Origin of the sequence: Sphingomonas sp. 4RDLI-65 (assembly GCF_049472435.1) — a bacterium.
Lineage (GTDB): Bacteria > Pseudomonadota > Alphaproteobacteria > Sphingomonadales > Sphingomonadaceae > Sphingomonas.
The window spans coordinates 57,672-115,342 of the sequence record NZ_JBCEBT010000003.1; the positions used below are offsets into that span (position 1 = coordinate 57,672).

The 57,671-nt window shown below is 66.3% G+C and carries 51 protein-coding genes and 1 pseudogene (2 of these 52 cut by a window edge); 30 read left to right on the top strand and 22 right to left on the bottom strand.

Annotation, left to right across the window (positions count from 1 at the left end):
* Positions 1–268, top strand: the 3' portion of a protein-coding gene (locus VH567_RS08660) for a MaoC family dehydratase (RefSeq protein ID WP_423325122.1). 185 nt of this gene lie to the left of the window's left edge; only the last 268 of its 453 coding nucleotides appear in the window; its start codon lies beyond the left edge, outside the window; the stop codon is at positions 266–268.
* Positions 265–1,134, top strand: a complete 870-nt coding sequence (locus tag VH567_RS08665; RefSeq protein WP_423325124.1) for an HpcH/HpaI aldolase/citrate lyase family protein — start codon at positions 265–267, stop codon at positions 1,132–1,134. Before VH567_RS08660 ends, VH567_RS08665 begins: the two co-directional genes overlap by 4 nt.
* 55 nt (positions 1,135–1,189) lie before the next feature.
* Here the strand turns inward: VH567_RS08665 and VH567_RS08670 are convergent, their stop codons facing one another.
* Positions 1,190–2,311 (bottom strand): oxidoreductase, encoded by a 1,122-nt coding sequence (locus VH567_RS08670; RefSeq protein ID WP_423325126.1) that lies wholly within the window; start codon positions 2,309–2,311, stop codon positions 1,190–1,192.
* 201 nt (positions 2,312–2,512) lie between these two features.
* On the opposite strand from VH567_RS08670, the gene VH567_RS08675 reads away from it, so the two are divergent.
* Entirely contained in the window at positions 2,513–2,770 is a 258-nt protein-coding gene (locus VH567_RS08675) for a hypothetical protein (protein WP_423325128.1), read from the top strand.
* 104 nt (positions 2,771–2,874) lie between these two features.
* Positions 2,875–3,495: a TetR/AcrR family transcriptional regulator gene (locus VH567_RS08680; protein WP_423325130.1), complete on the top strand. Its 621-nt coding sequence runs from the start codon at positions 2,875–2,877 to the stop codon at positions 3,493–3,495.
* An 11-nt stretch (positions 3,496–3,506) separates the two neighbouring features.
* Here the strand turns inward: VH567_RS08680 and VH567_RS08685 are convergent, their stop codons facing one another.
* The 3 genes from VH567_RS08685 to VH567_RS08695 form a co-directional block, all read right to left on the bottom strand.
* Complete coding sequence (locus VH567_RS08685; protein ID WP_423325132.1) at positions 3,507–4,847, bottom strand: carbohydrate porin; 1,341 nt, start codon at positions 4,845–4,847, stop codon at positions 3,507–3,509.
* A 23-nt stretch (positions 4,848–4,870) separates the two neighbouring features.
* The gene (locus VH567_RS08690) at positions 4,871–7,294 is read right to left on the bottom strand and encodes a membrane-bound PQQ-dependent dehydrogenase, glucose/quinate/shikimate family (protein ID WP_423325134.1); all 2,424 of its coding nucleotides are present in this window, start codon (positions 7,292–7,294) and stop codon (positions 4,871–4,873) included.
* Positions 7,295–7,691: 397 nt separating this feature from the next.
* A complete protein-coding gene (locus tag VH567_RS08695) occupies positions 7,692–7,991 on the bottom strand; it encodes a putative quinol monooxygenase (protein WP_423325136.1) in 300 nt (99 codons plus the stop codon).
* A gap of 230 nt (positions 7,992–8,221) precedes the next feature.
* Here VH567_RS08695 and asd point away from each other — a divergent pair, with 230 nt between their 5' ends.
* From asd to VH567_RS08720, 5 genes are all read left to right on the top strand, one after another.
* Positions 8,222–9,073, top strand: coding sequence for an archaetidylserine decarboxylase (gene asd / locus VH567_RS08700; protein WP_423325138.1), 852 nt, complete (start codon positions 8,222–8,224; stop codon positions 9,071–9,073).
* Positions 9,074–9,244: 171 nt separating this feature from the next.
* Positions 9,245–10,180 (top strand): DMT family transporter, encoded by a 936-nt coding sequence (locus VH567_RS08705; RefSeq protein WP_423325140.1) that lies wholly within the window; start codon positions 9,245–9,247, stop codon positions 10,178–10,180.
* Between the two features lie 34 nt (positions 10,181–10,214).
* On the top strand, positions 10,215–11,696 hold the full coding sequence (locus tag VH567_RS08710; RefSeq protein ID WP_423325142.1) for a sugar porter family MFS transporter: 1,482 nt from the start codon (positions 10,215–10,217) through the stop codon (positions 11,694–11,696).
* 2 nt (positions 11,697–11,698) lie between these two features.
* Positions 11,699–13,531: a cation:proton antiporter gene (locus VH567_RS08715; protein ID WP_423325144.1), complete on the top strand. Its 1,833-nt coding sequence runs from the start codon at positions 11,699–11,701 to the stop codon at positions 13,529–13,531.
* Positions 13,528–14,058, top strand: a complete 531-nt coding sequence (locus VH567_RS08720; RefSeq protein ID WP_423325146.1) for an OmpA family protein — start codon at positions 13,528–13,530, stop codon at positions 14,056–14,058. Before VH567_RS08715 ends, VH567_RS08720 begins: the two co-directional genes overlap by 4 nt.
* Here VH567_RS08720 and VH567_RS08725 read toward each other — a convergent pair.
* The 5 genes and pseudogenes from VH567_RS08725 to VH567_RS08745 all read right to left on the bottom strand — a co-directional run bounded on the left by VH567_RS08725 (position 14,045) and on the right by VH567_RS08745 (position 20,556).
* Positions 14,045–14,992 carry a LacI family DNA-binding transcriptional regulator gene (locus tag VH567_RS08725; RefSeq protein WP_423325148.1) on the bottom strand — a complete coding sequence of 316 codons (948 nt, stop codon included), beginning with the start codon at positions 14,990–14,992 and terminating at the stop codon, positions 14,045–14,047. The genes VH567_RS08720 and VH567_RS08725 overlap by 14 nt on opposite strands.
* Before the next feature lie 177 nt (positions 14,993–15,169).
* Positions 15,170–17,172, bottom strand: a pseudogene (locus VH567_RS08730) (3-hydroxyacyl-CoA dehydrogenase NAD-binding domain-containing protein).
* 61 nt (positions 17,173–17,233) lie between these two features.
* Positions 17,234–18,442, bottom strand: coding sequence for a 3-oxoadipyl-CoA thiolase (gene pcaF, locus VH567_RS08735; RefSeq protein ID WP_423325150.1), 1,209 nt, complete (start codon positions 18,440–18,442; stop codon positions 17,234–17,236).
* Between the two features lie 60 nt (positions 18,443–18,502).
* On the bottom strand, positions 18,503–19,294 hold the full coding sequence (locus tag VH567_RS08740) for an SDR family NAD(P)-dependent oxidoreductase (RefSeq protein ID WP_423325152.1): 792 nt from the start codon (positions 19,292–19,294) through the stop codon (positions 18,503–18,505).
* A 26-nt stretch (positions 19,295–19,320) separates the two neighbouring features.
* The gene (locus VH567_RS08745) at positions 19,321–20,556 is read right to left on the bottom strand and encodes a CaiB/BaiF CoA transferase family protein (protein ID WP_423325154.1); all 1,236 of its coding nucleotides are present in this window, start codon (positions 20,554–20,556) and stop codon (positions 19,321–19,323) included.
* A 301-nt stretch (positions 20,557–20,857) separates the two neighbouring features.
* Here VH567_RS08745 and VH567_RS08750 point away from each other — a divergent pair, with 301 nt between their 5' ends.
* The 7 genes from VH567_RS08750 to VH567_RS08780 all read left to right on the top strand — a co-directional run bounded on the left by VH567_RS08750 (position 20,858) and on the right by VH567_RS08780 (position 28,803).
* The gene (locus VH567_RS08750) at positions 20,858–21,730 is read left to right on the top strand and encodes an IclR family transcriptional regulator (protein ID WP_423325156.1); all 873 of its coding nucleotides are present in this window, start codon (positions 20,858–20,860) and stop codon (positions 21,728–21,730) included.
* 55 nt (positions 21,731–21,785) lie between these two features.
* Positions 21,786–22,946, top strand: coding sequence for an acyl-CoA dehydrogenase family protein (locus VH567_RS08755; RefSeq protein ID WP_423325158.1), 1,161 nt, complete (start codon positions 21,786–21,788; stop codon positions 22,944–22,946).
* A gap of 58 nt (positions 22,947–23,004) precedes the next feature.
* The gene (locus tag VH567_RS08760) at positions 23,005–24,654 is read left to right on the top strand and encodes a flavin-containing monooxygenase (protein WP_423325160.1); all 1,650 of its coding nucleotides are present in this window, start codon (positions 23,005–23,007) and stop codon (positions 24,652–24,654) included.
* An 85-nt stretch (positions 24,655–24,739) separates the two neighbouring features.
* Positions 24,740–26,194, top strand: a complete 1,455-nt coding sequence (gene gabD, locus VH567_RS08765) for an NADP-dependent succinate-semialdehyde dehydrogenase (RefSeq protein ID WP_423325866.1) — start codon at positions 24,740–24,742, stop codon at positions 26,192–26,194.
* 110 nt (positions 26,195–26,304) lie between these two features.
* Positions 26,305–27,690 (top strand): carbohydrate porin, encoded by a 1,386-nt coding sequence (locus VH567_RS08770; protein WP_423325162.1) that lies wholly within the window; start codon positions 26,305–26,307, stop codon positions 27,688–27,690.
* Positions 27,691–27,719: 29 nt separating this feature from the next.
* Positions 27,720–28,502 (top strand): (S)-acetoin forming diacetyl reductase, encoded by a 783-nt coding sequence (locus VH567_RS08775; RefSeq protein ID WP_423325164.1) that lies wholly within the window; start codon positions 27,720–27,722, stop codon positions 28,500–28,502.
* Positions 28,503–28,680: 178 nt separating this feature from the next.
* Entirely contained in the window at positions 28,681–28,803 is a 123-nt protein-coding gene (locus VH567_RS08780) for a hypothetical protein (RefSeq protein ID WP_423325166.1), read from the top strand.
* 11 nt (positions 28,804–28,814) lie between these two features.
* On the opposite strand, the gene VH567_RS08785 is transcribed toward VH567_RS08780, so the two are convergent.
* From VH567_RS08785 to VH567_RS08795, 3 genes are all read right to left on the bottom strand, one after another.
* Positions 28,815–29,840: an endonuclease/exonuclease/phosphatase family protein gene (locus tag VH567_RS08785; RefSeq protein ID WP_423325168.1), complete on the bottom strand. Its 1,026-nt coding sequence runs from the start codon at positions 29,838–29,840 to the stop codon at positions 28,815–28,817.
* A 117-nt stretch (positions 29,841–29,957) separates the two neighbouring features.
* The gene (locus VH567_RS08790; protein WP_423325170.1) at positions 29,958–30,464 is read right to left on the bottom strand and encodes a DUF2141 domain-containing protein; all 507 of its coding nucleotides are present in this window, start codon (positions 30,462–30,464) and stop codon (positions 29,958–29,960) included.
* A complete protein-coding gene (locus VH567_RS08795; protein WP_423325172.1) occupies positions 30,461–31,408 on the bottom strand; it encodes a hypothetical protein in 948 nt (315 codons plus the stop codon). Before VH567_RS08795 ends, VH567_RS08790 begins: the two co-directional genes overlap by 4 nt.
* Before the next feature lie 214 nt (positions 31,409–31,622).
* Between VH567_RS08795 and VH567_RS08800 the strand changes: the two genes are divergently transcribed.
* The 12 genes from VH567_RS08800 to map all read left to right on the top strand — a co-directional run bounded on the left by VH567_RS08800 (position 31,623) and on the right by map (position 43,156).
* Positions 31,623–32,417: a DUF2334 domain-containing protein gene (locus VH567_RS08800; protein WP_423325174.1), complete on the top strand. Its 795-nt coding sequence runs from the start codon at positions 31,623–31,625 to the stop codon at positions 32,415–32,417.
* A complete protein-coding gene (locus VH567_RS08805; RefSeq protein WP_423325176.1) occupies positions 32,414–33,589 on the top strand; it encodes a glycosyltransferase in 1,176 nt (391 codons plus the stop codon). The genes VH567_RS08800 and VH567_RS08805 overlap by 4 nt, the downstream gene beginning before the upstream one ends.
* Positions 33,586–33,828 carry a hypothetical protein gene (locus tag VH567_RS08810; protein WP_423325178.1) on the top strand — a complete coding sequence of 81 codons (243 nt, stop codon included), beginning with the start codon at positions 33,586–33,588 and terminating at the stop codon, positions 33,826–33,828. Before VH567_RS08805 ends, VH567_RS08810 begins: the two co-directional genes overlap by 4 nt.
* The gene (locus tag VH567_RS08815) at positions 33,825–34,586 is read left to right on the top strand and encodes a hypothetical protein (RefSeq protein ID WP_423325180.1); all 762 of its coding nucleotides are present in this window, start codon (positions 33,825–33,827) and stop codon (positions 34,584–34,586) included. Before VH567_RS08810 ends, VH567_RS08815 begins: the two co-directional genes overlap by 4 nt.
* A 112-nt stretch (positions 34,587–34,698) precedes the next feature.
* Positions 34,699–35,265 carry an RNA polymerase sigma factor gene (locus tag VH567_RS08820; protein WP_423325181.1) on the top strand — a complete coding sequence of 189 codons (567 nt, stop codon included), beginning with the start codon at positions 34,699–34,701 and terminating at the stop codon, positions 35,263–35,265.
* 69 nt (positions 35,266–35,334) lie between these two features.
* The gene (locus VH567_RS08825) at positions 35,335–36,303 is read left to right on the top strand and encodes a FecR family protein (RefSeq protein WP_423325183.1); all 969 of its coding nucleotides are present in this window, start codon (positions 35,335–35,337) and stop codon (positions 36,301–36,303) included.
* Positions 36,206–38,554 (top strand): TonB-dependent receptor, encoded by a 2,349-nt coding sequence (locus tag VH567_RS08830; RefSeq protein WP_423325868.1) that lies wholly within the window; start codon positions 36,206–36,208, stop codon positions 38,552–38,554. The genes VH567_RS08825 and VH567_RS08830 overlap by 98 nt, the downstream gene beginning before the upstream one ends.
* A gap of 265 nt (positions 38,555–38,819) precedes the next feature.
* On the top strand, positions 38,820–39,575 hold the full coding sequence (locus VH567_RS08835; protein WP_423325185.1) for a hypothetical protein: 756 nt from the start codon (positions 38,820–38,822) through the stop codon (positions 39,573–39,575).
* A 198-nt stretch (positions 39,576–39,773) separates the two neighbouring features.
* A complete protein-coding gene (locus VH567_RS08840) occupies positions 39,774–40,574 on the top strand; it encodes a class I SAM-dependent methyltransferase (RefSeq protein WP_423325187.1) in 801 nt (266 codons plus the stop codon).
* A 91-nt stretch (positions 40,575–40,665) separates the two neighbouring features.
* Positions 40,666–41,976: a glycoside hydrolase family 130 protein gene (locus VH567_RS08845; protein ID WP_423325870.1), complete on the top strand. Its 1,311-nt coding sequence runs from the start codon at positions 40,666–40,668 to the stop codon at positions 41,974–41,976.
* 195 nt (positions 41,977–42,171) lie between these two features.
* The gene (locus VH567_RS08850; RefSeq protein ID WP_423325189.1) at positions 42,172–42,375 is read left to right on the top strand and encodes a ParD-like family protein; all 204 of its coding nucleotides are present in this window, start codon (positions 42,172–42,174) and stop codon (positions 42,373–42,375) included.
* A 1-nt stretch (position 42,376) separates the two neighbouring features.
* Positions 42,377–43,156, top strand: coding sequence for a type I methionyl aminopeptidase (map, locus tag VH567_RS08855; protein WP_423325872.1), 780 nt, complete (start codon positions 42,377–42,379; stop codon positions 43,154–43,156).
* A gap of 63 nt (positions 43,157–43,219) precedes the next feature.
* Here map and VH567_RS08860 read toward each other — a convergent pair whose 3' ends face one another.
* Complete coding sequence (locus VH567_RS08860) at positions 43,220–44,131, bottom strand: LysR family transcriptional regulator (protein ID WP_423325191.1); 912 nt, start codon at positions 44,129–44,131, stop codon at positions 43,220–43,222.
* 112 nt (positions 44,132–44,243) lie between these two features.
* On the opposite strand from VH567_RS08860, the gene VH567_RS08865 reads away from it, so the two are divergent.
* Positions 44,244–45,020, top strand: a complete 777-nt coding sequence (locus VH567_RS08865) for an SDR family NAD(P)-dependent oxidoreductase (protein ID WP_423325193.1) — start codon at positions 44,244–44,246, stop codon at positions 45,018–45,020.
* A 119-nt stretch (positions 45,021–45,139) separates the two neighbouring features.
* Here the strand turns inward: VH567_RS08865 and VH567_RS08870 are convergent, their stop codons facing one another.
* The 6 genes from VH567_RS08870 to VH567_RS08895 form a co-directional block, all read right to left on the bottom strand.
* Entirely contained in the window at positions 45,140–46,189 is a 1,050-nt protein-coding gene (locus VH567_RS08870; RefSeq protein ID WP_423325195.1) for a LacI family DNA-binding transcriptional regulator, read from the bottom strand.
* Between the two features lie 10 nt (positions 46,190–46,199).
* Positions 46,200–47,699, bottom strand: a complete 1,500-nt coding sequence (locus VH567_RS08875; protein ID WP_423325197.1) for a tryptophan halogenase family protein — start codon at positions 47,697–47,699, stop codon at positions 46,200–46,202.
* Positions 47,696–48,727, bottom strand: a complete 1,032-nt coding sequence (locus VH567_RS08880; protein ID WP_423325199.1) for a cupin-like domain-containing protein — start codon at positions 48,725–48,727, stop codon at positions 47,696–47,698. The genes VH567_RS08875 and VH567_RS08880 overlap by 4 nt, the downstream gene beginning before the upstream one ends.
* Positions 48,720–49,430, bottom strand: a complete 711-nt coding sequence (locus VH567_RS08885; RefSeq protein WP_423325201.1) for a SapC family protein — start codon at positions 49,428–49,430, stop codon at positions 48,720–48,722. The genes VH567_RS08880 and VH567_RS08885 overlap by 8 nt, the downstream gene beginning before the upstream one ends.
* Positions 49,430–51,010, bottom strand: coding sequence for a tryptophan halogenase family protein (locus tag VH567_RS08890; protein ID WP_423325203.1), 1,581 nt, complete (start codon positions 51,008–51,010; stop codon positions 49,430–49,432). Before VH567_RS08890 ends, VH567_RS08885 begins: the two co-directional genes overlap by 1 nt.
* 126 nt (positions 51,011–51,136) lie before the next feature.
* Entirely contained in the window at positions 51,137–54,184 is a 3,048-nt protein-coding gene (locus VH567_RS08895; protein WP_423325205.1) for a TonB-dependent receptor, read from the bottom strand.
* 339 nt (positions 54,185–54,523) lie between these two features.
* Here VH567_RS08895 and VH567_RS08900 point away from each other — a divergent pair, with 339 nt between their 5' ends.
* Positions 54,524–55,744, top strand: coding sequence for an MFS transporter (locus tag VH567_RS08900; RefSeq protein WP_423325207.1), 1,221 nt, complete (start codon positions 54,524–54,526; stop codon positions 55,742–55,744).
* Here VH567_RS08900 and VH567_RS08905 read toward each other — a convergent pair.
* The 3 genes from VH567_RS08905 to VH567_RS08915 all read right to left on the bottom strand — a co-directional run.
* On the bottom strand, positions 55,741–56,556 hold the full coding sequence (locus VH567_RS08905) for a glycoside hydrolase family 16 protein (RefSeq protein ID WP_423325209.1): 816 nt from the start codon (positions 56,554–56,556) through the stop codon (positions 55,741–55,743). The genes VH567_RS08900 and VH567_RS08905 overlap by 4 nt on opposite strands.
* A 221-nt stretch (positions 56,557–56,777) precedes the next feature.
* Positions 56,778–57,449 (bottom strand): DUF6445 family protein, encoded by a 672-nt coding sequence (locus VH567_RS08910; RefSeq protein WP_423325211.1) that lies wholly within the window; start codon positions 57,447–57,449, stop codon positions 56,778–56,780.
* A protein-coding gene (locus VH567_RS08915; protein ID WP_423325213.1) for an NAD(P)H-binding protein crosses the window boundary here: on the bottom strand, positions 57,449–57,671 show its end. Its footprint extends 455 nt past the window's final position; the window shows 223 of its 678 coding nt (coding positions 456–678); its start codon lies beyond the right edge, outside the window; its stop codon occupies positions 57,449–57,451. Before VH567_RS08915 ends, VH567_RS08910 begins: the two co-directional genes overlap by 1 nt.

A 57,671-nucleotide genomic window follows, 5' to 3' on the forward strand; every position in this document is an offset into this window, starting at 1 on the left:
CACGTTCGCGCTGATGGTCGGGCTGTCGGTCGGCGACACCACGCTCGGCACGCTGGTCGCCAACCTCGGCTACGACAAGCTGGTGATGCCCAAGCCGGTGTTCATCGGCGACACGTTGCGCGCCGAGACCGAGGTGCACGAGCTGAAGGAAAGCCGGTCGCGGCCCGATGCCGGGATCGTCACGTTCGCGCACCGCTTGCTCAACCAGCGCGACGAGATCGTGTGCCGGTGCCTGCGCAGCGCGCTGTTGAAGAAGGCGGCGGCATGAGGCTGCGCTCGCTGCTGTTCGTGCCGGGCGACCGTCCCGAGCGCTTCGCCAAGGCCGGGGCCAGCGGCGCGGACGCCATTATCCTCGATCTCGAGGATTCGGTCGCGGCGTCGGCCAAGGATGCCGCGCGAGCGGCGATCGCGGCGCATTTGCGTGACGCGCGCGGTGACCGCGGTGACGTCGGGGTGTTCGTGCGGGTGAACCCGATCGACACCGACCTGTTTGCGCAGGACCTCGCCGCGCTCGCGGGCCTGTCGCCCGGTTCGATCGTCATGCCCAAGGCGGAAGGCGCGGACAGCGTCCGCTTGCTTGCCGAGCGACTGGCCGCGGCGGGGATCGACGCGCCGATCCTGCCGATCGCGACCGAGACACCGGCGGCGATCTTCCAGTTGGGCAGCTATGCCGGATCGGGTGTGCGCCTCGCCGGGCTGACCTGGGGCGCGGAGGATTTGCCCGCTGCGATCGGGGCAACGACCGCGCGCGAGGACGATGGCCGCTACACCGCGCCGTACGAGTTGGCGCGGTCGCTGACTCTGTTCGCGGCGCATGCGGCCGGCGTCGCGGCGATCGAGACGGTCTATCCCGCCTTCCGGGACCTTGACGGGCTGGACGCCTATGCGCGGCGGGCGGCGCGCGACGGCTTCACCGGCATGATGGCGATCCACCCCGCGCAGGTCACGACGATCAACGCCGCCTTCACTCCTGACGCCGATCAAATCGCGCAGGCACGCAGCATCGTCGCGGCCTTCGCTGCCGCACCGGACGCGGGCGCGTTGCAGGTCGATGGCCGGATGGTCGACGCGCCGCATCTGAAACAGGCACGTCGGCTGCTGGACCGTGCGGGGATTACACGCGTGGCAAGCTGATGCTGGCAGGGCATCGAGAAACTTCGAGCCAGACATCAGGCAACTGACGGAAGCTTCAATCGGTCAGGGGATAGGACGTCCTTGATGCAGCGAGAGCCGTTTCCGCGGCCTCTCGCTCCGCCCCGCTGAGGGCAATTGCGACGCTGGATCCCGACGCGGCTGCGTCTCGCACGGCGTCCACGACAGCCATCACGGCAAGCGCCTCGATCGGCTCGACCGGGTTTCGGGCGCCGCCTGCAAGTGCTGCCGCGATGCCGCGATAGAAGTCGCGCTGGTCGCCCGACAGCGCCGGCCGCTCGTGGATATCGGCCCCTAGGTAGATAATGAGCGGGTCGGGATCTTCGCCCCAATCCGGCTCGCCGGGGCGCATGCCGCGCAGCAATTGCTCTTCTTGCCGATCGGCAAGGCGCTTCGTCATGCTCCCGGCGGTGCCGTGCACCGTGAACCGTTGCGTGCCGCCCGCCGCCAGCATCGTCGCCTGCAACACGACCCTGCGATCGCCATAGTCTAAGATCGCGTGCGCCCAGTCGTCGGTCAGGGCACCCGGCCGCTGTACCGCGAGCGATCCTTGGACCCGGTCGGGAAGCCCGAAGAGCTGAAGCGCCTGATCGACCAGGTGAGGCCCGAGATCGAACCAGACCCCGCTGCCGACGCCGACGCGTTCCCGCCAACGATCGCGAACCGTCGGGCGGAAGCGATCGAAATGCGATTCGAAGTGGGTCACGTCGCCCACGACGCCTTCCGTGATTGCCGCGCGGATCGTCAGGAAATCGCTGTCCCATCGGCGGTTGTGGAACACCGACAGCAGAACGCCCTGCCGTGTAGCCAGCGCCAGCAGGTCGCGTGCCTCGTGCAGATCGAGCGTGAAGGGCTTGTCGACGACGACATGCTTGCCCGCCAGGATCGCCGCGCGAGCAAGCGGGGCATGCGTATCGTTCGGGGTCGCGACGACGATCAGGTCGATGTCATCGGCCGCAATAAGCGCCTGCGGGTCGGGGTAGACGAGCATGGCGGGATGATCCGCAAGGACCTTCGTGGCGTCGCTCGACGCGATCGCGGCCAGTACCAGGCCCGGTACGGCCGCGATCAGCGGTGCATGGAAGGTCTTGCCGGAAAACCCGTACCCGACCAACCCCACACGTATCGCCGAAGACATGGCATTCCCCTTCTGGTTCATGATCAGCCCGCCGCATCATCGTGCAGGACGCTGGCATTAGACGGGAAGAAGGCGATCGGACCGTGAAGCGGTCGTATGACCCTCCGCTCGACCTGTCGATACGCCATAGACCCAGCTTGTCCGGCGGTTCGTCGAGGATGGGCATGTGTACGGCGCGCATCCATAAGGCCAACGGGACGCACAGGATGGAGAAGCTGGCGAATGTCCGACGAATATGCACGCGGGCGGCGGGATGGACTGCGCCTGGCGCTGTCGATCCTGGACGCAGAGGAGGCCAAGTGGGAAGCGTTGCTGGGTGAGAGCCCGTCATGGCGAACCAACGCGACGCGCGCGATCCGCCACAAGGCCTATCAGGTAGCGCGCAAGCGTGTGCAGACCGTGCTTAACCGGTTCCTGCCCAAGTCGGAGTCCGCGTTGCCGATCGAGATCGCGTCGATGATCGATCGCGCCGGATTATAGGCTGATGATGTTGCGATACGACGCGACTATCGGTGCCGCTTGCGGACATGGTTCGGCACTTCGTCGCGATTGCCAACCAGGGGCGGGGCGGCCAAAGGCGGGGCGTGCAGGACACTTTCACCGAACGAAACCGGCTCGACATCATCGCGGTCGCGACGGCGCATTTCGCCGACAAGGGCTTTGCCGGCGCCCGCGTCGACGAGATCGCGGCCGCGACCGCCACGTCGAAGCGGATGCTCTATTATCATTTCGGCAGCAAGGACGGGTTGTACCGCGCGGTCCTGACCGAGGCGTATCGCGGGATTCGTTCGGCCGAGCTCGATGCCGGGCTCGGCGCGATGACGCCGATCGCGGCGCTCGAGCATCTGGTCGCGCTGACGTTCGATTATCATTTCGCGCATCCCGAACTGGTGCGGCTGGTGATGGACGAGAACATGCGGCACGGCCCGCATGTCGGATCGGTCGCGGAGGCGCGCAACGAACTCATCCTGCCCAAGACGCAGGGGCTGCTCGATCGCGGCGTCGCGGACGGCAGCTTCAGGGCGGGGCTAGATGCGGTCGACCTGCACATGACTATCAGCGCGCTCGCGTTTTACTATGTGGCCAACCGCTACACGTTCGGGACGCTGTTCGGCGCGGACATGCAGAGCGCGGAGGCGGCGACACGGCGTCGCGCGCAAGTGGTCGAGACGGTCACGCGCTATTGCCGTGCCGATGAGGCCTAGCCGCGGGGCGGTCAGAACTGCACTTTGACCTGCGAGCCGACCGCCAGCGCGTTGTGGGTGGTGCGGAAGCCGAAGGCGCCGGGGTCGATGATGTACTGGACGTCGGGGCGGATGCTGAACCAGCGGCGCGCCTGGATGCCGTAGCTGAGTTCGATCGCGGTCTCGCCGGCCGGAAGCGAGGCGTAGCTGTCCTCGATAGCCGTCGCTTCAACGGCGGCGTAGCGCAGGCGTGGGTTCACGATAGCATGGGTGACGCCGAGCGCCAGCGTGTCGGCATCGCGTCCGGCGAAGGTCCCGGTCTTGACGAGGCCGGCGGCGTACCAGCGGGTGATCTGCGCCGAGGCTCGTGGATTAGCGGTGAACTGGCCGAAGATCGACAGGCCGCGGTGGCCGTTGCCGTCGCGTACGATCATCTGGTCGGCGAGGACGTAGATGCCGTGGCGACCGCGGATCGTGCCGGTGTCGGCCTGGCGGGCGACGCGCGACGTGTCGTAATAGACGCCAAGCTTGTAATGCCCCGGCAGGACGTGGCTGCCGGCGATTGAGCCCGGATCATATTCGACTTCGACCGGCAGGATGACGCCGCTGGTGCCGCCGGCGAACGGGCGGAAGGCGTTGTGCTCGTCGCCGAGCCGGGTGTTCACCTGATATACGCCGGTGCGTAGCGCGATGTCCGGCCGCACGCGGTAACGGACTGCGCCGCCCCAGCGCGCATTCGGGTAGTTATACCAGCCGCTATCTCCCGACAGCGACAGGGGGTGCGCGCAGAACGCCGCGTTCACGAAGTTGCAGCCGAGCGCCATCCCGCCGAGATCATTGCCCATCGCGAAATAGCCGAGCCGCAGATTGAGCTTTCGGTCCGCGAAATTCTGTTCGTAGCTGACTTCGCTGAGCCGGGTATATTGGCCGCCATAGGCTTCCTGGATCGGCAGGCGATTGCCGACATAGTCGGACGAGATGCCGACCCCGCGCCGATCGTTCAGCGTGACATGGACCTGCGCGCCCGACCAGCCGACCAAAGTATCAAGGTCGAAGTCCATCCCGGCGCGGATCTGCTGTGTATAAGCGGTGCCGCGGCTGAGGCCGCCACGGATCACGCCGAAGGTTTCGGAAACGTAGTCGGCGCGGACGCTGACGCCTGCGTCCTTCAGGTCGGTGCGCAGGCCGCCCCAGTCGCCCGTCAGCGTATCGCGCGGGTGAGGCGCGTCGAGCGGCTTGGCGACCGCCGCGCCCTTGGGCCCGGCGGCATCCCGTGTCTGCGCTTCGCTGCCGCCGATCGAAATCGCAATCAGCAGGCCGCTGCCGGCTAGCCGGACAACGCCCCGGAAGTGACGGGGGATATGGCGGGTCACCAGCCCCATTCTTCCGACGGCCACTACAGCGCGTAGGCGATTACATAGTCGCCGCGGTCGGGCGACTGGCGCGCGCCGCCGGCGGTGATCACGACATATTGCTTGCCGGTCCTGGGCGACTTGTAGCTCATCGGTCCGCCTTGGCTGCCGACCGGGAGGCGGGCCTTCCACGCTTCCTTGCCGTTCGCCGAGTTGAACGCGCGCAGGTAATAATCCTGCGTTCCGGCGATGAACACGAGCCCGCCCTGCGTCGCCAGCGTGCCGCCCAGCGTCGGCAGACCGATCGGAATCGACAGGCCCATGCGGATGCCCATCGGCCCGGTATCGCGTACCGTGCCGACCGGGACCTGCCATTTGATCGCCCGCGTCGTCATGTCGATCGCGGTCAGCGTGCCGTAGGGCGGCGCCTGGCAGGGCACGCCGAGCGCCGACAGGAAGCGGTCCTTGATCACTGAATAGGGCGTGCCCTTGAGCGGGACGCTGCCCATGCCGGTGTTGGTCGCCTCGCCGCCGGTGCTCGCTACGGCCTGCTTCTCGTGGGTCTGCGGGAACATCTGCACCCACAGGCCGAGCCGCATGTCGTTGGCGAAGATCGTGTTGGTGGTCGGATCGGTCGACAGCCCGCCCCAGTTCATGCCGCCGAGCGAACCCGGAAAGCTGAGCGACTTGTCGGTGCCGGGCGCGGTATAGAGCCCTTCGTAGCGCATCCCCTTGAAGGCGATGCGGCACAGCAGCTGGTCGAACGGCGTGGCGCCCCACATGTCCGCCTCGGTCAGCGTCCCCGCGCCGATCTGCGGCATGCCGACCGACAGCGGCTGGGTGAGCGCATAGGGCTCGTTCGGGATGTTGGCGGCCTTGACGGGGACGTTGGCGACCTTGGTCAGCGGTCGGCCGGTGACGCGGTCGAGCACATAGAGCTGCCCGGCCTTGGTGCCGAACACCAGCGCGGGCACCTTGCGGCCGTCGACCGGGAAATCGACGAACGACGGCTGCATCGGCAGGTCGAAGTCCCACAGATCGTTGTGGACGGCCTGGAAATGCCACTTCTCGCGGCCGGTCGTCGCATCCAGCGCGAGCATCGACGCGCCATAGGTGTGATCGAGCCGGCTGCGGGTGACGCCGTAGAGATCGACCGAGGCGCTGCCGACCGGCATGAAGACGGTGTTGGACGCCGGATCGTACGACATCGCCGCCCAGACATTGGGGGTCGAGCGGGTGTAGGTCTTGCCGGCAGCGGGCATGCCGGTGATCGCGGGGTTGCCCGGGTCGAACGCCCAGCGCAGCTTGCCAGTGATCACGTCGAAGCCGCGCATGACGCCGCCCGGCATGTCGGTCTGGACGTTGTCGGCGACGCGACCACCGACGATGACGGTCGTGCCGGCGAGCGTCGGCGCCGAGGTCAGCTGGTATTTGGGGTCGGGGGCATCGCCGAGTCCGGCCTTGAGATCGGTCTTGCCGTTGGTGCCGAAGCCGGGGCAGAACTTGCCGGTGTCGGCATCGAGCGCGACCAGTTCGGCATTGATCGTGTTCATCAGGATACGGCGCTGGCACACGGCGCCGGTCGGCACGGTGACGGCGGTGACCGGCGTGGCGCCGGGGACGTTCGGCTGCTGGAGCGGCGCATGGACGTCGAAATAGGCGAGCCCGCGGCACCGCATCCACACCGAGGCGCGGGCGTTGACGATCGTCTTCCACTTCTCGCGGCCGGTATCGGCGTCGAGCGCAATGACGTTGTTGTGCGGCGTGCAGATGAACACGGTATCGCCGACCTGCAGCGGCGTATCCTGGTCCTCGGCGCCATTGCCGTCGCTGACCGCGACGTCGCCGGTGTGATAGGTCCAGGCGACCTTCAGGTTCTTGACGGTGTCGCGGTTGATCTGGTCGAGCGCGACGAAGCGGCTGCCGCCGGTGGTGTTGCCGTACGCTTCCCAGTTCTTCTGTTCGTGCGCCGCGTCGACCGGGATCAGCGGGCTTTCGGCGCCGACGAAGGCGACCGTGGCATGCGGCACGAACATCGCCGCGGCACCGCCGGCCGATGCGAGCGCCAGCACGGCGGCAACCCCGAGCGCGGGGCGCCAAGCAGGGAGGCGGCCGCTGGCGATGCGGAGCAGCGGATAGGATGCGGCGACCACCGTCGCGCCGACGCTCATCGCCAGCAGGCGCGAGATCAGCGGCCAATAGGTGAGGCCGACTTCCCACAAGGCCCAGGCGATCGTGACCAGGAACGTGGCACCGAAGACGAGCGCTCCGGCCGGGCGGCGGCGCGCGATCAGGATGCCGGACGCGAGCAGGGCAATGCCTGCGACGACGAAATAGAGACTGCCGCCGAGCGTGGCGAGCTTGGCGCCACCGATCGTGAAGACGAGCCCCGCCAGCAGGATGACGATCCCCAATATGGCGAGCCAAGCCTTGGTAAGGCGGCCATTCTTCATGTTCGTGCCTGACATGCGGCAATTCCTCCGGTCCCGGTGCGCGTCCAGGACGGACCGCCTGCGATGGTGGCACGCCAACTCTCTCGCCAAACCGGAGTCGTCGTCTCACTCTATGTGTACCATCTAGTACACTGCTGGTCGCGCGACAAGACGGCGTAGATCTGGACGCTTGACGGCTGTTACGTCGCCGCTTTGACAAGCTCGTCAAAAGGTGTCCGTGACGTGCCAATGCTCGGGCAGCCGGCGGTCTGCGGCCAGACCGTCTCCACTTCCAACGACAAGGCGAGCTGGCTCGGCAACACCCAGCCGGGAGCACCAGCCCCTATGCTACCGGAACAGTGGACGCCAAACGTGTCCGCAGCGTCCATGTCGCGCCTTCCTTAGCACGACAGCCCCCAGCCTCAGCCAAGCGTCAGTCGGCGACATCCACGGCTTGGGTCATCATGATTTCCGGGCGACCAGCGGCGATGCCTCGTGCGGCCAGACCGAACGCCTTGAAATGGTCGGACGCCATATGCGCCTGGACCGCGGCATCATCGACATAGAGTTCGTTGAAGACGAAGCGGCGATCGCCTTCGGTCTCGCGCCACAGATCATAGTGCAGCACGCCGGGCTCTGCACGCGACGCCGCGACGCAAATCCGGGCCGCCGCTGTGAACGCGTCCTCCTCGCCGGGCTTGACGGTAACGAAGGCGATGATCTTGATGGCCATGACATGCTCCTGCGTGGGGGCGTCGATCTGCGCCTTGCGGCTCCTGGATGCAAGATCGCACATCGCCGATGCCCGGCAGGATCGGCGCGAGACGCGGTCGAGCCTGCGCTTGGCGCGAACCCGCGACGGGCGGGGCATGGGCTTGACCTCGAATGGCCTTCTGGCTTGGTAAGACGCTGGCGTAGCGGCGCAATCGACTGTTACATCGGCTGGCCGATATTCGAGAGTGCATGATGTCCGATCGCTTCACCGTCCTGCTGCAATATGCCTTGCCGAAACGACGGCTGACCCTTCTCGCCGGTCGTATCGCCCGGGCGCAGGGCGGTGCGATCACGACCCGACTGATCCGCTGGTTCGTCGCACGGTACGGCGTCGACATGAGCGAAGCCGCGAACCCCGACGTCGCCAGTTATGCCAGCTTCAACGACTTCTTCACACGCGCTCTGAGGGACGGAGTCCGCCCCCTGGCGACGGCCGACTTCGTCTGCCCGGTGGATGGCGCGATCAGCCAGCTCGGAGCGATCGACGATCACCAGATCGTGCAGGCCAAGGGGCATAGGTTCACCACGACCGACCTGATCGGCGGCGACGCCGTGCTGGCCGCCAAATTCCGCCATGGCAGTTTTGCGAACCTGTATCTGTCGCCGCGGGACTATCACCGTCTCCATATGCCCTGCACCGGCAGGCTGATCCGCATGATCCACATTCCCGGCAGCCTGTTTTCGGTGAATCCGGTCACCGCGCGCGGCGTCCCCAATCTGTTCGCGCGGAATGAACGCGTCGTCTGCGAGTTCGACAGTGCGGAGCACGGCGCGTTCGTGATGGTGCTGGTCGGCGCCACCATCGTCGGCAGCATGGCCACCGCCTGGCACGGCGTCGTCAATGCGATGCGTACCGGTACACCTACCGAATGGCGGTACGCCGACCGCGACATCGTTCTGGAACAGGGCGAGGAAATGGGCCGCTTCCTGCTCGGCTCGACGATCGTGATGCTCTTCCGTCCGGGCACGATCGTGTTCGACCAAAGCTGGACGCCGGAGCGGCCGGTGCGGCTCGGCGAACGCATGGGCGATCGCCGGTAATCGACACAACTGAAAACGTTTTCTGTTGTAACTGAACGCCTATTGCTTATTTGCGGACTCGATCGTCGGCACGCGATGGCGCTCGTCCTCGACCGTCCGGGGCGGATCGGACCGGTGATCGTCCTGCCGTGATGTGGTCACGCTGCCCACGCAAACCCGAGAGTATTCCCGTTGAGCACCGACATCCTTTCCCGCAGCCCTGGCGCACGCCTGATGGCGATCGGCGGCGTGCCGCTGGCGTTCCTGGCCTATGCGGCGTTCGCGTTCAGCGATGCATCGGTACGATTGCTCGATGGCGCGCTCAGCCCGTTCCAGCTGACCTTCACGGGCGCGCTGCTCGGCTTGGTGGCGTTGCCGTTCGTCCGCACACCCGGCGATCGGATGCGCGACGTATTCAGCGCCACCCGGCGCTCGCTATGGCTGGCGCGCGCGATCGGATCGTCGATCAGCACGATATCCAGCGTGGTCGCCTTTACCCGCCTGCCGATGCCCGAGGCGTTCGCGCTCATCTTTCTGATGCCGCTGCTGGTGACGTTGTTGTCGATGCTGTTCCTGCACGAACAGATCGGCCGGTTTCGCTGGGCCGCGGTAGGGATCGGCTTCGTCGGCGTGCTGATGGTGCTCAGGCCGGGATTGCGCGCGTTTCATCTCGGGCATGCCGCCGCGCTGACCTGCGCGCTGTCGAGCGCGATCGTCATCGTGCTGTTCCGCGCCGGCGGGGCGGGCGAAAAGCGCATCTCGATGCTGGGCGCCGGGCTGGTCGGGCCATTGGTGATCAACGGCGCGCTGCTGATCTGGCTACAGGCGTTTCGCTGGCCCGATGGGCACGAGATGCTGCTGCTTGCGAGCTATGGCCTGCTGGCGATCCTCGGCCAGGCGCTGTTGATGCTGGCTGCGCAACGCGTCGAGGTCAGCCGGATCGCGCCGCCGCAATATAGCCAGATGATCTGGGCGGTCGGGCTGAGCTATCTCGTCTTTCACCAGCATGTCGATGCGCCGACCTTTGCCGGCATCGCCGTCATCATCGGTGCCGGCCTGCTGACGTGGGCGCGCGAGCAGGTGCGCCTGCCGTCGTGGCGCCGTCGCTTCGCGCTGCGTCCGCGCTGAAACCCTATTCGACCACCACGGAGTTCCTTACGTTTTGACAGATACCAGCCTCGCGACATCCTTTACCCGACGCAGCCTCAGCGCGCGCAATGAGCCGCGCATTCCCGAGCCGCACGCCAATGGCGACCGCGTGCTGCGCACCGCGGCGTTCGTCGCTGCGGTCTGCGGTGCGCTGTACGGCTATGACACGGGGATCATCTCCGGCGCGCTGCTGTCGATCACCGACGAGTTCGGGCTGAGCCACCAGATGCAGGAGATCGTCACCGCGGCGATCCTGGCAGGCGCGGTGATCGGCGCGCTGGCGACGAGCTGGCTGTCCGAACGGATCGGGCGGAAACTGTCGGTGATGGCGGTCAGCGCATTGTTCACGGTCGGGGCGGTCGCATGTGCGATGGCGCCGAGCGTCGGCGCGCTGATCGCGGCCCGCGTGCTGCTGGGGATTGCGGTCGGCGGATCGACCCAGGTCGTGCCGATGTATATCTCGGAACTGGCGCCACAGCACCGCCGCGGCAATCTGGTGACGATGTTCAACGTCGCGATCGGCGTCGGCATCCTGCTCGCCAGCGTCGTCGGCTTCGGTATGCACGACGTCTGGAGCTGGCGGACGATGGTCGCGGTGGCGGCGATCCCGGCGGCGATCATCTTCGTCGCGATGGCGTTCATGCCGCGCAGCCCACGCTGGGCCGCGGAAAACATGGGCATGGAGGCGGCGATCGACGTGCTTCGCCACGTCCGCACCACGCGCCGCGAAATCCGCCACGAGGTATCGCAGATCCGCGAGGCCGCCCGCGAAGGCGATCCCGCCGAAGCGGGCTGGCGTGGCATCCGCCAGGCCTGGGCCCGGCCCGCGCTGATCGCTGCGCTCGGCGTTGCGTTCTTCACCCAGTGCGGCGGCTTGGAGATGATGATCTACTACGCGCCGACGTTCCTGTCGGGTGTCGGGTTCGGCAAGGAATCCGCGCTGCTCGCCAGCCTGGGCGTGGCGATCGTCTATGCGGTGATGACGCTGCTTGGGTGCCTGTTCGTCGACCGGATCGGACGTCGCCGATTGATGCTGGTGATGATCCCCGGCTCGGTGGTCAGCCTGATCGGGCTCGGCATCATGTTCGCGGTGGCAGCACGGGGCGGCGCGCATGGCGGCTGGCAGGGATGGCTGACGATCGCGTTCCTGCTCGCGTTCATGCTGTTCAACTCGGGTGGCATCCAGGTGTGCGGCTGGCTGCTCGGTGCGGAGATGTTCCCGCTGGCGATGCGTGGCCCCGCGACCGCGCTGCATGCGGCGATGCTGTGGGGGAGCAACCTGATCGTGACCGGCACCGCGCTGTCGCTGGTCCATGCGATCGGGCTGGGCTCGACGATGTGGGTCTATGCCGGCGTCAACCTGGCGTCGTTCGTGTTCGTGTTCCTGTTCGTGCCGGAGACCGCCGGAGCCAGCCTCGAGGACATCGAAGCATCGCTGCGTAGCGGGACGTTCCGTCCGACGCGTGGGCATACGACGATCGCCGCGGCGGCCTGACGATGGAACACGCCGCCTTCGCGATCGCGGTGATCGGCCTGCTCGGGATCGGCGCGCAGTGGACCGCGTGGCGGACCGGCTGGCCGGCGATCGCGCTGATGCTGGCCGCGGGGATCCTTGGCGGGCCGGTCACCGGGTTGGTCGATCCCGAGCGCGACTTCGGCGCTTTGTTGAAGCCGGCGATCTCGATCGCGGTCGCGCTGATCCTGTTCGAGGGCGGACTGAGCCTCAACTTTCGTGAACTGCGCCATGCCGAGGGATCGCGCGGCGCGGTCGGGCGATTGTCGCTGATCGGTATCCCGGTCGGCTGGGCGCTGGGTGCGCTGGCCGGCTTCTATGTCGCGGGACTGGTGTGGCCGGTCGCGATCCTGTTCGCCGGCATCCTGGTGGTGACCGGGCCGACCGTCGTCCTGCCGCTGTTGCGCCAGAGCAGCGTCGCGACGCGACCGCGCGCGATCCTGAAATGGGAAGCGATCGTCAACGATCCGTTCGGCGCGTTGTGCGCGTTGGTGACCTACGAATATCTGCGCCGCTCGGCACAGGGCGTGTCGATGGCGCAGATCGCAGGATCGCTGCTCGGTGCGGCGATCGTCGCGGGGCTGATCGGCTTTCAGGTGGCGCGGGCGATCGCCTGGGCGTTTCCGCGCGGTCACGTCCCCGAATATCTGAAGGCACCGATGCTGCTGGTCGCGGTGATCGGCACGTTCGTGGGATCGAACCTGATCCAGCAGGAGACGGGGCTGCTCGCGGTCACGGTGATGGGCGTCGCGCTCGCCAACATGCGGATGGCCGGGCTGCGCAACATCCGGCCGTTCAAGGAGAACGTGACGGTCCTGCTGATCTCGGGCGTGTTCGTGCTGATGTCGGCATCGCTCAATTTCGCCGTGCTGGCCCGGTTCGAATGGCGGTTCGTCGGTTTCCTTTTGGCGCTGCTGTTTTTGGTTCGCCCGGTCACGGTGTTGCTGAGCCTCGCGTTCAGCAGCGTGCCGTGGCGCGAGCGGATCTTCGTCGCGTGGATCGCGCCGCGCGGTATCGTCGCGGTGGCGATTTCGGGGCTGTTCGCACTGCGGCTCGACGAACTCGGCTATCGCGACGGCGAGACTTTGGTGTCGCTGTCGTTCGCGGTCGTGGTCGCGACGATCGTCGCGCATGGTTTCAGCATGAAGCCGATCGCGCGCTGGCTGAAGGTGACCGGCCCCGGCGACCGCGGCCTGTTGATCGTAGGCAGCACCCCGTGGAGCCTGGCGCTTGCACGACTGCTCCGCGAACTCGACGTGGCCGTGACGATCAGCGATACCAGCTGGCTCAGGCTCAGCCCGGTTCGCCAGGCGGGTATCGCCTTTTACCATGGTGAGATCCTGTCGGAAGCGGCGGGGGACGAACTGCATATTGGCGATTTCCAGCTCGTCGCCGTGACCACGGAGAACGAAGCCTATAATGCCCTGGTGTGCAGCGAACTGGCATCCGAACTCGGCCCCGACGCGGTCTATCAACTCGGCGATTCGCCCGATGAGGATCGCCGTCGGCTCGCAGGATCGCTTCGCGGCGAGGCGCTGTTCGAGACGGGCTGGGGTATCGACGACGTGACCGAGCGCACGCAAGGCGGCTGGACGTTTCGCCGGACGCTCCTGACCGAACGCTTCGACTATCTGGCCGCGCGTGCGGCGTTGCCGGATGGGGCGGCCCCGTTGTTGCTGCTGCGTCGGAACGGCAGGGTACGCTTCTTCACGCACGCCGCACCGCCCAAACCGGTGGCGGGAGATACGGTGGTGTCGTTCGTCCCGCCGCGTGCGGTCCGGCAGGCCAATCTCGAACTCGGGGAGCAAGACGCATGAACCGGATACTGCACGGTGCCGCACCGCTTCTCGCTTTGGGCGCCGTGGCCTGCGACCGCCCGAACCCGAACCCGAGCCCGAGCCCATCGAAGCCGCAGGCCGCACCGGCGATCGCGGCGAAGTCGATCATGCGTCCGGCAATCCAGGCCGAGGCCGCACCGGTTACGGCGGCACCCGCGGCGCCGACGATAGTGACGATCGCGTTCGCGTATGAAGGTTATGCGCTCGACGATACCGCACGCGCGCGGCTCGACCGGCTGGCGCAGGCGTCTACCACCGCGACCGCGACATCCATCGTTATCCGTGGCCATACCGATGCCTCGGGCAGCGATCGCGCCAATCTGCGTATCTCGATGGCCCGCGCGATCGCGGTGCGCGACTATCTCGCCGCGGCGAAGGTGCGCGTGCCGATGACCCTGGTGGCGCTGGGTGAGCGTCGCCCGGTCCGCCCCGGTGCGACCCCGGATGGTGCCGACGACCCCGCTGGCCGCGCCGCGAACCGGCGCGTGGAAATCACGCTCCGCTGACGATCGTCCCGTCGAACATCCGCTGCACCGGATCGCCGTCGCCGCCCGCCATCCGGCCGACCAGCAGCGCTAGCGCGGCATGGGCCATCGCATCGACCGGTTGCGCGACGATCAACGGGTTGGCATCGAGCAGCCGCAACCACGGCGCGCCGTCGAAGCCGGCAAGGCGAACCGGCGCAACCGGCGGTCGGGTCTTCAACGCGACGGCGACCTCCAGCATCGTCAGGTTGTCGCCGACGACGATCGCGTCGCACCGATGCTCGGTCAGGGCCGTGCCAACCGCCGCGGCTCGGCGCGCGGTCTCGTGCGGTACGCGGGCGATGTGGACCGGCAGGCCGAGGCGATCCAGCGCTTCGGTGAATCCCTGGCAACGCTCGACCGCCGTACTGCCATGGTCGCCGAACAGGCCGAGTATGCGGGTGCTTCCGGCTGCCGCCAACGCCTCCACGAGCGCGCGTGCAGCCGCCACGTTGTCGAGCCGGACGCTGTCGACCCGCGGTGTCCCCTCGACGCGATCGATGACGACCAGCGGGGTGGAGATCGTCGGGACACCCCCGGCTTGCGTCGGAGCGAGCAGGATGCCGGAGACGCGTTCCTCCGCGAGCAGATCGAGCAGGTGCGTCTCGCGCTCGGGATCTTCGGCGCTGTTGCACAGGATCACCCGCAGACCCTCGCGCCACGCATAGGTCTCGACCGCCTGGACGAACCGCACGAAGAACGGATTGGCGATGTCGGGCACGATCAGTCCGACGACGCTCGCACTGCGCGACCGGAGCCTTCGCGCCGCGAGATTGGGGCGATAATCGAGCGTCGCAAGCGCGGTCTCGACACGCTGCCGGTACACGGGACGGACGCTCTTGCCCGACAGGACGCGCGACACGGTCGCCATCGAAACATCGGCGAGTGCGGCAATATCCTTGATCCCAATCGTCACGCTCACCTCTTTCGATGCGCATGGCTGTAATCGCTACCACCGCGTTGGCCTATATCGGATCGAGGACGAACGGCGGCAGCCGTACGCAGAGTGTCGCGCAGCGGCGGCGTCGGTCGTCGTCGCCAGCAAGGTCGGCGCGAACAGGTAGGTCGACGTCCTAGCGCCTACCGGCGTTGCTCATGCCCTAAGACTGCCTGCGACCGCGAACCCGTGCTTTTCGAGCCCCGCAACGACCGTGTCATGGCCGATCGTGCTCGCCCAGAACATCGGGCCGCCGGTGTAGACCGGCCAGCCATAGCCATTGATCCAGACGACATCGATATCCGATGCGCGCTGCGCCTTGCCCTCTTCGAGGATAAACGCGCCTTCGTTGACCATCGTATACAGCGTGCGTTCGACGATCTCCTGATCGGTGATCGTGCGCTGCGGCGTGGCTGTCTTCGCGCGCCATTCGTCGATGATCGCGGCAACGCGCGGGCTGGGCGTAGCCTTGCGGGTGTCGTCATAGTCGTAGAAGCCGGCCTTGGTCTTCTGGCCCAGCGGCCTTCCGCGGCGAGCGCTTCGCGGATGTTCTCGATGCGGGTGGGATCGCGGTGCCAGCCGATGTCGACGCCGGCCAGGTCCGCCATCTGGAAGGGCCCCATCGGCATGCCGAAATCGGTATGGACCTTGTCGATCTGTTCGGGGCTCGCGCCTTCCAGCAACAGCTTGGCGGCTTCGGTCTGGCGCTGCCGAAGCATGCGATTGCCGATGAATCCGAAGGTGACGCCAGCGACGACGGCGACTTTCCCGATCGTCCTGGCGAGCGCCATGACGGTCGCGAGCACGTCGTCCGCGGTCTTGTCGCCGCGTACGACTTCGAGCAACTTCATCACGTTGGCGGGCGAGAAGAAATGCATGCCGACCACGTCCTGCGGGCGGCCAGTGGAGGCGGCGATCTCGTCGACGTCCAGATAGGACGTGTTGGACGCCAGGATCGCGCCGGGCTTGCACAGGGTATCGAGGCGGCCGAAGATCTCCTTCTTCACGTCCATGTTCTCGTACACCGCCTCGATCACGAGGTCGCAATCGGCGAGCGCGGAGAAGTCGAGCGTCGGGGTCAGCAAGTGCATCGCCGCTTCGACCTGATCGGGCTTTAGGCGCCCCTTGGCAGCCGACGCTTCATAGTTCTTGCGGATAACGCCAGTGCCGCGATCGAGCGCATCCTGCTGCATCTCGACGATCGTTACCGGGATGCCTGCTGACAGGAAGTTCATCGAGATGCCCCCGCCCATCGTCCCCGCGCCGATCACGCCGACGCGACGGATCGGGCGCAGCGCGATGTTCGATGCGATGCCGTCGATCTTCGCGGCCTGGCGTTCGGCGAAGAACAGGTGGCGCTGTGCGGCGGACTGCGTGCCTCCCATCAGCTTCAGAAATTGCTGCCGTTCGAACGCGACCCCTTCGGCAAAGTTCGATCCGTCGCTCGCCTTTTCGATGCAGGCGATGGTAGCGGCGGGCGCGTCGAAGCCACGGAAGCGGCGGGCGTTGGCCTTCCTGAAGGCGGCGACCGCGTCGGGATCTGCGGTGGCGATCTTCTGCGACGCGCGGGGCAGGGCGCGCCTGGCAGCAACGTCGCGGGCAAAGGCGATTGCGTCAGCCTCCAGGCTGTCCGCGCCGACGATCATGTCGATCAGCCCTGCATCAAGCGCGCGCGCGGCAGTGATCGGATCGCCCTTGGCGGTCATTTCCAGTGCCAGCTTCACACCCGCGATACGCGGCAGGCGCTGCGTGCCGCCGGCACCGGGGAGCAGGCCGAGCTTCACCTCGGGTGTCCCGATCTTCGCCGACGGCACCGCGACACGGTAATGACAGCCGAGCGCAACCTCGCACCCGCCGCCGAGTGCCGTGCCATGGATCGCCGCCACGACGGGCTTGTCCGACGCCTCGATGGCGTCGATCACGCGCGGCAGGCTCGGCTCCACCGGCGGCGTGCCGAATTCCTTGATGTCGGCGCCTGCGAAGAAGGTCCGCCCGTCACACCGGATCACCATCGCGGCGACGCCCGGATCGGCAACGCCCTCGGCGATCGCCGCCGCCAGCCCCTGGCGCACGGCTGCGCCCAGTGCGTTCACCGGCGGGTTGTTAGAAACGATGACCAGCACGTCGCCGTGGCGTTCGGTTCGGATGGGGGAGGTCATGGCGGGAATCCTTAAAACGGGATCGGCCCCGGCGCTGTCGCCGGGGCCGGAAGGGTGAGGGTCAGACCCGCTCGACGGCCAGCGCGAGGCCCATGCCGACGCCGATGCACAGTGTCGCCAGGCCGTATCGCCCGCCACTCCGTTCGAGCTGATGGACAAGCGTCATCGCCAGTCGCGCGCCCGACATGCCGAGCGGATGCCCTAGCGCGATGGCACCGCCGTTGGCGTTGACGTGCGGCGCATCGTCGCTGAGGCCGAGGTCGCGCATGACCGCGAGCGACTGGCTGGCGAAGGCTTCGTTGAGCTCGATCGCGGCGAAGTCGCCGATCGTCATGCCCAGTTGCGCCATCAGCTTGCGGGTCGCCGGGATCGGTCCGAGGCCCATCACGCGCGGTTCGACGCCGGCCGACGCCATGCCGAGGATGCGCGCCCGCGGCGTCAGGCCGTGCGCCTTTGCCGCGCTCTCGCTCGCGACGATCATCGCAGCGGCGCCGTCGTTGATCCCCGAAGCGTTGCCCGCGGTCACCGTGCCGTCGGGCCCGAACAGCGGCTTCAACCGGCTGAGCGTCTCAATCGTGGTGTCGGCGCGGGGATGCTCGTCGGTGGTTGCCTCGATCGTCTCGCCCTTGCGACGACCGGGCACGGTCACCGGCACGATCTCCTCGGCGAAATAGCCATTGGCCTGTGCGGCGGCCGCGCGCTGCTGGCTGCGCAGTGCGAAGGCGTCCTGGTCGGCGCGGGTGATATTATGGTCGGCGGCGACGTTCTCGCCGGTGCGCGGCATCGTCTCGGTGCCATACCGTGCGTCGAGCGCCGGGTTGACGAACCGCCAGCCCATTGTCGTGTCCTCAAGCTTCTGGTCGCGGCCGAACGCGCCCGCCGACTTGCCCATCACAAACGGTGCGCGCGTCATGCTCTCGACGCCGCCGGCGATCGCGATCGCCATCTCGTCGTTGCGGATCGCCCGTGCCGCCGATCCGACCGCGTCCAGCCCCGATGCGCAGAGCCGGTTCAGCGTCACGCCGGGCACGGTATAGGGCAGGTCGGCGAGCAACAGGCTCATCCGCGCGACGTTGCGATTGTCTTCGCCGGACTGGTTGGCGCACCCGTAGAACACCTCGTCGATTGCGGCGGGATCGAGCCCGGCATTGCGCCGCAGCAGCGCCTGCATCGGCACCGCGCCGAGATCGTCTGCGCGTATCCCGGACAGGATGCCGCCGTAGCGGCCGATCGGCGTGCGAACCGCGTCGCAGATAAAGGCTTGCGTCATGATGTCCTCAAGCTTGGGAGTTGGGGCACGGACCCGATGCGTCCGTGCCCGAATATCGGATTACAGCGAGAAGCCGCCGTCGACGGCGATGGCCTGGCCGGTCACATGCTTTGCCGAGGCCAGGAACACGACCAACTGCCCCATGTCCTCGGGCGTCTGCGCTTCGCCTTGCGGCAACAGCGTCGACTGGTGCCGATCCCAGGACTCCGCCTCGCTCTCGCCGTCCTGAGCCCACCGCGCCGACATGCCGTCGTCGCCGCGCCACATGCCGGTCTCGACGATGCCGGGGCACAGGGCGTTGACCGTGATCCCCTCGCCAGCGACTTCCTTGGCGAACGCGTTGGTGAAGCCGATCACGCCGAACTTCGACGCCGTATAATGCGACAGGTCGGGGAAACCGATCTTGCCGGCGATCGACGATGTGTTGATTATCCGCCCGAAGCGGTTCTTGCGCATCAGCGCGAGCTCGGACGTGCAGCTCAGGAACACGCCGCGCAGGTTGACCGCCATCAGCTGGTCCCACTGGTCGACCGTCAGCTCACCGACCTTGCCGACGCTGACGATCCCGGCATTGTTGACCGCGATATCGAGCCGACCGAACTGGCGTTCGACCGCATCGACCATCGCCTGGACGCTTTCGGCATGGCGCACGTCCACCTTGATCGCGGCGGTCCGGCAACCGAGCGCTTCGACTGCCGCGCTGCTCTCGGTCGCAAGCGCCAGGTCGTAATCGGCCACGACCACGTCGGCGCCCGCCTCCGCGAGGCTCCGGGCGATCCCGGCGCCGATGCCGCGGCCACCGCCGACGACGAGCGCGATCTTTCCGTCCAGGGGCAGGGTGATGTCAGTCATGATGATCCTCTCCTTCTTGTGATTTTTCAGTCGTGCTGGTCGATGATCCCGGCTGCGGCGAGCGCGGCGAGCGCTTCGCCCGACAGGCCGAGCCGGTCTGCCAGCACCGCGTCGGTATGCTCGCCGAGCATCGGCGGCGGCGATCGGTAGGTGACCGGCGTGTCGGACAGCTTGATCGGGCTGCCGATCATCTGGAACGCGTCGTTCAGCGGATGCGGGATCGCCACGACCATCTCTCGCGCGGCGACCTGTGGCTCGTCCAGCGCGGCGGCGACGTCGTTGATCGGCCCGACGGGCACCTTGACCGCCTGGATGATCGCGATCCATTCGTCGGCGGTCGCCGTGGCGAACTGCGCTCCGAGCAGCGTCTCCAGTGCATCTCGGTGCGCGATCCTATCGGTATTCCGCAGGAACCGCGGATCCCGGGGCAAAGCGGGCAGGCCGATTGCACCGCACAGCGCGACGAACTGGCTGTCGTTGCCGCACGCGATGATGAACGCGCGGTCGCTCGCATGGAACAGCTGGTACGGCACGATATTGGCGTGGGCATTGCCGTAGCGCCCCGGCGAGCGACCCGTGGACAGATAGTTCATCGACTGATTGGCGAGCGCCGCCACCTGCACGTCGAGCAGCGCCATGTCGCAATGCTGGCCGCGCCCGGTCGTCGTGCGCGCGATCAGTGCCGCCTGGACCGCGATCGTCGCATAGAGGCCGGTCATCAGGTCCGCGACCGCGACGCCGACCTTTTGCGGACCGCCGCCGGGACGGTCGTCGCGCTCGCCGGTGATGCTCATCAGCCCGGCCAGACCCTGAACGATGAAATCGTAGCCGGGCTCGGCGGCACGCGGGCCGGTCTGGCCGAACCCGGTGATCGAACAATAGATCAGCCGCGGGTTGATCGCCGACAGCGTGGCATAATCCAGACCGTAACGGGCGAGCGATCCACTCTTGTAGTTCTCGATCAGGATATCGGCATCGGCGACCAGCCGCCGGACGAGGTCCTGCCCCTCGGGCCGCGAGATATCGATCGCGACCGACCGCTTCCCGCGATTGGCGGACTGGTAATAGGAGGCCTCGCCCGAGGGGCTGCCCTCGTCGGTCGGCATGAAGGGAGGGCCCCAGCTGCGCGTGTCGTCACCCGCGACCGGGCGCTCGACCTTGATCACGTCGGCACCGAGATCGGCGAAGATTTGGCCGCACCAGGGACCGGCGAGCACGCGGCTGAGGTCGATCACGGTGATACCGGTCAGGGCACCGCTCATGCCCCGCGACTCGAGGACCATGTCCAGGTCGGATTCCGAAAACTCGATCGCCCAACGATACAGTGGGTGGCTGGCTTCACGCTATCCCTACCTATCAATTTGGTTCCGCTGTGCGAAACACGGTTCTGCTTTAAAGCCTCTCTAGGCTCCTAACTGTAGAGCTGTAAAGGCGCCGGCTCACGGCATGCATCGGTAGCATTGCAGCGATCGGCCCAAACATACCTGTTGCTCAAATCCGCATGTTCCGCTAGGCGGAACTACATTCCGCATTGTTGACTTTGCAATTTGAGGGGAATAGCGAATGCCTACGAACGAACCCAAGCCGACGACTCTGCCGCCAAGCACGGTCGACGTCACACTGGGCAGCCCGACAACGATCGGGGCGCATGTCTCGAACGAAGAGGATGATTCGAATGGCGAAAAAGACCGCAACTTTGTCACGGCGCTAGCAAGAGGCATGGAATTGCTCCGCTGCTTCAGCATGAAGGAAAGCGTTCTCGGGAACCAGGAGCTCGCCGCGAAGACCGGCTTGCCCAAGGCTACCGTGTCGCGGATGACCTACACGTTGTCGCAGCTCGGCTATCTCCGGAAGCATTCTCAATCGGGCAAATACAAGCTCGACGTCGGCGTGCTGTCGTTCGGCTATCAGATGCTGTCGAACCTGCCGATCCGGGCGATCGCGAACTCGTTCATGGTCGATCTCGCCCAGCATGCGCACGCCGCGGTGGCGCTTGCCGCACGCGATCGCCTGCAGATGGTCTATATCGACGTGGTCCACGGCCAGACGAACCTGACGACGCGTCGCCAGGTCGGCTATCCCATGCCGATCCACCTCACCTCGATCGGGCGCGCCTGCATGGCGGCGATGCCGGACGGCGAGCGCGAGGTGCTGTTGAACCAGATCCGCGACCGCAATGCCGGCGACTGGCTCGAAATCCGCCGCAACCTGGATCGCGCGTTCCGGGACTATGCGGACTACGGATATTGCCTGTCGATCGGCGAATGGGAGCGCGACGTGAACTCGGTCGGCGTGCCGTTCATCCACCCCGAGCAGGGCATCCTCGCCTTCAACTGCGGCGGCCCCAGCTTCGTCCTCCCGCGCGAGAAGCTCGAGGACGATATTGGCCCCCGTCTCAAGCACATGGTCAGTCAGATGCGCGCGGTAGCGTGGTGACCGGCCTTCGATCTTCGCAGAAACACCGGCCGTTCGGCCGAGGATAGGAACAAGAATGATCCGCGACGCAGAAATGCTGGAGATGTTGGTCAGTTCGATCGGCAAGTTCGTCGACGAAGCCCTGATCCCGCGCGAGCACGAAGTCGCGGAAACCGACGCCATCCCCGCGGACGTCGTCGCGCAGATGCGGGACCTCGGGTTGTTCGGTCTGACCATCCCCGAGGACTATGGCGGGCTGGGCGTGACGATGGAGGAGGAGGTGCTGATCACCTTCGAACTGGGCCGCGCCTCGCCTGCGTTCCGCTCCTATATCGGTACGAACAACGGGATCGGCTCGATCGGCATCCTGCTCGACGGGACCGAGGCGCAGAAGACGGCCTATCTCCCGAAGCTGGCCAGCGGCGAATTTCTGAGCGCTTTTTGCCTCACCGAACCGGATTCCGGGTCCGACGCAGCGTCGCTCAAGACCAGCGCGGTCCGCGACGGCGACGATTACGTGATCAACGGCACCAAGCGCTACATCACCAACGCGCCGCACGCCGGCATCTTCAGCGTGATGGCGCGGACCGATCCGGCGGTGAAGGGCGGCAGCGGCATCAGCGCCTTCATCGTCGAACGCGGCACGCCTGGCCTGACGCTCGGTAAGCCCGACGCTAAGATGGGCCAGAAGGGCGCGCATACCAGCGACGTCATCTTCGACGACGTTCGCGTTCCCGCCGCCAACCTGATCGGCGGCAAGGAAGGGGTCGGCTTCAAGACCGCGATGAAGGTGCTCGACAAGGGACGGCTGCATATCGCGGCACTCAGCGTCGGCGCGTCCGAGCGGATGCTGTCCGACACGCTGCGCTACGCGATCGAGCGCAAGCAGTTCGGCCAGCCGATCGCCGAGTTCCAGCTGATCCAGGCCATGCTCGCCGACAGCAAGGCGGAGCTGTACGCGGCCAGGTGCATGGTGCTCGATGCCGCGCGCAAGCGCGACGACGGCGCCAACGTGAGCACCGAAGCCTCTTGCGCCAAGCTTTTCGCTACCGAGATGTGCGGACGCGTCGCGGACCGCTGCGTCCAGATCCACGGCGGCGCGGGCTATATCAGCGAATACAGCATCGAGCGGTTCTATCGCGATGTCCGGCTCTTCCGGATCTACGAGGGAACCAGCCAGATCCAGCAGATCATCATCGCGCGCAACATGATCCGCGAAGCACGGGACGCCGCATGAAGGCTTTCCGGCAGGGAACGGGATTGCGCAAAGTATAACTATAATATCGGAGTTTGGGATGAGTAGCTTGATCAACACTACCGAAAATGGTGCCGTCATTCACATCGATGCCGCGATCATCGGCGCAGGATTTGCCGGCCTCTACGCGCTCAAGAAGATGCGCGACGAACTTGGCCTCACCGCCCTGGCGTTCGACAAGGCCGGCGGCGTCGGTGGCACCTGGTACTGGAACCGCTATCCCGGCGCACTCTCCGACTCCGAGTCGCATGTTTACTGCTATTCCTGGGACAAGGACCTGCTGCAGGAATGGGACTTCAAGACGAAGTACGTTCCCCAGTCGGAAGTGCTGCGGTATCTCGAAAGCGTCGCCCAGCGTCACGACCTGCTGAAGGACATCCGTCTGAACACCGGCATCACCGCCGCGGCGTTCGACGAAGCCCAGCAGCGCTGGATCGTACGGACGGACGCGGGCGAAACCTATTCGGCCAAATATCTGATCGCCGCCGTGGGCCTGCTTTCCGCGACGAACCTGCCCAAGATCGACGGGATGGATAGCTTTGCGGGCAAGATCTATCACACGTCGCGCTGGCCCGAGGGCGTGGAGCTTGCCGGCAAGCGGGTAGGGGTCGTCGGCAACGGCTCGACAGGCGTTCAGGTCATCACTGCGATCGCGCCGGTCGTCGGCCATTTGACGGTATTCCAGCGCTCGCCGCAATATTCGGTACCGGTCGGCAACGGTCCGCTTAGCGAAGCGGACATGGCAGAGATCAAGGCGTCCTATCCGAAGATCTGGGACGGCGTGAAGAACTCGTCGCTCGCCTTCGGTTTCGAGGAGAGCACGCGGCCGCTGGCCAGCGTCTCGCCCGAGGAACGGACGCGCATCTTCGACAAGGCATGGGCCAAGGGCGGCGGCTTCCGCTTCATGTTCGAGACCTTCGGCGACATCGCGACCGACGAGGACGCGAACAAGGCGGCACAGGACTATATCCGCGGCAAGATCGACAGCATCGTGCACGACCCCGAAACCGCGCGGAAACTCAAGCCGAAGGATCTCCACGCCAAGCGGCCGCTTTGCGACAGCGGCTATTACCAGACGTTCAACCGCGACAATGTCGAACTCGTCCATATCGGCGAGACGCCGATCAAGGCCATCACGCCAAAGGGCGTGCTCACCGCGGATGGTGTAGAGCACGAACTCGACATCCTGATCTTCGCGACCGGGTTCGATGCGGTCGACGGTAACTACAAGCGGATGGACCTGCGCGGACGCGACGGCGTGACGATCCAGGATCATTGGAAGGACGGCCCATCGGGCTATCTCTCGGTCCTCACCGCGCAATTCCCCAACATGTTCATGGTGCTGGGGCCGAACGGTCCGTTCACGAACCTGCCGCCGACGATTGAGACCGAGGTCGAATGGATCTCCAAGACGATCGATTACATGGAGAAAAACAAGGTCGCCGCGATCGAGGCTACGCCCGAGGCCGAGGCGGAGTGGACGCAGACCTGCCACGACATCGCGAGCCAAACGCTTTTTCCGAAGGCGGATTCGTGGATCTTCGGGGCGAACATCCCCGGTAAGAAGCGCACCATCTATTTCTACATGGGCGGCCTGAAGGCGTTCCGCGAGACGATCGAGGACGTCGCCGCCGACACATATCGCGGCTTCGTCCTGGAGCCGCAGAAGCAGGGCGTGCTCGTCGACTGAAATATCCGGGCGCCGCGCATCGTCGCGGCGCCTCGTAACCGTTTTCACCCAGGGCCCGTACGTCGATCGCGCGGACCAGCGAGGTATTCTTGTGCAGTTGAAAGATCCAAGCCTGTTCCGCGAACAGGCGTATGTCGATGGCGTGTGGGCAGACGCCGACGGCGGCCAGACGATAACCGTCACCAATCCGGCCACCGGTGCGGTCATCGGCAGCGTCCCCCGGATGGGCACGGCCGAGACGCGGCGCGCGATCGAAGCCGCGGACCGGGCGCTGCCCGCGTGGCGCGCGTTGACGGCCAAGGATCGCGCGATCCGCCTGCGCCGCTGGTTCGAACTGATGATCGAAAACCAGGAGGATCTGGCCCGGCTGATGACGCTGGAACAGGGCAAGCCGCTGGTCGAGTCGCGCGGCGAGATCGCCTATGCCGCCTCGTTCATCGAATGGTTCGCCGAAGAGGGCAAGCGCGTCTACGGCGACATCATTCCGGGTCATCAGCCCGACAAGCGCGTCCTGGTGCTGAAACAGCCGATCGGCGTGACTGCGGCGATCACGCCGTGGAATTTCCCCTCGGCGATGATCACCCGCAAGGCGGGCCCGGCGCTCGCTGCCGGTTGCACGATGGTCCTGAAGCCCGCGTCGCAGACCCCGTTCTCGGCGCTCGCGCTGGCGGGACTCGCCGAACGTGCGGGCATCCCCAAGGGCGTTCTCAGCGTCGTGACCGGGTCCGCCGGCGAGGTCGGCGGCGAACTCACCGGTAACCCAATCGTGCGCAAACTCACCTTCACCGGCTCGACCGAAATCGGCAGCCAACTGATGGCGCAGTGCGCCAAGGACATCAAGAAAGTGTCGCTCGAACTGGGTGGCAACGCGCCGTTCATCGTGTTCGACGATGCCGATCTCGATGCCGCCGTCGAAGGTGCGCTGATGTCCAAATATCGCAACAACGGGCAGACCTGCGTGTGTGCGAACCGCCTTTATATTCAAGACGGCGTCTATGATGCGTTCGTGGCGAAGTTGCAGGCGGCGGTGGCAAAGCTGCGGGTCGGCAACGGCATGGACGAGGGTGTCACGGTCGGGCCGATGATCGACGCCAAGGCGATCGCCAAGGTCGAGGAGCATATCGCCGACGCCGTATCGAAGGGCGCGCGCGTGGTTGCCGGCGGCAAGCCGCACGAGAGCGGCGGACTGTTCTTTCAGCCCACCATCCTGGTCGACGTTCCCGATAACGCGGCCGTCGCGAAGGAAGAGACGTTCGGCCCGTTGGCGCCGCTGTTTCGCTTCCGCCAAGAGGACGATGTCGTCCGCCGCGCGAACGATACCGAGTTCGGGCTCGCCGCCTATTTCTATACACGCGATCTGAGCCGGGTGTTCCGGGTCGGCGAGGCGCTCGAATACGGCATCGTCGGCGTCAACACCGGCATCATCTCGAGCGAGGCGGCGCCGTTCGGCGGCGTGAAGGCGTCTGGCGTCGGGCGCGAAGGCTCGAAGTACGGCATCGATGACTATGTCGAGATCAAATATATGTGCCTCAGCATCTAAGATGTGAGCTCGCCCAGCGAGCGTAATCGTCCCCGGTTCGATCAGAATTGGCCCCGAACGGCAACGTTCCGGGGACGGAGCGGACGTGCGTCCGCGAAAGGAGAGATTGCATGAAACCGGCAAACTTGATCGTCGTCGCCACCCTTGCGTGTTCAGGCGCATGCTTCGGGGCGGCGAGCGCCAATGCGCAAACGCAGGATCCGACCGTCCAGACGGAGGACATCGCGCCCACCCAGTCCCAACCCCAGCCACTTCAGGCTCGACCTGGTATGTCGATCGGCGTGCTGGGCGACTGGGGCGGTCTGCGCCCGCGCCTTTACGACGAGGGTTTCGATTTCCAGGTCGGCTATGGCAACGAACTGGCGTGGAACATGCGCGGCGGCACCAAGCGCGACGTGACCGACATCGGCCAGATCATCGTCGGCACCTCGATCGACATGGACAAGCTGGCCGGCGTGAAGGGCGGCACTGCGAAGGTCACGCTATTCTACCGCCACGGTCCCAGCCTGAACATCAACGCAGGGCTTGGCCTGATCCAGCAGGTGCAGGAAGCCTATGGCCGCGGCGAGATCGTCCGGCTGGTCGAGGCATGGTATCAGCAGAGCTTCGCCGACGACCGGGTCCGGTTGAAGGTCGGGCGGTTGCCCGCGAACGGCGACTTCGCGTCGTTCGCCTGCGATTTCCAGAACCTGTCCTTCTGCGCGTCGCCACAAGGCAACGTGCAGGGCGGGATAAGCTATTGGTTCAGCGCGCCGGCAAGCGCCTGGGCGGCGGTCGGCCGGTACAATTTCGGCGGGGATCGCAAGGCGGGGTATCTGCAGGTCGGCGTCTACCAGACCAACCAGAAGAACATCGATCCCACCAACGGATTCCGCCTCGCGCTGTCCGGCGGTACCGGCGTGATGATCCCGGTCGAGGCGGCCTGGACGCCCAATTTCGGCGGCAGCAAGCCGGGATATTACAAGGTCGGCGGCTGGGTCGAAACCTCGCGCGCCAATGATCTCACGAGGGACGCACAAGGCGATCTCACGATCGTGTCGGGAGAGCCCGGTGCGCCCTTTCGCGGCAGGCACGGCGTCTATTTCGAGATGGCGCAGCAACTGACGCCGTCGCCCGAGGGGCTCGATCGGACCGGGCTGTCGATGTTCTTCAACGCGACGCGGCTCGATCGCAAGTCGAGCATGATCGACAGCCAGATCGCGGTCGGCCTGACGCAGACCGGCACCTTCGCCGGCCGGGAGCATGACCAGATCGCGGTGGCGATCGCGCGGACGCACGTGAACGATCGCCTGCGCCTGACCGATCGGATCGCGGTGGACCAGGGCGTGCTGCCGGGCGTTCGCGGTTCGGAATATCTGATCGAGCTCGACTACCGGATCGTGCCCATCGCCGGGATCAAGATCGGCCCCAACGTCCAATGGGGCGTCAATCCGGGCGCGATCGCCTCGGCGCGCAACGTCGTGGCGGGCGGCGTGAAGAGCTCGATATCGTTCTGACCTTCCAATCATAACCCCAGGAGAAGACCATGACTACGACGACCAGGAAAGTAGCCTTCATCACCGGCGCGGCACAGGGGATCGGCGAAGCGATCGCGCTGCGGCTCGCCAAGGACGGGTTTGCGATCGCCTGCGCCGATCTCAACGTCGAACTTGCCGGCACACTGGCCGACCGCATCAAGGCGGATGGCGGCGCGGCCTTCGCGGTCCGCGTCGACGTCGGCGATCGTGACTCGGTGTTCCGCGCGGTCGACGAGGCGGCCGAAGCGCTTGGCGGCATGGATGTCGTCATCAACAACGCCGGTGTCGCGCCGATCACCCCGATCGAGGACATCGACTATGACCTGTATCGCCGCACGTTCGACATCAACGTCGGCGGCGTCCTCTGGGGCATCCAGGCGGCTACGAAGGCGTTCAAGCGGCTTGGGCACGGCGGCAAGATCATCAACGCCTGTTCGCAGGCGGGCCAGGTCGGCAACCCCGATCTCGCAGTCTATAGCGGCACCAAGTTCGCGGTGCGCGGTATCACGCAGACCGCGGCACGCGATCTCGCCGCGCTCGGCATCACCGTCAACGCCTATTGCCCGGGCATCGTCAACACGCCGATGATGCAGAAGGTCGCGCAGGACCTCGCCGACAATCACGGCAAGCCCTACGCCTGGGGCATGGAGCAGTTCGCCCAGAACATCACGCTGAAGCGCATCTCCGAGCCGTCCGACGTCGCCGCCTGCGTCGCATTTCTCGCCGGGCCGGACTCCGATTACATGACCGGGCAGGCCATGGTGATCGATGGCGGGATGGTGTTCAACTAAGGCAGCCCAACGCACGCTGTTTCGAGCGATAAGGCCCGCTACAGGCGATAGGTAGCGGTCAGGGTTCCCACAGGTCGAGTCTTATGCTCGACCTGCGGGCTGTCGTTCAAGGCGCCCAGCAGCGTGCTAACCGTTCCGGTCGCGCTCGACAAAACTCGGTTTTTCGATGAAAGGGAGCGTGCGGGTCGATCAATGGCTGACACTATCCCCCGATGGGCAGGTGGCGCAGAACCACCTCGTCGTTCGCAAGCTCGGCGTCACCGTCGCGACCCTCGACGAAATCATCAGGAAGCTGTCATGAGCGGGCCGCGATCAGCGGCTCGCCAGCATGGCCTGCGGCTTGGGCCGGATGCTGCCGTCGTCGAGCGCATAGGAGAGCATGACCCCGATATGATCGGATAGCATAGCGTTCGCGTCATCGTGGCCGAAGGGTGCGCTCAGGCCGAGCGGCCGGATCGAAAGCGCGTTCGGGGCGCGATACATCAACCAGTCCTTCGCGCGGGCGGTGGAGATCGCGATATCGGCCGGCTCGCGCACCACGCAGGCGCGCGTCATCCGGCATCGTAGCGATCCGGCTGTCAGTGCAACCGGCCCCCCGAACATCCGCTGGGCGAAATAGCGGCGGCGGGCGAGGTCTCGCCCGACGTTGAAATCGCCCGCCACCAGGATTGCGGCGTCGGGCCGCGCGACTGCGTCGATGAAGCTGCCGAGCAGGTCGATCTGCCGCTTATAGGCATAGAGCGCGCGCGGTTCCGACACCCCGGTTGCGCCATTGGAATTCAGATGGGTGTCGATGACGGTGACTGGCCGGGCCATGCCGGGGATTGCGATCGAGGCCGCCATCGCGCCCTTGTTGGCGAGGCAGTCATAGCCCGCGCAGACCGGATAGCTCATCCGGCGCACAGCTAGGATCGGGTAGTCGGAAAAGATCGCCAGACCACTGCCGACATGCTTGCCGACCCGCTCGCCGCGTAACATGCTGCCCTCGGACACGAAGCGTCGGTCGTCCGGGGTCGTGGCGGACGACGAGTCCTCGGCGGGCGCGCCGAACGCGATATAGCGATAGCCCGCCGCGATCCCGATCGCCTTGGCATCGGGCACGAATGCTTCCTGTAGCGCCACGATGCCCGGTTGGCGGCCGGCGGCGCGCATCGCGCGGAACTGTGCGGCGATGGCGGACAGCGACGCGGTGCGATCCTCGGCGATCGGCCAGGGCAGGCCGTGCACGTTATACGTCATGACCGACACCATCGGGTGCGGTTCGCTGGCGACGGCGGGCGCGGCATAGGCCACCAGCGCCGCCGCCCAAAGTCCGAAATTCCCGATCCGTATCGACACCATTCGGTCTCCTGTTACTGCTTTCGGCACAGACGCCGCCGTGCGGGATCAACCGCATATCGAAATTGCCGATCTGCCATCGGGTGGAGCGGCTCCCGTCCTGACCGGTCGGCGGGATCAGCGCTTGAGCGGCGCGAACGAGAACAGACCGCTGCGATAGTTCATGACGACCGTCGTCGCGGTGAGGCCGGCATGCGCGACGATCCGCGCCTGCCCGACATCGGGCTTCGAATGGCCAAGCCGCGGATTGCCGGCAAAACCGATGCCGTCGTGGAGCAGGCTGAAACCGTGGCCGCCCGTACGGCTGTGGACGACGCTCAGCGCATAGGCGCCCTCGCCGGGCACACGCAGGCATAATTGCGCAGGGCCGGACGGCGGCACCGCGATCACCGCGCGGCGGAACGTCTTGCCCTGCGCGATCAGGACATTGTCGTCGGCGAGGAAATCCCCCTCGACCGCCGGATAGACTTCCGCCCGCAGCCGTCCCGCCCGATCCTTCAGTCCGTCGACGGTCACGACGATCGCAGGGCCGGTCTCGTGCGGTCGGCACCGCGCCGCCTCGGTTCCCAGCGCCGGTGTGGACGGCAGGGTGGTGGCAAGCATGGTCATCAGCGACAGGATCATTGCGTACGCTCCGGGTTCAGGATTTCGACGGCCGCGAGGATCGCGCCGAGCAGCAGATGCGTGATCAGCCAGAGCGCGGCGATCATCGTCAGCATGGCGGTCACCTGCGACGACTGGCCCACCGTGAAGGCGACCAGCCCGGCGAAGACGATGTCCTTGTTGGGGACCAGCGGCAGGCGGGACACCAGCATCCTGAGCGTCGCGAGCACGAGCCACCATGCAAGCGGCGCGGTCGGCAGCGTGACCGCCCATAGCGCCGCAGCGAGTACCGTGGTCGCGACGATGCGCAGCAGGTGGATGACGGCGATCCGGCGAAGATCGGCACGCGGCAAGCTGAACAGCCGCTTGCGCATCCCCAGCGCCACGAGCGAGGGCAGCGCGATGCTCGCGGCCGACAGGATCATCACCTTGGCGTCGGTGCCGAGGGTTAACGCGACGAGGGCACGCCAGCTCAGCGCGGCGAGCGCTAGCGTGCAGACATTGGCGACGACCGCAGACAGGACCGAGACGTCCTTGATCGCGCCGAACGGCGAGCCGACCATCGTCGCATGGCGACGTGCCCAGGCGTAGAAGTAGAGCTCGCCCGAATAGCCCGCGACGATCTCGTTGCTGATCCGCTTGCGGAGCAAGGCGAGGAACCCCTTGGCGGGCAAGGTCCAGAGCCGGCGATAGATGACCCATTCGCTCGCGGGCATCGCCAGATAGCCGGCGGCGAACACCAGCCAGAACAGCGGCGACCGTGGCACCATCGCGATGACGCCGCGCACGTCCAGGTGGCGCAACTGCCAGAGCGCGGCGATCAGGATCGCGGCGGACAGAAGCGGCGTCAGCCAGCGCGCAACGAGCCCCTTGTGAACCGTCATTGGCTTCAGCGGCAGCGCGGGCGCGGACGGCATGGTTCGGCTCAAGGCCGCGCTGGGCGTGCGGTGCAGCGCGTCGCTCATGCGTCGACCTTTGCCAACGCCCGATCGAGACGGTGCCGCGAGGCCGCGGCGGCGAACGAACCTGGATCTGTCATGGCATCTCGACGCCGCTGCGCCGGGCTATCCCCAGCCCGAGCCTGGATGGCGACGTAAAAATTTCGCGAAGGACTGCGGATCGGCCTCCGCAGTGCCGTCACCAGAGCATGGACGGACACGCTGCTTTCTGGACGGTGCGATGGTGACAGGTTCGAGGGATCACACGCCCGAAGATCCGCGGGACAAGCGCCTGATCGTATCGATCCACGATGTCTCGCCCGCCTTCGCCGAGCCGATCGAGCGCCTGGCCGAGACCATCGGCGAGATCCTCGGCGGCCCGCGGTTCGCGATGCTCGTGGTGCCCGATCATTGGGGCGCGGCACGGCTCGACCGCGCGCCGGCGTTCGCGCGCCGGTTGCGCGGGTGGGCCGATGCGGGCGTCGAGATGTTCCTGCATGGCTGGTTCCACCGCGACACGAGCGATCACCGGGGGACCGCCGCGGCGGTGAAGGCGCGCTACATGACGGCCGGCGAAGGCGAGTTTCTGGGCCTGAGCGCGGACGAGGCGGAAAGCCGGATGCGGCGTGGGCGTGACATGGTGGAGCAGGCGATCGGCGGTCCCGTCGCAGGGTTCATCGCGCCGGCCTGGCTCTACGGCGAAGGCGCCAAACAGGCTTTGAAAACCTGCGACTTCGCGCTTGCCGAGGATCATTTCCGGGTCTGGCAACCCGCAAGCGGCGCGGTCGTCGCGAAGGGGCCGGTGGTGACCTGGGCCAGCCGATCGACGGCGCGGACCGCCAGCTCGCTCGCGGTGGCCGCCGCCGCGTGCGCGCTGCCCGACTGGCTGCCGACGCTCAGGGTCGCGGTGCATCCCGGCGACGTCACCAAGGAGTCTCTGATGACGAGTATCGACCGGACGATCCGATCGCTGTCGGCCCGACGCACCGTCGCGCGCTATGCCGATCTGCTGCCCGTGGGGGGACGCGCGTCATGAAGATCGTCGATGTCTGCGCTTTCTACACGCCGAGCGGCGGGGGCGTGCGCACCTATATCGACCGCAAGCTGATCGCGTTCGCCGAGCGCGGGCACGAGGTCGTCGTGGTGGCGCCGGGCGACCATGATGGCGAGGAGCGCCGGGGGCCGCATGCCCGTATCCGATGGGTGCGCTCGCCTCGCTTCCCACTCGACCGCTCCTATCGCTATTTCGCCGATCGCGCCGCGCTGCACGCGGTCCTCGACGAGGAGGCTCCCGATCTGGTCGAGGTCTCGTCGCCGTGGCGCAGCGCGTCGATGGTGGCCGACTGGCGTGCCGAGCGCGGCAGCGGCGCGAAACTGTCGCTGGTCGCGCATGCCGATCCGCTGTCGGCCTATGCCTATCGCTGGTTCGAGGGGGTCGCGTCGACGCGGACGATCGACCGGGCATTCGACTGGTATTGGCGCCATCTGCGGCGGCTCGATCAGCGGTTCGATCTGGTGGTGAGCGCGAGCGACAGCCTGACCGAGCGATTGCGGGATGGCGGCCTGCAAAAGGTCGTCACCGATCCGATGGGAGTCGAGCCGGGGCAATTCTCGCCGACGCTGCGCGATGCCGCGGCACGACGCGACATGCTGGCGTTGTGCGATCTGCCCGAGGATGCGCTGTTGCTGATCGGCGTCGGACGCCATGCGCCCGAAAAGCGCTGGCCGATGGTGGCGCAGGCCGCGACCCTGGCAGGCGTGCAGGTGCCGGTCGGGCTGGTGATCGTCGGCGGCGGATCGCGGCAGCGCCCGGTCGTCGAGGCGATCGACGGCAATCCGCATGTCCGCCTGGTCGAGCCGACCACCGATCGCGCGGCACTGGCGCGCATGATGGCCAGTGCCGATGCGGTGATCCACGGTTGCGAAGCGGAGACCTTCTGCTTCGTCGCAGCGGAGGCGATCGCTTCCGGTCGCCCACTGATCGCGCCGGATCGCGGGGGTGCCGCGGACCTCGCGCGCGCAGGCGGCGGCGTGACCTATCGTTCGGGCGACGGGCAGAGTGCGGCCGACGCGATCCTCGCGGTGGCACGTGACCGGCTGGCGCCCGGACTTCAGCCCGCAATCCGCACGATGGACGACCATTTCGACGCACTGCTCGCGCTGTATGCCGACGGTGCCGCCATGAGGAGAGAAGGATCATGCCGATGACCGCGATCGCCTTTTCGATGCCGCTCGCCGCCGCGACCGAGCCGCCCGTCGCGCTACGTACCGGCGACAGCGCAGCCTGTGATTTCAGCGGCGACGGGAGGCTCTGCAGGAGCGATGCGGGGGAGCGTTCCGCCCTGGCCTATCCGGGTTTTTATCTGGCGATCCCTGCGTACGCATTGCTGATCCTTGCGGTCCTGATCATCCGTCTGTGCGCTTTGCGGGGACAGACGACCCGATGACCGAACGGGATCGGGCAATGCTCTCGAAGGTGCCCGCCGTCACTTTGGTGTTCTGGATCATCAAGATCCTGGCGACCACGTTCGGCGAGACCGCGGGCGACACGGTCAGCATGTCGATGAACTTCGGCTATCTCGTCGGCACTGCGATCTTTGCCGCGATCCTCATATTGCTGGTGTGGCGACAGGTGGCGGCAGCGCGCTATCGGCCGTTCCTCTACTGGGCGACGATCATCGCGTCGACGACGGCCGGCACGACGATGGCGGACTTCGCGACGCGCTCGCTCGGGATCGGGTATCCGGGCGGGTCGCTGATCCTGCTCGCCTGCGTCGCGGCGTCGCTGCTGGTTTGGCACCGCGCATTGGGATCTGTCTCGGTCGCGGCGGTGCACGAGCCGCGCGCGGAACTGTTCTACTGGATCACGATCACCTTTTCGCAGACCCTGGGCACCGCGCTCGGCGATTGGACCGCGGATACCGGCGGGCTCGGCTATGGCGGTGCTGCGATCATATTCGGCGCGATGCTGGCGGTGATCGCGGCGCTGTATCTGTGGACCGCGATCGACCGCGTGCTGCTGTTCTGGGCCGCGTTCATCCTGACTCGACCGCTCGGCGCGGCGGTCGGCGATTTCCTCGACAAGCCGCTCGATCACGGCGGGTTGGCGTTCAGTCGTCCGCATGCCTCGGCTGTGCTGGCCGCGGTCATCATCGTGCTCGTGTTGATCTGGCCGCTCTATCCGTCCGATCGGCGTACGGCATGACATCGATTCCAAGTATTTCGGAGGCGACTTCCTGTTCGGACGAGGGCAGTATGCCGCGAGATTGCCGATGCCGGGCGCCGGGGTGACGTGCAGCAACTGCTCGCCAAGGTGAATGCCAGGCCCGGCGCCTGAACCGCGGAGCCCTGTCGTAGCCGACGCCGACCCGATCCCGCCCGCCGGCCTGTCCGCGGTGCTCGCGGCAAACCGCCCGCAACTCGTCCGGTTCTTCACCGGTCGAACGGGAAGCGTCGCGGAGGCCGAAGACGTGGTGCAGGAAATCTGGCTGCACATCGCCGAGCCCATGGCGGGCCCGATCGCGAACCCGCTCGCCTATCTGCACCGCGTCGGCATGAACATCGTGCTCGACCGGGTACGGGCCGGCGGGCGGCGGCAGCGACGCGACGCGAGCTATGTCGAGGTGACGACGTCGGTCATCGGCGCGGAGGCGATCGACGATGCGCCCTCCGCCTTCGACGCGGCGATGGGGCGCGAGCGGCTCGACCGGCTCGTCGCCGCTCTGTCGGGGCCACCCGAGGGCGCAATGCGCGTGTTCCGACGGCACCGCATCGACGGCGCTTCGCATGCGGAGATCGCCGCCGAACTGGGCATATCCCGCAGCGCGGTGGAAAAACACGTCGCGGTCGCGCTCCGGCACCTCAGAAAGGCGCTCGATGATTGATCGAGACAAGCAACTGCGGTGCGCGATGCGCGGCGGCGTCTATCATTCAGGCGGGGAAAGGAGGGCGGCATGACGGACATACGCACGGCGATCGACGACGCGGCCTCCTGGCACGCGCGGCTCGATTCGCCGGAGATGGACTGGGAGGCGTTTGGCGCCTGGCTCGATGCCGACCCGTCGCATCGCCGCGCCTATGACAGTATCGCGGTGCTCGATGCCGAGATCGGCGAGGCCGCGCCCGCGTTCGCAGCCGCGATGCCTGCGAACGACGACATGGTCGCCGAGACGCCTGCGCCGGCACGATCGCCACGCTGGCGCTGGGCTGCGCTCGGCACTGGCGGCGCGCTGGCGGCAGGGCTTGCGGTGCTGCTCGCCGTCCCGTCGGCCGACACGGCGGCGCAACTCTACACCACCGGGCGCAGCGAGACGCGTGCGGTCACGCTCGCCGATGGCAGCCGCATGCAGATCGACCGCGGGTCCCGCGTTTCGGTCAGCGGCGGGACCAGCCCGGTGATCGAGATCGCCGACGGTGCCGCGAGTTTTGCCGTGCGCCACGATCCGTCGCGCCTGCTGATGGTGCGCGCCGGCGGCTACGAAGTCCGCGATATCGGCACGCGGTTCGATGTCGTCAGCGCGCGCGGTCGCGTCGCGGTCACGGTCGCGGAGGGTGCGGTGGACGTCACGCCGATCGGCGGATCCTCGGCCGACACGACGATGCTGCACGCCGGGCAAAGCCTGGACATCACGCCGTCGAAGCAGATCGCCGAGCGCCGCACCGTCGATCCTGCACGCGTCTCGGACTGGGCCGATGGACGGCTCGATTACGATGGCGCATCGCTGGCGCTGGTTGCCGCCGACATATCGCGGTATGCCGACGCCCCGCTGATGGTCGATCCGTCCGCGGCGAACCTGCGTTTTTCCGGGGTATTGACGATTGGTGATGGATCGCGGCTCGTCGATCAGCTTCGCGCGGTTCTGCCGATACGCGCTCGTCGCGTCGACGGCGTGGTGCATCTGGACGCCGCCGCTCCACGCTGAGCAGGCGCGCCCGATCCTGACGATCCCGGCCGGTACGCTGCGATCGGCGCTGGATGCGCTCGCGCGACAGAGCGGCATTTCGATCGGCATGGCGGGATCGCTTCCCGATCTGCGCGTCCGGCGGATCGATCGCGCGCGCGATGTCGGCGACGCGTTGCGGCGGATGCTCGCCGGCAGCCGGCTGCATGCCGTCAGGATCGACGCGACCACATGGCGGATCGAGGCGGTTCCGCTTAGTCCCTCGCGTCCGCTCCGGCGCCGCGCCCCGCCGCCCGACCTCGCCAGCGGCGACATCATCGTCACCGCCAGCAAGCGCGACGAACGCCTCTCCGATCTGCCCGCTTCGATCAGCATCGCGGGCGGGCCGGTGCTCGACCGGCTTGCCGGGCGGCGCGGGCTGGTCGACGTGATGGCAAGCACCGACAGCGCGTTCTCGACCAATCTGGGGCCCGGTCGCGACCGCATCTTCCTGCGCGGCGTCGCCGACAGCGCGTTCAACGGCACCAGCCAGTCGCTGGTCAGCCTGTATCTCGACGACGCGCGGATCGGCTATGCCGCGCCCGACCCCGATCTGCGGCTCGTCGATGTCGACCGTGTCGAGGTGCTCCGCGGACCGCAGGGCACGCTCTACGGCACCGGTGCGCTGGGCGGCGTCGTCCGCATCGTCACGGTCGCACCCGATCTTGATCGCTTCACTGGTAGCGCCGCGATCGAGGGAACCGGCGTCGCCAACGGCGCGCTGGGCGGTGCGGTCGAGGGCATCGTCAACGTGCCGATCCTGCCCGGCACGCTGGCCCTGCGCGCGTCGGGCTGGAGCGAGACGATGCCCGGCTGGATCAACGACACCGAGCGCAACCGCCGCGACGTCAATCGGACACGCCGGATCGGCGGCCGGGCCGCGTTGCGCTGGGCGTTCGGCGACTGGCACGCAACGCTTGGCGGCGTCGCGCAGCGGATCGATGCGCGCGACAGCCAATATGCGACCGATGGCCTGTCCCGCGCGACCCGCATCGCCGAGCCGCAGGACAATGACTTCACCGCGGCCACGCTCACGCTCCAGGGGCCGATCGGCAAGCTCGACGTGCAGGCGACGACCGCATTCGTCGACCAGGAATTCGGCAGCACCTATGATGCCAGCGTCCTGGCGCCCTCGCTCGGCCTGACCGCGCCGCTCGCCTATATCGAGGATCGCTCCGCGCAACTCCTGTCGCAGGAGGTCCGCGTCAGCGATCCGACTGCGCGGCATCCGTGGATCGTCGGCGCGACGATCCTGCATTCGACCAGCCGGCTCGACGGCCGGTTCATGGCCACCGGCGGCTCTTCTGCAGTGACCGCACGGCGCGACGAGGAGGATGTGATCGACGCCGCCCTGTTCGCGGAGGGCACGCAGCAATTGACGCAGACGCTCGATTTCAAGCTTGGCCTGCGCGCGTTCTCGACGATCAGCCATCTTGAACAGGTCGACCCCGACCGCGAACGCGCGGCGCGGGTCGGCGTCACCCCCAGCGCGACACTCAGCTGGCATCGCGACGATCTCGGGCTCGTCTGGCTGCGCTATGCGAGCGCGGTCCGTCCGGCAGGTGTCAGCCGCACCGCACCCGTCAACGATCGCCGCATCCCCGGCGACGAGTTGCAAAGCCTCGAGCTAGGGTGGCGGATCCGCGTGGGCGGCGACCGCCTTGCGCTGCACGGTGCGATCTTCGGCTCGAACTGGGAGCATCTGCGCAGCGACACCGTCGGCGCGGACGGCCTGCTCGGGACGATCGATGCGGGCAACGCGGTCAATTACGGGCTGGAACTCGGCGGTCGTCTGGACCTTGCGCCGGTCGCGATCGATTTCGGCACCACACTGCAGCGCGCGCGCCTCACCTCCACCTCGTCGGGCGTGACGATCTATGACGATGATCGCCGGCTACCCGTCGTGCCCGACATATCCGCACGGCTCGCCGCCTCGCGAAGCTTCGACGTCCGCGGCCTGCCCGCGCAAGTCTATGCGACCGCGCGCTATATCGGCCGCACGCGACTGAGCTTCGATCCGCTGCTCGATCGTCCGGCGGGTCACTATGCGACGATCGATACCGGCGCCTCGATCGACATGGGGAGGCGACGCTGGTCGATCGACGTCGCCAACCTGCTCGACAGCCGCGGCAACAGCTTCGGCTTCGGCAACCCTTTCACGCTCGACAGCATGACGCAGACCGTGCCGGTGCGCCCGCGGACGATCACGCTGCGGCTTGCGATCGGGCTATGAAACCGTCGGCTACGGTCAATCAGAACGCCGGCGCATCATCGAGCACGACCTTTGCCGCTACCGAGGAAGATCGCGAGTTCATGTAGCGATTGCACGCGGTGACAATTCGCTGTGTCCGGACAGCGTGCTGTTCCATCGGCACCGCCTTGCGCGAAAGGCATGCCACCGGCGGCACGCTTTTCAGGCCCTGAAGCGCGCTTGACAGCCGGTTAGGCTGCCTGATTAATGTGCCGCGAAACTCACGCCTTCTGTCGGAGACCGTGCCATGTCGGGCCCCGTTGCTACCATCGCTGCCATCGTCGTTGCAGCCGGTGTGGCACAGACCGCCCGCGCCGAATTATGTGCTTTCGATGCGTTCGATATCAATTCTGCGACACTGGCGCGCGTCAGGGGACCGGGTCGTGTCGCGTTTATACGTGGTGCAGAGATGTCGGGCTGCCCTGCAGCGGTTCAGCGCTGTCGCGAAAAGGCCTATGTCGTGGCGGGCGACACGGTTGTTGTTCGAGGTATGAAGGCAGGCCTGGCCTGTGTCGATTATACCGACGGGCGAGGGCGATCGCATCGCAACTGGCTTCCTCGGGCAGCCATCGTTGCGGTGCCGCCTGCCGCCGGCGGGACCTCATCCTGGGTCGGCGACTGGCGACGTCCCGAGACGATCATCCGGGTCACCCCGGGCAAGACATCGGGCCGCTTGGCGCTGGTCGGCCAATCGACCTATGGCGCCAGCGATCCCGCGCTTGCTGCGCGCGGCGCCGTCAACGTCGGCGATATTGCCGCCGAAATAGTCCCACGAAACGATCGCGCGGCCTTTGGCATGGGCAGTGTCGGCGCGAAGAACGCGACCGGCATCAAGGATTTTGGCGGCAACCCCACGGCCTTCATCCCCTATGCTGCCATAGGGGCTGACGATTGCGGGGTCATGGTTCGCCGCCTTGGCCCCTATTTGCTTGTTCGTGACAATAATCGTTGCGGCGGGTTGAACGTCTCATTTTCGGGGGTTTATCGAAGACGCTCGGGGTGACCGGGTATCGAGGAAAGCGATGTAAAGTGTTCACCCGGGCGTCCTGATCGCGTCTGGCCACCCGCTATCAGGAAAATCGGCCCGGGAGGTGTTCCGCCACGAACGCTGCGGTGTACCGTTGCGCCTCCCAGCTTGAGATTGTGCGATCGGCGAGCGCGGGGCATGATCGCTGAAGAATTTCCCTGGGAGAGTAACGACATGAACCGACTGCTCACGGCCTCGATCTGCCTTGCCGCCCTTGGGGCCACCGGCGTGGTCGCTCAGTCCGTTGCCCCTTCGAAGGACATCGCGGCCGTTCTCGCGTCGCCGACGCGGTCGCCTGCGAACCAGGCCCGCGATCGCTATCGCCATCCGGCGGAAACGCTGGCCTTCTTTGGCGTAAAGCCGACGCAGACGGTGGTCGAGTTCCTGCCCGCCGGGGGCTGGTATGCCGAAATCCTCGCGCCGTTGGTAAAGGGCCGCGGGCGATACGTCGCCCTGGTACCGACCGCGCAGGCGGAGCGCACGCGCACTGCCTTTGCCGAAAAGGCCGCGGCGTACGGCCCGACGCAGGTCGCGACGATCGACTTCAAGACGGGCGCATCGTCGATCCCGGCCGGGAGTGCGGATGTGCTGCTCACCTTCCGCAACGTCCACAATCTGCTGATGCAGGATGATCCGGCTGTGGCGGGCCGGGTGTTCAAGGCGTTTTATGCCGCGCTCAAGCCGGGCGGGGTGCTGGGCGTGGTCGACCATCGCCTGCCGGAGGAGATGGATACGGCGCGCGAAAAGACGAGCGGCTACATCAAGCGGTCGACGGTCGTTCGGCTGGCGCAGGCGGCGGGCTTCACGCTGGCCGGGGACTCCCGGATCAACGCCAACCCAAAGGATACCCACGACCATCCGGAGGGCGTCTGGACGCTGCCGCCGACGTATCGATTGAAGGACGTCGATCGTTCGAAATACGCCGCGATCGGCGAGAGCGACCGGTTCACGATCAAGTTCGTCAAGGGACGTTGATCGCGCTGGATCGTGAACGGCCCGGCATCGTTACCCACTGTGTCGCGAACCTTCGTCCGCGACCATAGCTGAAGGGCCGATGCCGATGCCGATAAACGCTGCCGATGTCTTCACGACGCTTGATGTCGAGTTGAAGCCCGATCCGTCGCGCACCGTAATCCGGCCGTTCAGCTTTGGGTATCCGCCAGCGTTCGAGGCGGATCACCCACCGCGCAGCCAGGTCGTCGTCGATCGTGTCAAGGCGCTCGACGATACGATGCGCGAGAGGATGCGCGACCTGTTGCTGACGCCGATGCGCGAGCGCCATCGCAACGTCGAGCAGGTTCTGCTGCGGCGTTTCGAGGAGATGCGGCACGACATAGGCGAGGGCGAGGGCGAGGGCGAGGGCGAGGGCGAGTTCGACGAAGACGAACGGCTCTTGATCGGCGCCTATTTCAGCCAGGAATACGCGTTCGAGTCCGCCGCGCTCTTCAATCCCAGCATCGTTTCGTTGACGGATGAGGAGCCGTCGGTGCCGGGTGCGGTGCGCTTCGTCATGTCGCTCCGCGGCATCGGCGAGGGGCACATCTCGTCGATCACGTTTCGCACCGGCGAGTGGGGACCGGGCGACCGATTGGTCATCGACCCATCGAGCGCCCACGGTGTCCCGCCCCGTATCGAGCGGCAGGACGAAGCGTGGGTCCGCCTGGTATGCGAAGACAGCCAGGACGCGTCCGAGACCGTCATCTTCCCGGTCCTGCCCAGCCAGCGACAGGGCATCGAGGATTTGCGGCTCGTCAACTTCACCGATCACGACGGTGTCCGCAGCATTATCGGCACGTACACCGCATTCGACGGCAAGGATGCGCGCCAGGAAATCCTGCGCGGCGTCGATCTGCGCCGGGTCGAGATGCGGCCGCTTGCCGGCGCCATGACCGGGTACAAGGGCATGGCGCTGTTCCCGCGACGGATAAACAACCAGTTCGTGATGCTGGGACGCCAGGATAGCGAGAACATCTGGCTGCTGCGATCCGACGATCTTTATACGTGGGAAACCGGAACGCCGATCATGGCGCCGAAATACCCCTGGGAGTTCGTGCAACTGGGCAATTGCGGGTCGCCGATCGAAATAGACGAGGGCTGGCTGGTCTTCACGCACGGCGTCGGCATGGTCCGGGGATATTGCATCGGTGCCTGCCTGCTCGACAAGGATGATCCGTCGAAGGTGCTCGCCCGCACGCCGTCGCCCCTGCTGTTTCCCAGCGCGGAGCAACGCGGAGGCTATGTGCCGAACGTGACCTATAGCTGTGGTGCGCTGATCCGAGACCGCCGCATCCTGCTGCCTTACGCGATCGGCGACGAATATTCGGCGTTTGCGGTAGGAAACGTCGACGACCTGCTGTCGGTGATGCACCCCGCCTGAGCGTCGCTGGCTCGCAGGGTTAACAGCCGATCATGGCGCGATCTGCGGCGATCGGGTGTGCGGTATCACGAGAACGGGCGTCCGTTCGAAGCGGAGGATTTGTCCACCGTCCGCGCGACGCCGTTCCGGCTTCATTGACCGCCGGGCATATGATCCATATACGGATCGTACTGTAGCATGCATTGAAAGGCGCTCATGGGCATCGTTAAGATCGACGACGACATGCACGAGCATGCCCGCAAGGCCAGTGCGGTCATGTGCCGGTCGATCAATGCTCAGGCCGAGTTCTGGATGAAGATCGGCATGCTCGCTGAGGCAAGCCCGACGATGTCGTTCAATGACATCGTCAAGGCGCAGTTTATGGCCGCGCATGTTCGCCTCGTCGAAGCAGCAGCCTGATATGGTGAAGACGTCCGACGAAATCGCGCTGATGCGGATCTCCGGCAAGCTGCTGGCGTCCGTCTTCGAGATGCTGGACCGGCAGGAGCTCGACGGGATGTCGACGCTCCAGATCAACGATCTCGTCGAGCGTTTCATCACGGTCGACCTGGCGGCGCGCCCGGCCAGCAAAGGGCAGTACGGGTTCAAGTTCGTGTTGAACTGTTCGATCAATCATGTGGTCTGCCACGGCGTGCCTGACGACGAAGAGATCGTCCGCGACGGCGACATCGTCAATCTCGACATCACGCTCGAGAAGAACGGCTTCATCGCGGATTCGAGCAAGACCTATCTGGTCGGCAATGTCTCGCCCGCTGCGAAGCGGTTGGTGCGGGTCGCGCAAGAGGCAATGTGGAAGGGTATCAGCCAGGTACGACCGGGTGCCCATATCGGTGACATCGGCTTTGCGATCGAGCGCCATGCCAAGAAGAACGGTTACTCGGTGGTGCGGGAATTCTGTGGCCATGGCATCGGCCGGGAGATGCACGAAGAGCCGGAAGTGATGAATTTCGGACGTCCGGGAACCGGCGTGCGACTGCGTGAAGGCATGGTTTTCACGATCGAGCCGATGATCAACCAAGGCACGCGGAAGGTTTCGACCGAAGACGACGGATGGACGGTCGTGACCAACGACCGGAAGCTTTCAGCCCAGTTCGAGCATACGATCGCGGTAACCGGTGACGGTGTCGAAATCCTGACCCTCAGACATGACGAGAGGCTGATGTCGGCCGGCGTCGCGTAGACGATCGAACGTCCGCTTGCGCTGCGGGTTTGCCGAACGGATGCCGCCGAACAGAGCGCGGGCTCAGATAGCGATATTCTGCACGAACGCCCGCAAGCGGGGAACTGCGAAATCGAGGAAGACGCGTACCCTGCGCGGCAGTTCGCGCGCGCCGACCGACAGCGCGTGGACGCTTTCCGCGTCGCCTGCGGAGGGACCGGGCAGGACTTCGACCAGGCGTCCCTCGGCGAGGTCGGAGCGGACGTGGAAATCGGCAAGCCGGGCCAGCCCGACGCCGGCGATCGCCATGCGCCGCACCGTCTCGCCATTGTTCGCGATCAACGATCCCCTGACGGCGCGTTCGACTATGCGACCGCCATCCGCGATCGGCCACGTCGTGATGGTCCGGCGGAAGTTGAAGCCCAGGCAGTCATGATCGGCAAGATCGCCGAATTCGACGGGGACGCCACGCCGCGCCAGATAGTCCGGTGATGCGACGATGACGCGCCGGGCGGTGCCAAGGCTGTGCGCGGTCAGCGACGAGTCCGGCAGGTTGCCGATGCGGAAGGCGATATCGGTCCGATCGAGATAGAGATCGACGATATCGTCCGACAGCGACAGGTCGATCATGATGTTGGGATAGAGGTGCCAGAAGGCAGGCAGCAACGGCTCGATCCCGAGCGTGCCGAAGCCGACCGACGCGGTCATCCGGACCATACCGCCGGGGGTCGCCGCACCTTGCGTCAGCTGCCGGTCGAGGTCGTCGAGGTCTGCCAGCATCATCTGGCTACGCTCGTAGTAGATCTGCCCCTCCGCGGTCAGCGACAGGCGTCGCGTCGATCGCTCGATCAGTCGAACCCCGATCCGCGCCTCGATCCGGGCGATGAGCTTGCTGACGGTCGACGGCGTCATCATCAGAACGCGCGCGGCCTCGGAAAAGCTGCCGGTATCCACCACGCGCAGGAAGACCTGCATTTCGCCCGCGCGATTGTCCATTATTCACCTGTGAAACTGCTTCACGAGTAAAGTGCCAAACCGCGTGATTATCAAGCACCGATCCCATCCTAAATTCCGTCCTGACACCAATTCATCGAACAAGGACACCCGCATGGACCTGAAACTTCACGGCAAGAGCGCGCTGGTCACCGGATCGACCGCGGGGATCGGCCTCGAGATTGCCCGCCGGCTTGCTGCCGAGGGTGCCGAGGTGATCATCTGCGGCCGTGACCAGGCTAAGCTCGATGCGGCCGCTGCCGATATCGGTGCCGCGCGCGCAATCCTCGCCGATGCCGCGACCGCGGAGGGCGCGGCGGTGCTCGTCGCGGCGCTTCCGGCGGTCGACATCCTCGTCAACAATCTCGGCATCTACGAATCCAAGCCGTTCGCCGCGATCACCGATGACGACTGGCGCCGCTTCTTTGAGGTGAACGTGCTGTCCGGCGCCCGGCTCGCCCGCGCGTATTTCCCGGGGATGCTGGCGCGCGACTGGGGGCGGATCATCTTCATCTCGAGCGAGTCCGCCGTGCTGATCCCGCCCGACATGATCCATTACGGCATGACCAAGACCGCGCAGCTCGCCATCTCGCGCGGGCTGGCGGCGCTGACCAAGGGCACCAATGTCACCGTGAACACGGTCATGCCCGGCACGACCCGGTCCGAGGGAATCGTGAGCTTCCTCAAGAGCGTGGCGAGCGATGCAACGCAATCGGATGCGGATATCGAACGCGAATTCTTCAGCCGGGACCGCCCGACCTCGCTGATCCAGCGGATGATCGAGCCCGACGAAGTGGCCAGCATGGTCGCCTATGTCGCGAGCCCCCTGGCCGCCGCCACCAACGGCGCCGCACTGCGCGTCGATGGGGGGATCACCCCGACGATCGTGTAGTCGGGCGTGATGTAGGCTGCACCCGATAATCATCAGGACTTTGCCGGTCGACCTGGCCGAATAGGCTCCTGCAATGGCCGGACCGTGTGCGCCGCTGGTACGCGACTGCGGTCTTAAGTCTATCGGGGCGGAGACGTCGAACTGCGTAGCGTCAGCAAGGCGGCAACGGTGACGGGTGTGGTTGCCGTCAGCCTTGCGTCGAGATCGGCGATGATGAGGCTGACCGCCCGCGCGGTGGCTTCGGCGATCGGTTGGACGATCGCGGTCAGCGGCGGATGCGCCAGGCGGATGATCGGGGTGTCGTCGAAGCTGATCAGCGACAGGTCGTAAGGGACCGCCAGATCGCGTTCGCGCGCCAGCTCGAGCGTCGCGAGCGTCATCTGGTCGTTGCTCGCGATGATCGCGGTCGGCGGCTCGGCCAGCGTCAGCAGCTGCATCGCCGCCGCGCGTCCCGACGCGTGGCTGAAGTCTCCCGCCGCCAGCAGGTCGTCGCTCGCGATTCCCGCCGCCTGCATAGCCGCGCGCCAGCCATCGACCCGCCAAGCGCTGAGTTCATACTCCGCCGGGCCGGCGATGAAGCCGATCTGCCGGTGACCGAGTTCGAGCAGATGCTCGGTTGCGATGCGTGCGGCGCGCGTGTCGTCCATGATCAGCCGGATGCCGGGGCCGTCGGTCAGCGAGCCGATCCGGGCGAAGCTGATCCCCTGCGCCTCGAGCAGGTTGATGATCAGCGGATTGCCCGAATGCGGCGGCGTCAGGATCACGCCGTCGGGTTGCAGCGCCGCGATCGCCGCCAGCAGCTCGCGCTCGATATGGTCGCTATGCGTATCGACCAGCTCGACGATCAACCGATAGCCATGCTCGGCGCAGGTCAGCATCCCGCCCAGCATCATCTGGTCGAACCAGTCGGTGCCCTGTCGTGCGCGCCAGTCGGCGATGGTCCGCTCGCGATCGTTGAGCGCGAGGATCAGGTACGAGCGTGAGCCGCCCATGCGCTGCGCGGCGATCGACGGGACATAGCCGAGCTTGTCGATCGACGCCTGGACGCGTTGCATCATCTCGGGCCGGACGCCCGAGTCCTTGTTTACCACGCGGCTGACGGTCTGGAGCGAAACGCCCGCATCCGCCGCGACATGCTTGATCGTTACCGCCTGACGTCGTCTTGCCATGCTTGTGGACTCAGGCCGCGACGGGGTGTGCAGTGGCGCAATAGCGCGCGACATACGCAGCGTGCTCGGGCAGCCCCGCGACCGTCGCGTTGGTCCCGTCGCGCAAGCCCCCGAGCAGCCGGGCCAGTTCCTCGTCGCGCAGCTTGGTCGCGATCGGGTGATAGCTCCGCGGCACGATCCCTTGGCCGAGCATCACCTGTACCCAGCTGTTTTCCGCGAACAGCTCCTCGTTCTTGCGGAACACGCGGCCGGTTTCGCGGAACAGCTCGATCTTCTGTTCGAGCGACTCCAGGATCGGCATTGCCGCACAGTGCCGCCAGAACGCGCTGTCGCGGCGCTCGGTCGCCTTGTAATGCAGGATCAGGAAATCGCGGATCTGCAGCATGTCGGTATGCTGCTGGTCGTTGAACTCGGCGACATCGCGGGGGCTGACCGCGCCCGACGGGAACAGTCGCAACAGCCGCAGCACCGCGCGCTGAATCAGGTGGATGCTGGTCGATTCCAGCGGCTCCATGAACCCGCCCGACAGGCCGATCGCGATGCAGTTGCGATGCCATTGCTGGCGCCGCGCGCCCGTCACGAAGCGGATCATGTTCGGCTCGGTGAGTGTCTTGCCCTCGATATTGCCGAGCAGCCGGTCGAGTGCGGCATCGCGGTCGAGATAGCGGCTGCAATAGACGATGCCGTTGCCGGTCCGGTGCTGGAGCGGGATGCGCCACTGCCAGCCCGCGTCGTGCGCCATCGCGCGGGTATAGGGGAGGGCCGGGCGGACGCTCTCGGTCTGGATCGCGATCGCGGAGTCGCACGGCAGGTAGTGCGTCCAGTCGTCGAACCCCGCGTGCAGCGCGCCCTCGATCAGCAAGGCACGGAAGCCGGTGCAGTCGAGGAACAGGTCGCCCTCGATCCGCGCGCCGGATTCGAGCACCAGTGCGGCGATGTCGCCACTCTCGCCGTTCAGCTCGACCTGCGCGATCTTGCCTTCGAGGCGGCGGGTGCCGTCGGCCTCCGCCATCCGCCGCAAGAACTTGGCGTAGCGCGTCGAATCGAGCTGATACGCATAGTTCATCCGATCGTCGGGCAGATGCGCGAACTTGCCCTGCAACGCCGCGCGCAGTTCGAGGCAGTAATCGTCATAGGGCTGGTCATGGCCCTTGGTCAGGCCGTGCAGCCAGAAATGCTGGAAGCCGGCGGACCAGTGATCCTTGCCGGTGATGCCGAACGAGTGGAAATAGCTTTCGCCGCGGACCTTCCAGTCGTCGAACAGGATGCCGAGTTTGAACGTCGCCTGGGTCTCGCGCATGAACTCGGCTTCGTTGATCCCGAGCAGGCGGTTGAAGGTGATCATCGGCGGGATCGTCGATTCCCCTACGCCGACCGTGCCGATCGCGTCGGATTCGATCAGGGTGAGGTCGATCGTGCTGCCCATCGTGCGAGCGATCGCCGCGGCGGCCATCCAACCGGCGGTGCCACCCCCGGCGATCACGACGCGACGAATTTTGGAGTCTGTCATCGGCTGAGCGCTCTCAGGAGGAAGGCGCGGAGGCGACCCGCGGTGTCGGTGGTGAGCGGCGCGAGCACGCCGCGTGCGGCTTCGGGGATATGGTCGACGACCTCGGGGCCGTTGGCGAAGACGTAATGATCGAACATCTCGCGCCAGTGTGCCTTCTCGTCCGCCGGCAGATCGCGGATCGCCAGAATCGCGTGGTTCAGCGCATCCTGAGGCTGGCCGAGCCACCGCGGTGTCTCGCGCCACCAGTAATTCACCAAGACGTTGAAGTCGGACAGCCCCTCGACATGGTGCCACCACATCGCCGGGATGTAGAGCGCGTCACCAGCTTCCAGTTCCGCGACCTGCCCGTGCGTTAGCGCCTCGCGGAAGCGGGGATACGCGGCGAAGTCGGGGGCGTGGAAATCGACCATGCTGACCGCGCGCCCCGCCGGCGTGTTGTCGACCGGGCCGAGGTAGAGATTGCGGAACTGATCGCGCGGGAAGACCGTGAAGCGCCGCCGGCCGATCGCGACGCAGGCGAGGTTGTCGGGCACGTCGTTATGCGCCGCGATCCGCGTGCGCGTGCCCATCCAGATGCTGGCGAGCGGCGTCCGGTCGCCAAGGTCGACATGGTTCGCCTCGTGCAGCCCGGCGAAGAACTGATGCATGTCGATCGAGGCGAGATAGATAGCGTGTGCGTCAGCAGCGCCTTCATTGGCGTCGATCCGTGCGAAGATCTCGGGCAATTTCGCGCGCAGCATCTGGAAGTTCATCGCGTGCGCCGCGTCGTAGAACAATCGGCCGCCACTGTCGGGCATTGCGACTGAAACTGCGAAAGGGAGGTCGCGCGCGTGAGCCTGGATATAGTCGCGCGCTGCTCGCGACGATCGCCGACCGGCCTGTACCATCGGCCAATCCGCGATCAGCCCGCGCACGATGAAAGGCGTGGTCGCTTCGCGCAGATGCGTGTCGAGGTCCGCGGGATCGCCGATCACGACCTCGCGGATGCGCGGCATGGTCGCGAAGATACCGAGCTCCGCGTCAGCCACGCGTCATCCGCCGGTTCTTCCGCGCGACGAGATCGCCGATATTGCCGAGCGAGGCGAGCGCCATGAAAACCGGCATCAGATGCCCGCCAGCGTGCAGGTCGGCGACCGCGGCATCGTCGAGCGCGACCAGCCGGTCCTCGTCGATCACGTGATAGCCGACCAGCCGGTTCTTCGAGCCATCGTCGAGCGTGACGTCCATCGTCAGCGGTTCGAGCAACTCGTAGCGGCGCAACGCGGCGAAGAAGTCGGCGGACGCGACATAGTCGGTGTCGAGCGCGCGGAGCTGATCGGCGATCCGTTCGAGATACGGCGTCGGCCGCCCGGTATCGTCGAACACGCGCGTGCCCTCGCCTGCACCGATGCGGGGGCTGGCCATGTCGATATGCACCTGGCGGACGTCGCCCGCGCCGCGCCCCACGAGGAACGGCTGGCTGTCGATCGCGAGCGGGCGATAGCGCGCGTCCCACCCGGCGTCGGTCAGGAACAGGTTCTCGCCGGGCTCGAACCCGAACATCGCCAATGCCGTGAAGCTGTCGCGCGTCTGGTCGAGCTGGAACAGGATTGGATAGTGCGTCTGGACGCGCCGGAACTCGCTCGGAACGGTGATGCACGTCATTACCGCGTCGCCGAGTTCTGGCGCGCGCTCGGTACGGATGCGCAGGTCGCGGTGGTCTTCGGCGGTGAGGATAATGTGGTCGGGCATCAGGCTGACAATTCCATGGCAGGGGCGGTCGCGTGCCGCAGGGCATCGAGATAGGCACGGTTGGTCGGCAGGCCGGCGGCCAGCATACGCCTGCGCTGATCGACCTGCGCGAGCAAAGTTTCCGTGCGCGCCCGGTCCGCCGTGGCGATCGGTCCGCGGGTCGGCGCCGGAAAACCCATGCCGTAGAGGACATATTGATAGCTCGCGGCGGGAAAGATCTCGTCGATCATCGGGAAATCGGCGCGCGACGGCGGTTGGTGCCGCCAAAGCGCCAGCAGTTCGCCGAGGCGCGGCGGGATCGATGCGGCGTCGCGGTGGTCGCGCCAATAGGGTTCGTCGCGCTCGCTGAGCACGTAATGCAGCTTCAGGAACTCGACGATCCGGTCCCAGCGATAGCGGAACAGCGTGTTGAAGCGCGTCGCGTGAATATCCATCACGCCGCGGTGGCTGGGGAAATTGTCGAGCAGCGCATCGAGCGACAGTTCGATCAGGACGATCGCCGATGCTTCGAGCGGCTCGAGGAAGCCCGCCGAAAGCCCGACCGCGAGACAGTTACGCTCCCAGAATTTCGCGCGGTGGCGCGACTGGAATTTGAGCTGGCGGAAGGTCGGCAGCGGGGCGTCGGGCGCGGTGGCCTGGATGTAGCGCGTGAGCGTGTCCGCTGCGGCATCGTCGCTCAGATGCGCGGAGGAATAGACGCAGCCGATGCCGCGTCGGGTGGGCAGGCCGATGTCCCAGATCCAGCCCGCGGCGTGCGCGGTGGCGTTGGTCTGCGAGGCGATCGCGCTGCCGTCCGCAACCGGCACCTGCACCGCGAGCGCGCGGTCATTGAACAGTTCGCCGCCGCGGTCGATGGTGCCGATCCCGTAATGCCCGCCGATCAGCAGCGCGGCGTGACCGGTGCAATCGAGGAACAGGTCGCCCGCGATCGCACCCGACGCGCGCGTGCGGACCGCAGCGATGTCGCCGTGCTCGGTGCTGTTGATGCCGACGACGTGGTCGCGGATGTGGCGCACGCCGAGCCGCTCGGTCGCGTGACGCGTCAGCAGCGCGGCCAGCTTGCCCGCGTCGAGGTGATAGGCATAGTTCAAAGTGCCCGCGTAGTCGGGCATCGCCCGCTGGCGGGGCGCGAGGTCGCGGTGGCAGATCTCGCCTTGTGCGCCGACACTGTTCGCGAACTGACCGCCATGCTCGGCCCCGGCTGCGACGATGTCGCGCGGGTCGCCGTCGACGGGTGCGGTGAAAGGGTGGAGATAGCTGTCGTCGGGGGCGCCTGTCCGCCAGCCGTCGAACCGCGATCCCTGCTTGAACGAGGCGTCGCAGGCGAGCAGGAAGTCGGTTTCGGTGATGCCGATGCGTTCGAGCGTGCGGCGCATCGTCGGCCATGTGCCTTCGCCGACGCCGATCGTCGCGACGTCGGGGGATTCGATGAGCGTGACGGAGAGCGGCTGCTGAGCCCCGCGATCAGCGCGCGCGGCGATCAGGCAGGCGGCGAGCCAGCCCGCCGTACCGCCGCCGACGATCACGATGTTCGTGATCGGGTGGTCGCCTGTTGCTTCGGGGCCGGTATCCGTGGCCATCGTTAGGCTGCCTATTCCCTCGTTCGAGTGCGTTCCGACTTGCCCTGCTCGCGGCAAGAACGCCATCTTTTCCCGGTCATTGCGCTCGCTTGAATCCTCCCCCTTGCGGGGGAGGATCGTGCCGCCTCAGAAGTTGAAGCGGACGCCGGCGGAGTAGCGTGCGTAGCCCGGCTGCGCGAAGGTCACGAAATTGTCAGAGCGGCGGTGGCCACGACGACCCTGGCCGGTGAGGTTGATCGCCTCGGCGAACACCGCGAGCCCCTTGGTCATCTGGACGCTCGCGCTCGCATCGACCTGGCCATACGCCTCGACATAGGTCGGGTCGAACGCACCGCCGGCATAAAATTGCCCGCGCCAGTTATACGCGACGCGCGCCTGGATGCCGTTCTTGTCGTAATAGCCGACCGCGTTGGCGCTGTCGCTCAGCCCGGTCAGCGCGAACTGGCCGACATTGGGGTCGAGCGTGTTGTCGTATTTCGCATCGCCGTTGACGATCGTGTAGTTCAGGATGACGCCGAAGCCGGTTTCCCACAGCCGGTGCTGGATCGCGAATTCCCAGCCGTTGATGTTGGCGGTCTGGTCGCTGTTGAACGGCTGGCTCAGCTGGAAGTTGAACAGATCGTCCTCGGGCAGGCCGAAGATGTTGCCGTTCAACAGGCCTGCATCGCTCGTCCCCGTGACCTGCGACGAGGCCGGGAAGTTGCGCAGGATATAATCGCGGACGCGGAGGTTGTCCGTCGTCCCCAGCGCCGCCACGGCCTGTCGATAGCGCGGGCCCGAGCCCGGGTTGCGCAGGTTGAACGCGGGCGTGTTGAGCTGCGTGGTGCCGATGAAATTCTTCACGTCCTTGGTGAAGTATCCGACCGAAACATAACTCTCGGGGCCGTAATACCATTCCGCCGACAGATCGATATTCTTCGATTTGAACGGGAGCAGGTTCGGGTTGCCCTGGCTGCCCGTGCCGCCGCCGATGCGCGGATTGGAATCGATGTTCAGGCCACCCTGCAGGCTGCCATAGTCGGCGCGCGTGATGGTGTGGCTGTACGAGGCGCGCAACTTCACGTTGCGGACCGGTTCGATGTCGAAATCGACCGCGGGCAGCCAGTTGTGATACTTGCCCTTCAGCGACGTGAACGAATTGGCGCCGTAGGTGAGCGCGAATTCGTTGGCACCCGTCCAGCGCGTCCCGTTCGGGATCGGCACCAGCGCCGACGAGTTCACCTGCGTCTCGTCATAGCGGACGCCGCCGATGATGTGTGCCGGGCGACCGAACACGTCGAACTTGCCGTTGAACTGGATGTACGGCGAGATCGTCTGCTCGCGGATGCGGCGATCGTTGGTGTAGTCGGCAAGGCAGGTGCCCGGCGCGGCCGTACCCGTCTGCGGCTTGCTGCAGATATTATATTGCGAGCGCAGCAGTTCGGCCATCTGCTCGAAATTGAACGTGTAGATCGACTGCGGGATCGCCGGATTGTTTGCGCCCGAGACGCCCTGGAACTTGTCCGGGATGCTGGTGAGGTTGAAGAAATCGTCGGGCACCGCCCCCGCGCCGAACGACGCGCCGCGCGGGTCGATGCCGCCCCAGGTCTCGTTCTGGATGAAGCCGTAGGCCGAGCGTACCTTGTTGTCGACGTACGAGAAGCCCCAGTCGATGCTGTCGAGGAAATCGCCGTCGTGGTCGTAATGGCCCTTCAGCTGGAGCTGGTTGATCTCGTCCTTGAAATACGCGTTGCGGAACGCGTTGCCGGTCGGCGTGATCAGCGCGGCGTTGAGCGGGTCGATGCCCGGATACATCTGGTACGAGATGATCGGCAGGTCGCTTTCGAAGTTCACGGTCTGCGACTGGACGCCGAAGATCGCGCCGCCGATCGACGTGCTGCTGCCGTAATCGTTGGTCGGCTTGGACGTCGCGGTCGAGTGATGCGCGTCGAGCGACATCGTGACGTTGCCGGGCGCTTCCCAGGTCAGGTTGCCGCCGATCGACTTGTTCTCGGATTTGTTCGCGGTCAGCGAACTGCTGTACGACAGATCCTTGCCGGGGGCGAAATTCTCCGAATAGAAGAGCGGCCCGGCCGCCGGGCCATTGGTCCAGGCGCTGCGCGTATCGCCGAAGTTGAACCAGATGCCGACGCTGCTGTCGCGCACCTCAACCTTGTTGCTGGAATAGGTGAAGTCGAGCGTCGCGGTCAGCGTGTCGGTCGGCTTGGCCTGCAACACGAGCTGGCCGTTGATGCGCTCACGGTCGATGTCGATGACGTCGTACGCGGCGCTCTGCGGGATCTCGTAGACGTCGGTCGGACCGGGGCGGTTGGTGATGTTCGCGGCACCCGGCGTGCCCGGCTGTGCCAGCGTGCCCCAGTTGTTCTCCGCGCCGAGGAACCCATCGCGGAAACCGACGCTCGCCGAGTTGTTGCTGGCCTTGCGCCGCTGATACGCGCCGCTGAACAGCACGCCGATGCGGTCGTCGGCGAAGGTGGTGGACAGGATGCCCGACACTTCCGGCGTGATCTGGTTCTTGCCGTTGCGCGAGCTGTCGAGCACGCCCTTGGCGGCGATGCTGCCGCGCGTGCCCGGCTTGTCGAGCGGACGCGGGGTGCGGATGTTGATGCTCGAACCGATGCCGCCCGATGGTACAGCGGCGCGACCGGTCTTGTAGACCTCGACCGCGGCGACGCCTTCGGAGGCGAGGTTGGCGAAGTCGAAGGAGCGCGACGCGGGCGCGCTGGCGCCGTCGCCGAGCGTCGAGGTCGGCATCTGGCGACCGTTCAGCGTGACGAGATTATATTCGGGGCCGAAGCCGCGGACGGTGACGGTCGAGCCTTCGCCGTTCGAGCGGTCGATCGACACGCCGGTGATGCGCTGGAGCGACTCGGCGAGGTTGGTGTCGGGGAACTTGCCGATGTCCTCGGACGAGATCGCGTCGACCACGCCCTGGCCATTGCGCTTGATGTCGATCGCCTCGCGCAGCGATGCGCGGATGCCGGTTACGACGATGTCGTCGGTGGTCTCGTTCGGATCGGCGGGGACGGCTTGCGGTGCGATGTCCGACGAGCCGGGATTGCCGACCGTGGCGGCGGCGTCCTGCGCCATGGCGATGCCGGGCAGCCCGACCAGTGCCAGTGCCGAAGTGCCGATGACGAAACGCGAAAGCGAGCGAGCTGCGAAGCCACGCATGATAGTCCTCCCCTGTAGACGGCGCTATGACCTGCGCCTTCCCGTGAACGTTCACTTCGCAGTTTGTAACACTGTGTCAAGCACGGTAGCGCTACCGTTGTGAACGTTCTCAAAATGCGTTGTCGATAGTGGCCGTGACGCAACAGGTTGCGGGATTCAGGACCGTTACCGGCGGTCGGCGTTAGGTAGCCCGAAACGTGTTTCCTCGCGAAAGCGACGACTCAGACCGGGCTCCCGCCTTTGCAGAAGACCAACATCCGGTCACAACACTGCGATTGCACCGTCGAACAACGCGCGAGGCAGTTGCCTGTCCCGGCGCGAGCGGCTTAGGAACAGGACATGGCGCGCAATCCCGCTTCCCGCGTTTCCGCGCCAAGACCCGACCGTCGCTCGACAGCCTTCCTGCTGATCTTCGCACTCGCCTATGCCGGCGGGGTCATCGGGTATCTGCCGCTGCTCACGCTGCTGTTGCCGATCAAGGTCGGCACGGTCGCGGGCGCAGGTCGGCTGGACACCCTCACCGCGATCGTCGTCGCGGGCGCAGTCGCGGCGAGCGTGTCGAACATCGCGTTCGGCTGGCTCAGCGATCGGTCGGTCGCGCGGGGCAGGGGGCGCCGGGGATGGCTGGCGGGCGGTGTCGTCGCCACCGCGATATCCTATGCGGCGATGGCCACTGCCGCGACGCCGGGCGAACTGATGCTCGCGGTGATCGCGTTCCAGGTCGCGGTGAACGCGGTGCTGGCGCCACTGCTGGCGATCATGGCCGACGAAGTGCCCGATACGCAGAAGGGCATGGCCGGCGGCTTGCTGGCAATGGCGTGTCCGGTCGCGTCCGCACTGGCGGCGATGCTGATGGCGACGGCGTCGCTCGACGAAACGGCGCGGCTGGCGATCGTGCCGCTCGTGATGGTCGGTTGCATCATGCCGTTGTTGCTGGCCAAGTCGCACACCATCGCGCGGATCGATCCGACATCGCCCATGAAAGCCGTGCTCCGCCGCGACCTGGCGCTCGCCTGGAGCGCTCGCCTGTTGGTCCAGGTCGCGGGCAGCGCGCTGTTCGTCTATCTCTTCTACTATCTCGAAAGCGTTGCGCCGATGCAGGCGCCGGGTACGATCGCCGCGCGGATGGGAACGGTGATGCTCGTCGCGTACACGCTGCCGCTGCCGATCGCGGTGCTGGTCGGCCGGTTCGCGGATCGATCGGGGCGGACGAAGCCGTTGCTGTTCGCCGCCACGATCGTCGCGGCGGCCGGGTTGGTCGGGATGGCGATCGCGAACGATTTCGCCAGCGGCGCGATCGCGTTCTGCATCTATACGACGGGGGCGTCGGTGTTCCTGGCGCTGCACGCGTCGTTCGCGATGCAGTTGCTGCCGACCCCCCTCCACCGGGGGCGCGACCTCGGGCTGCTGAACCTGACCAACACGCTGCCGGGGTTGCTCGGGCCGACGCTCACTTGGGCGCTGGCGACGCCAACCGATTTCGATGTGGTGATGCTGGTACTGGCTGCACTTACCTTGTGCGGCGGGGGGATCATACTGGCCGCACGCGGTCGTCGCTAGCGGCGCCAGTACCGCACGTAGTCGACCACCATGCGCTGCGGGAACGCGGCATCGTCGATCCCTTTCTGCCCGCCCCAATCCCCGCCGACCGCGAGGTTGAGGATCAGATCATACGGCCGCGTGAACGGCCACGCCGCCTTGCCGCCAGGCTGGTCGTTGGCGACGCGCATGATCGCGCGGCCATCGACGCCGATGGTGATCGCATCGGCCCGCCAGTCGAGCTGATAACGGTGGTATGCGGTGCATGCCGTGGCGATCCGCGTCTGGGCACCGCGTTGCGTTCCCTTGACGTGATTGAAGGCGGCGGTGTGCAGCGTCGCGTGGACGGTGCCGGCATCCCAGCCAACCATCTCCATGATGTCGATTTCGCCCTCGTCGGGCCATTTACCGCCCGATGGAAGCAGCCAGATCGCCGGCCAGCTGCCTCGTCCGCACGGCAGCTTCGCGCGGACCTCGTAAAAGCCATAGCCGCGCGGTTCGCGCGAGACGAGCTTGGCGGAGGTATAGGCCTGGCCGCCCCAGTCGGCGAACCGCGTCTTGGTGAGTTTCTCGCGCCGCGCCTCGATCACCAGCGCGCCGTCCTCGATCCGCGCGTTTTCGGCTCGGTCCTTCGCGTAGTATTGCCGCTCGTTATTGTACCAGCCCTCGGCGTTGCGCGACACGTCGAAGCGCCATTTGGTCTGGTCGATCGCCTTGCCGTCGAACTCGTCGGCAAAGCTCGGCTTGCCCTTGGGCGCAGGCATCGGCGCAGTGGTGCTGTAGTTTGTCGCACCCAAGGTGGCGGCTTGCGCGGCGAGGATCAGCAGGATCATCGGATGGCCCTTTTCGTCATGGATAGCGTGTCAGCGTCCGGCGAAAGGCGCAGGACAGCGGTTGGATCCTCGACCGGATGCGCGATCATACCCGGGCCCAAATGTGGCTTCTGGTTCAAGGCAGACCCTCCCATATTCGCTCCGGAGCCATCGCCGCATGGTACGGACGCGATCGGGTAGCGCGACCGGAGTAGGCGAAGCGAACCGTTACCTCAACCGCATCATTCGATCGCGAGGAAGGCGGTGATCGTCAGCCGTCCCACCGCCGGATCGGACCAGAGCACCGCGTCGTCCGCGATGGCGCCGCTGTGGAGCACGTAGCTACGGTACAGCAATGCGCGGTTATAGGCGGCGTCGACCAGCGCGGTGCGTTCGAACAGCGCCGTGTCATCGGCGATATACCCCTGCGGCGGCGCTGCCGCGATCTCGCTGCCGAGCCGCTCGAAAAATACAGGTGCGCGCGTCTCGTCGATCGTCTCGAACCCGGTATCGCGATGCCGAAAAAACGCGGTGCCGTCGCGGTTGGTCGGCGAGAGGTAATGGATCAATGCGATCCGGTCGCGCCCATACGCGTCGACATGCGGGAGACGCTGTCGAATATCGAGCGCGTCCGGTGCCATCGTGACGATCGAGAATTGCGCATCGACGACGCGGATGCGGCGGCACGGCCCAAACTCTCGTCCCAAGGCGCGTGCGACCAGGGGAAGCTGGTCGCGCAGATACGTATCGGGAAGGGCCGCGCGAATGCCGGGGTAATGCTGCCCCGCGGACACGAATACGGCCTCTGCGGCAGCCGTGCGCAACGCGTCGGGGTCACTGGCAAAGCCGTCGATGACGACCAGCGGCTCCGCTTCGTTCCCGATCTGCCGTCTGGTGATACTTTGGGTCATCATCAGGCTGGCATTGCGGCGGTTTCGGCTTTGCCCTGGGCGTCGGCGATCGCGATATCGGCTGGTGTTACGATGCGTGTTCCTTCGATGCCTGCCATCACCGAGTCCACGAGGATCGCGGCGACGGTCGATGCGGGGCTGATCCGCGCGCTTTTGGGGAGGATCGGTGCGATCAGGTGCAGGAGGGTGCCGACGATCCGCTCCATGGGACGCCGGTCGTTGCGG

Excerpts from the sequence above, each read along its gene's own strand:
- VH567_RS08900 (WP_423325207.1), top strand. The coding sequence starts at position 54,524 with ATGGCGCGCAATCCCGCTTCCCGCGTTTCCGCGCCAAGACCCGACCGT.
- VH567_RS08865 (WP_423325193.1), top strand. The coding sequence starts at position 44,244 with ATGGACCTGAAACTTCACGGCAAGAGCGCGCTGGTCACCGGATCGACC.
- VH567_RS08820 (WP_423325181.1), top strand. The coding sequence starts at position 34,699 with ATGCCAGGCCCGGCGCCTGAACCGCGGAGCCCTGTCGTAGCCGACGCC.
- VH567_RS08695 (WP_423325136.1), bottom strand. The coding sequence starts at position 7,991 with ATGGCCATCAAGATCATCGCCTTCGTTACCGTCAAGCCCGGCGAGGAG.
- VH567_RS08840 (WP_423325187.1), top strand. The coding sequence starts at position 39,774 with ATGAACCGACTGCTCACGGCCTCGATCTGCCTTGCCGCCCTTGGGGCC.
- VH567_RS08750 (WP_423325156.1), top strand. The coding sequence starts at position 20,858 with ATGCCTACGAACGAACCCAAGCCGACGACTCTGCCGCCAAGCACGGTC.
- VH567_RS08760 (WP_423325160.1), top strand. The coding sequence starts at position 23,005 with ATGAGTAGCTTGATCAACACTACCGAAAATGGTGCCGTCATTCACATC.
- map (WP_423325872.1), top strand. The coding sequence starts at position 42,377 with ATGGTGAAGACGTCCGACGAAATCGCGCTGATGCGGATCTCCGGCAAG.
- VH567_RS08875 (WP_423325197.1), bottom strand. The coding sequence starts at position 47,699 with ATGACAGACTCCAAAATTCGTCGCGTCGTGATCGCCGGGGGTGGCACC.
- VH567_RS08830 (WP_423325868.1), top strand. The coding sequence starts at position 36,206 with ATGGATCGCGGCTCGTCGATCAGCTTCGCGCGGTTCTGCCGATACGCG.
- VH567_RS08800 (WP_423325174.1), top strand. The coding sequence starts at position 31,623 with ATGGTGACAGGTTCGAGGGATCACACGCCCGAAGATCCGCGGGACAAG.
- VH567_RS08690 (WP_423325134.1), bottom strand. The coding sequence starts at position 7,294 with ATGTCAGGCACGAACATGAAGAATGGCCGCCTTACCAAGGCTTGGCTC.
- pcaF (WP_423325150.1), bottom strand. The coding sequence starts at position 18,442 with ATGACGCAAGCCTTTATCTGCGACGCGGTTCGCACGCCGATCGGCCGC.
- VH567_RS08745 (WP_423325154.1), bottom strand. The coding sequence starts at position 20,556 with ATGAGCGGTGCCCTGACCGGTATCACCGTGATCGACCTCAGCCGCGTG.
- VH567_RS08835 (WP_423325185.1), top strand. The coding sequence starts at position 38,820 with ATGTCGGGCCCCGTTGCTACCATCGCTGCCATCGTCGTTGCAGCCGGT.
- VH567_RS08740 (WP_423325152.1), bottom strand. The coding sequence starts at position 19,294 with ATGACTGACATCACCCTGCCCCTGGACGGAAAGATCGCGCTCGTCGTC.
- VH567_RS08905 (WP_423325209.1), bottom strand. The coding sequence starts at position 56,556 with ATGATCCTGCTGATCCTCGCCGCGCAAGCCGCCACCTTGGGTGCGACA.
- VH567_RS08870 (WP_423325195.1), bottom strand. The coding sequence starts at position 46,189 with ATGGCAAGACGACGTCAGGCGGTAACGATCAAGCATGTCGCGGCGGAT.
- VH567_RS08910 (WP_423325211.1), bottom strand. The coding sequence starts at position 57,449 with ATGATGACCCAAAGTATCACCAGACGGCAGATCGGGAACGAAGCGGAG.
- VH567_RS08675 (WP_423325128.1), top strand. The coding sequence starts at position 2,513 with ATGTCCGACGAATATGCACGCGGGCGGCGGGATGGACTGCGCCTGGCG.
- VH567_RS08860 (WP_423325191.1), bottom strand. The coding sequence starts at position 44,131 with ATGGACAATCGCGCGGGCGAAATGCAGGTCTTCCTGCGCGTGGTGGAT.
- VH567_RS08720 (WP_423325146.1), top strand. The coding sequence starts at position 13,528 with ATGAACCGGATACTGCACGGTGCCGCACCGCTTCTCGCTTTGGGCGCC.
- VH567_RS08825 (WP_423325183.1), top strand. The coding sequence starts at position 35,335 with ATGACGGACATACGCACGGCGATCGACGACGCGGCCTCCTGGCACGCG.
- VH567_RS08810 (WP_423325178.1), top strand. The coding sequence starts at position 33,586 with ATGACCGCGATCGCCTTTTCGATGCCGCTCGCCGCCGCGACCGAGCCG.
- asd (WP_423325138.1), top strand. The coding sequence starts at position 8,222 with ATGATGTCCGATCGCTTCACCGTCCTGCTGCAATATGCCTTGCCGAAA.
- VH567_RS08755 (WP_423325158.1), top strand. The coding sequence starts at position 21,786 with ATGATCCGCGACGCAGAAATGCTGGAGATGTTGGTCAGTTCGATCGGC.
- VH567_RS08715 (WP_423325144.1), top strand. The coding sequence starts at position 11,699 with ATGGAACACGCCGCCTTCGCGATCGCGGTGATCGGCCTGCTCGGGATC.
- VH567_RS08805 (WP_423325176.1), top strand. The coding sequence starts at position 32,414 with ATGAAGATCGTCGATGTCTGCGCTTTCTACACGCCGAGCGGCGGGGGC.
- VH567_RS08775 (WP_423325164.1), top strand. The coding sequence starts at position 27,720 with ATGACTACGACGACCAGGAAAGTAGCCTTCATCACCGGCGCGGCACAG.
- VH567_RS08895 (WP_423325205.1), bottom strand. The coding sequence starts at position 54,184 with ATGCGTGGCTTCGCAGCTCGCTCGCTTTCGCGTTTCGTCATCGGCACT.
- VH567_RS08890 (WP_423325203.1), bottom strand. The coding sequence starts at position 51,010 with ATGGCCACGGATACCGGCCCCGAAGCAACAGGCGACCACCCGATCACG.
- VH567_RS08665 (WP_423325124.1), top strand. The coding sequence starts at position 265 with ATGAGGCTGCGCTCGCTGCTGTTCGTGCCGGGCGACCGTCCCGAGCGC.
- VH567_RS08850 (WP_423325189.1), top strand. The coding sequence starts at position 42,172 with ATGGGCATCGTTAAGATCGACGACGACATGCACGAGCATGCCCGCAAG.
- VH567_RS08670 (WP_423325126.1), bottom strand. The coding sequence starts at position 2,311 with ATGAACCAGAAGGGGAATGCCATGTCTTCGGCGATACGTGTGGGGTTG.
- VH567_RS08815 (WP_423325180.1), top strand. The coding sequence starts at position 33,825 with ATGACCGAACGGGATCGGGCAATGCTCTCGAAGGTGCCCGCCGTCACT.
- VH567_RS08885 (WP_423325201.1), bottom strand. The coding sequence starts at position 49,430 with ATGCCCGACCACATTATCCTCACCGCCGAAGACCACCGCGACCTGCGC.
- VH567_RS08795 (WP_423325172.1), bottom strand. The coding sequence starts at position 31,408 with ATGAGCGACGCGCTGCACCGCACGCCCAGCGCGGCCTTGAGCCGAACC.
- VH567_RS08770 (WP_423325162.1), top strand. The coding sequence starts at position 26,305 with ATGAAACCGGCAAACTTGATCGTCGTCGCCACCCTTGCGTGTTCAGGC.
- VH567_RS08790 (WP_423325170.1), bottom strand. The coding sequence starts at position 30,464 with ATGATCCTGTCGCTGATGACCATGCTTGCCACCACCCTGCCGTCCACA.